Source organism: Klebsiella sp. K-3, assembly GCF_051207495.1.
Classification (GTDB): Bacteria; Pseudomonadota; Gammaproteobacteria; order Enterobacterales; family Enterobacteriaceae; genus Klebsiella; species Klebsiella aerogenes.
In genome coordinates this window covers 115,198-171,778 of record NZ_JBPNXF010000012.1, presented here as the reverse complement: position 1 = coordinate 171,778, position 56,581 = coordinate 115,198, and the positions used below count along the sequence as shown (strand labels likewise).

Annotated in this window: 54 protein-coding genes (1 of these 54 cut by a window edge); 21 read left to right on the top strand and 33 right to left on the bottom strand. The window is 53.0% G+C overall.

Going from position 1 to position 56,581, the window contains the following annotated elements:
• A protein-coding gene (locus ACSEMK_RS20245) for an ABC transporter substrate-binding protein (protein WP_435336635.1) crosses the window boundary here: on the bottom strand, positions 1-327 show its 5' portion. It extends 1,272 nt beyond the left edge of the window; 327 of the gene's 1,599 nt are visible here — the first part of the coding sequence; its start codon is at positions 325-327; the stop codon falls past the left edge of the window.
• Positions 328-560: 233 nt separating this feature from the next.
• On the opposite strand from ACSEMK_RS20245, the gene ACSEMK_RS20240 reads away from it, so the two are divergent.
• Positions 561-1,229, top strand: a complete 669-nt coding sequence (locus tag ACSEMK_RS20240) for a hypothetical protein (protein ID WP_087859541.1) — start codon at positions 561-563, stop codon at positions 1,227-1,229.
• Positions 1,230-1,417: 188 nt separating this feature from the next.
• Positions 1,418-2,851 carry an aldehyde dehydrogenase gene (locus ACSEMK_RS20235; protein ID WP_430915406.1) on the top strand — a complete coding sequence of 478 codons (1,434 nt, stop codon included), beginning with the start codon at positions 1,418-1,420 and terminating at the stop codon, positions 2,849-2,851.
• 121 nt (positions 2,852-2,972) lie between these two features.
• On the opposite strand, the gene ACSEMK_RS20230 is transcribed toward ACSEMK_RS20235, so the two are convergent.
• Positions 2,973-3,146, bottom strand: a complete 174-nt coding sequence (locus ACSEMK_RS20230) for a GhoT/OrtT family toxin (protein WP_015366412.1) — start codon at positions 3,144-3,146, stop codon at positions 2,973-2,975.
• A gap of 193 nt (positions 3,147-3,339) precedes the next feature.
• Between ACSEMK_RS20230 and yncL the strand changes: the two genes are divergently transcribed.
• Entirely contained in the window at positions 3,340-3,432 is a 93-nt protein-coding gene (yncL, locus tag ACSEMK_RS20225; RefSeq protein ID WP_064571558.1) for a stress response membrane protein YncL, read from the top strand.
• Positions 3,433-3,483: 51 nt separating this feature from the next.
• Here yncL and ACSEMK_RS20220 read toward each other — a convergent pair whose 3' ends face one another.
• The gene (locus ACSEMK_RS20220) at positions 3,484-3,768 is read right to left on the bottom strand and encodes a hypothetical protein (protein WP_259678461.1); all 285 of its coding nucleotides are present in this window, start codon (positions 3,766-3,768) and stop codon (positions 3,484-3,486) included.
• Positions 3,769-4,220: 452 nt separating this feature from the next.
• Here ACSEMK_RS20220 and ACSEMK_RS20215 point away from each other — a divergent pair, with 452 nt between their 5' ends.
• Entirely contained in the window at positions 4,221-4,343 is a 123-nt protein-coding gene (locus ACSEMK_RS20215; protein WP_087859538.1) for a small membrane protein, read from the top strand.
• Positions 4,344-4,570: 227 nt separating this feature from the next.
• Here the strand turns inward: ACSEMK_RS20215 and patD are convergent, their stop codons facing one another.
• The 6 genes from patD to ACSEMK_RS20185 all read right to left on the bottom strand — a co-directional run bounded on the left by patD (position 4,571) and on the right by ACSEMK_RS20185 (position 11,651).
• A complete protein-coding gene (gene patD, locus ACSEMK_RS20210; protein WP_087859537.1) occupies positions 4,571-5,995 on the bottom strand; it encodes an aminobutyraldehyde dehydrogenase in 1,425 nt (474 codons plus the stop codon).
• A 21-nt stretch (positions 5,996-6,016) separates the two neighbouring features.
• Positions 6,017-6,823, bottom strand: coding sequence for an ABC transporter permease (locus tag ACSEMK_RS20205; protein WP_113373273.1), 807 nt, complete (start codon positions 6,821-6,823; stop codon positions 6,017-6,019).
• Positions 6,813-7,742 (bottom strand): ABC transporter permease, encoded by a 930-nt coding sequence (locus tag ACSEMK_RS20200; protein WP_316423983.1) that lies wholly within the window; start codon positions 7,740-7,742, stop codon positions 6,813-6,815. Before ACSEMK_RS20200 ends, ACSEMK_RS20205 begins: the two co-directional genes overlap by 11 nt.
• Position 7,743: 1 nt before the next feature.
• Positions 7,744-8,757: an ABC transporter ATP-binding protein gene (locus ACSEMK_RS20195; protein WP_271032624.1), complete on the bottom strand. Its 1,014-nt coding sequence runs from the start codon at positions 8,755-8,757 to the stop codon at positions 7,744-7,746.
• A gap of 17 nt (positions 8,758-8,774) precedes the next feature.
• Entirely contained in the window at positions 8,775-9,920 is a 1,146-nt protein-coding gene (ydcS, locus tag ACSEMK_RS20190) for a putative ABC transporter substrate-binding protein YdcS (protein ID WP_430915404.1), read from the bottom strand.
• Between the two features lie 318 nt (positions 9,921-10,238).
• Positions 10,239-11,651, bottom strand: coding sequence for a PLP-dependent aminotransferase family protein (locus tag ACSEMK_RS20185; RefSeq protein ID WP_087859530.1), 1,413 nt, complete (start codon positions 11,649-11,651; stop codon positions 10,239-10,241).
• Positions 11,652-12,518: 867 nt separating this feature from the next.
• Between ACSEMK_RS20185 and ACSEMK_RS20180 the strand changes: the two genes are divergently transcribed.
• The 4 genes from ACSEMK_RS20180 to ACSEMK_RS20165 all read left to right on the top strand — a co-directional run bounded on the left by ACSEMK_RS20180 (position 12,519) and on the right by ACSEMK_RS20165 (position 15,451).
• The gene (locus ACSEMK_RS20180) at positions 12,519-13,916 is read left to right on the top strand and encodes a cytochrome ubiquinol oxidase subunit I (protein WP_308958880.1); all 1,398 of its coding nucleotides are present in this window, start codon (positions 12,519-12,521) and stop codon (positions 13,914-13,916) included.
• Positions 13,916-14,926, top strand: a complete 1,011-nt coding sequence (gene cydB, locus ACSEMK_RS20175; protein WP_087859528.1) for a cytochrome d ubiquinol oxidase subunit II — start codon at positions 13,916-13,918, stop codon at positions 14,924-14,926. Before ACSEMK_RS20180 ends, cydB begins: the two co-directional genes overlap by 1 nt.
• Positions 14,926-15,051: a DUF2474 domain-containing protein gene (locus ACSEMK_RS20170; protein ID WP_087859527.1), complete on the top strand. Its 126-nt coding sequence runs from the start codon at positions 14,926-14,928 to the stop codon at positions 15,049-15,051. The genes cydB and ACSEMK_RS20170 overlap by 1 nt, the downstream gene beginning before the upstream one ends.
• A 163-nt stretch (positions 15,052-15,214) precedes the next feature.
• Complete coding sequence (locus tag ACSEMK_RS20165) at positions 15,215-15,451, top strand: DUF2554 family protein (RefSeq protein ID WP_087859526.1); 237 nt, start codon at positions 15,215-15,217, stop codon at positions 15,449-15,451.
• Positions 15,452-15,460: 9 nt separating this feature from the next.
• On the opposite strand, the gene ACSEMK_RS20160 is transcribed toward ACSEMK_RS20165, so the two are convergent.
• The gene (locus ACSEMK_RS20160) at positions 15,461-17,422 is read right to left on the bottom strand and encodes a peptidase U32 family protein (protein ID WP_113373268.1); all 1,962 of its coding nucleotides are present in this window, start codon (positions 17,420-17,422) and stop codon (positions 15,461-15,463) included.
• 232 nt (positions 17,423-17,654) lie between these two features.
• Positions 17,655-18,200: a helix-turn-helix domain-containing protein gene (locus tag ACSEMK_RS20155; protein WP_047048772.1), complete on the bottom strand. Its 546-nt coding sequence runs from the start codon at positions 18,198-18,200 to the stop codon at positions 17,655-17,657.
• 88 nt (positions 18,201-18,288) lie between these two features.
• On the opposite strand from ACSEMK_RS20155, the gene ACSEMK_RS20150 reads away from it, so the two are divergent.
• Positions 18,289-19,461 carry a benzoate/H(+) symporter BenE family transporter gene (locus ACSEMK_RS20150; protein WP_271032627.1) on the top strand — a complete coding sequence of 391 codons (1,173 nt, stop codon included), beginning with the start codon at positions 18,289-18,291 and terminating at the stop codon, positions 19,459-19,461.
• Here ACSEMK_RS20150 and ACSEMK_RS20145 read toward each other — a convergent pair.
• Positions 19,438-20,307, bottom strand: coding sequence for a helix-turn-helix domain-containing protein (locus ACSEMK_RS20145; RefSeq protein ID WP_113373266.1), 870 nt, complete (start codon positions 20,305-20,307; stop codon positions 19,438-19,440). The genes ACSEMK_RS20150 and ACSEMK_RS20145 overlap by 24 nt on opposite strands.
• A gap of 183 nt (positions 20,308-20,490) precedes the next feature.
• On the opposite strand from ACSEMK_RS20145, the gene ACSEMK_RS20140 reads away from it, so the two are divergent.
• Complete coding sequence (locus ACSEMK_RS20140) at positions 20,491-21,387, top strand: DMT family transporter (protein ID WP_213316169.1); 897 nt, start codon at positions 20,491-20,493, stop codon at positions 21,385-21,387.
• A 45-nt stretch (positions 21,388-21,432) separates the two neighbouring features.
• Here the strand turns inward: ACSEMK_RS20140 and ACSEMK_RS20135 are convergent, their stop codons facing one another.
• Both ACSEMK_RS20135 and ACSEMK_RS20130 read right to left on the bottom strand, forming a co-directional pair.
• Positions 21,433-22,101 carry a DUF3313 domain-containing protein gene (locus ACSEMK_RS20135; RefSeq protein WP_087859521.1) on the bottom strand — a complete coding sequence of 223 codons (669 nt, stop codon included), beginning with the start codon at positions 22,099-22,101 and terminating at the stop codon, positions 21,433-21,435.
• 135 nt (positions 22,102-22,236) lie between these two features.
• On the bottom strand, positions 22,237-23,829 hold the full coding sequence (locus ACSEMK_RS20130; protein WP_430915403.1) for an ABC transporter substrate-binding protein: 1,593 nt from the start codon (positions 23,827-23,829) through the stop codon (positions 22,237-22,239).
• 112 nt (positions 23,830-23,941) lie between these two features.
• Here ACSEMK_RS20130 and pepT point away from each other — a divergent pair, with 112 nt between their 5' ends.
• Positions 23,942-25,171, top strand: a complete 1,230-nt coding sequence (gene pepT, locus ACSEMK_RS20125; protein WP_213316170.1) for a peptidase T — start codon at positions 23,942-23,944, stop codon at positions 25,169-25,171.
• Here pepT and tehB read toward each other — a convergent pair.
• Positions 25,168-25,764, bottom strand: a complete 597-nt coding sequence (gene tehB / locus ACSEMK_RS20120; protein ID WP_308958151.1) for a tellurite resistance methyltransferase TehB — start codon at positions 25,762-25,764, stop codon at positions 25,168-25,170. The genes pepT and tehB overlap by 4 nt on opposite strands.
• A 2-nt stretch (positions 25,765-25,766) precedes the next feature.
• Positions 25,767-26,765, bottom strand: a complete 999-nt coding sequence (gene tehA, locus ACSEMK_RS20115; RefSeq protein WP_430915402.1) for a dicarboxylate transporter/tellurite-resistance protein TehA — start codon at positions 26,763-26,765, stop codon at positions 25,767-25,769.
• 111 nt (positions 26,766-26,876) lie between these two features.
• On the opposite strand from tehA, the gene ydcK reads away from it, so the two are divergent.
• Positions 26,877-27,857 carry a YdcK family protein gene (ydcK, locus tag ACSEMK_RS20110; protein WP_430915401.1) on the top strand — a complete coding sequence of 327 codons (981 nt, stop codon included), beginning with the start codon at positions 26,877-26,879 and terminating at the stop codon, positions 27,855-27,857.
• A gap of 4 nt (positions 27,858-27,861) precedes the next feature.
• Here the strand turns inward: ydcK and rimL are convergent, their stop codons facing one another.
• Together rimL and ACSEMK_RS20100 are read right to left on the bottom strand one after the other, a co-directional pair.
• Positions 27,862-28,422 (bottom strand): 50S ribosomal protein L7/L12-serine acetyltransferase, encoded by a 561-nt coding sequence (gene rimL, locus ACSEMK_RS20105; RefSeq protein WP_087859512.1) that lies wholly within the window; start codon positions 28,420-28,422, stop codon positions 27,862-27,864.
• Between the two features lie 67 nt (positions 28,423-28,489).
• Positions 28,490-30,145: a glucan biosynthesis protein D gene (locus ACSEMK_RS20100; protein ID WP_430915400.1), complete on the bottom strand. Its 1,656-nt coding sequence runs from the start codon at positions 30,143-30,145 to the stop codon at positions 28,490-28,492.
• 322 nt (positions 30,146-30,467) lie between these two features.
• Here ACSEMK_RS20100 and ACSEMK_RS20095 point away from each other — a divergent pair, with 322 nt between their 5' ends.
• Positions 30,468-31,556, top strand: coding sequence for an NAD(P)-dependent alcohol dehydrogenase (locus tag ACSEMK_RS20095; RefSeq protein WP_430915399.1), 1,089 nt, complete (start codon positions 30,468-30,470; stop codon positions 31,554-31,556).
• A 41-nt stretch (positions 31,557-31,597) separates the two neighbouring features.
• Here ACSEMK_RS20095 and ACSEMK_RS20090 read toward each other — a convergent pair whose 3' ends face one another.
• Both ACSEMK_RS20090 and ACSEMK_RS20085 read right to left on the bottom strand, forming a co-directional pair.
• Positions 31,598-32,371: an ABC transporter substrate-binding protein gene (locus ACSEMK_RS20090; RefSeq protein ID WP_430915398.1), complete on the bottom strand. Its 774-nt coding sequence runs from the start codon at positions 32,369-32,371 to the stop codon at positions 31,598-31,600.
• Between the two features lie 11 nt (positions 32,372-32,382).
• On the bottom strand, positions 32,383-33,552 hold the full coding sequence (locus ACSEMK_RS20085; RefSeq protein WP_430915397.1) for a pyridoxal phosphate-dependent aminotransferase: 1,170 nt from the start codon (positions 33,550-33,552) through the stop codon (positions 32,383-32,385).
• A 285-nt stretch (positions 33,553-33,837) separates the two neighbouring features.
• Between ACSEMK_RS20085 and ACSEMK_RS20080 the strand changes: the two genes are divergently transcribed.
• Positions 33,838-35,184 carry an L-cystine transporter gene (locus ACSEMK_RS20080; RefSeq protein WP_087859508.1) on the top strand — a complete coding sequence of 449 codons (1,347 nt, stop codon included), beginning with the start codon at positions 33,838-33,840 and terminating at the stop codon, positions 35,182-35,184.
• Between the two features lie 50 nt (positions 35,185-35,234).
• Here ACSEMK_RS20080 and ycaC read toward each other — a convergent pair whose 3' ends face one another.
• Entirely contained in the window at positions 35,235-35,858 is a 624-nt protein-coding gene (gene ycaC, locus ACSEMK_RS20075; RefSeq protein ID WP_015366381.1) for an isochorismate family cysteine hydrolase YcaC, read from the bottom strand.
• 172 nt (positions 35,859-36,030) lie between these two features.
• On the opposite strand from ycaC, the gene ACSEMK_RS20070 reads away from it, so the two are divergent.
• The gene (locus ACSEMK_RS20070; protein WP_087859507.1) at positions 36,031-36,927 is read left to right on the top strand and encodes a LysR substrate-binding domain-containing protein; all 897 of its coding nucleotides are present in this window, start codon (positions 36,031-36,033) and stop codon (positions 36,925-36,927) included.
• Here ACSEMK_RS20070 and ACSEMK_RS20065 read toward each other — a convergent pair.
• Together ACSEMK_RS20065 and hglS are read right to left on the bottom strand one after the other, a co-directional pair.
• Positions 36,866-38,374 (bottom strand): carboxylesterase/lipase family protein, encoded by a 1,509-nt coding sequence (locus ACSEMK_RS20065; protein ID WP_435336632.1) that lies wholly within the window; start codon positions 38,372-38,374, stop codon positions 36,866-36,868. The genes ACSEMK_RS20070 and ACSEMK_RS20065 overlap by 62 nt on opposite strands.
• A 42-nt stretch (positions 38,375-38,416) precedes the next feature.
• A complete protein-coding gene (gene hglS, locus ACSEMK_RS20060) occupies positions 38,417-39,760 on the bottom strand; it encodes a 2-oxoadipate dioxygenase/decarboxylase HglS (protein ID WP_087859505.1) in 1,344 nt (447 codons plus the stop codon).
• Positions 39,761-39,996: 236 nt separating this feature from the next.
• On the opposite strand from hglS, the gene pcaH reads away from it, so the two are divergent.
• The 6 genes from pcaH to ACSEMK_RS20030 all read left to right on the top strand — a co-directional run bounded on the left by pcaH (position 39,997) and on the right by ACSEMK_RS20030 (position 45,896).
• Positions 39,997-40,737 carry a protocatechuate 3,4-dioxygenase subunit beta gene (gene pcaH, locus ACSEMK_RS20055; protein WP_087859504.1) on the top strand — a complete coding sequence of 247 codons (741 nt, stop codon included), beginning with the start codon at positions 39,997-39,999 and terminating at the stop codon, positions 40,735-40,737.
• Positions 40,734-41,354 carry a protocatechuate 3,4-dioxygenase subunit alpha gene (gene pcaG / locus ACSEMK_RS20050; RefSeq protein ID WP_087859503.1) on the top strand — a complete coding sequence of 207 codons (621 nt, stop codon included), beginning with the start codon at positions 40,734-40,736 and terminating at the stop codon, positions 41,352-41,354. Before pcaH ends, pcaG begins: the two co-directional genes overlap by 4 nt.
• A gap of 178 nt (positions 41,355-41,532) precedes the next feature.
• Positions 41,533-42,456: a LysR substrate-binding domain-containing protein gene (locus tag ACSEMK_RS20045; protein WP_045382604.1), complete on the top strand. Its 924-nt coding sequence runs from the start codon at positions 41,533-41,535 to the stop codon at positions 42,454-42,456.
• A 299-nt stretch (positions 42,457-42,755) separates the two neighbouring features.
• Positions 42,756-45,128, top strand: a complete 2,373-nt coding sequence (locus tag ACSEMK_RS20040; RefSeq protein WP_430915396.1) for a glucose/quinate/shikimate family membrane-bound PQQ-dependent dehydrogenase — start codon at positions 42,756-42,758, stop codon at positions 45,126-45,128.
• A gap of 83 nt (positions 45,129-45,211) precedes the next feature.
• On the top strand, positions 45,212-45,526 hold the full coding sequence (locus ACSEMK_RS20035) for a hypothetical protein (protein WP_228302256.1): 315 nt from the start codon (positions 45,212-45,214) through the stop codon (positions 45,524-45,526).
• A gap of 91 nt (positions 45,527-45,617) precedes the next feature.
• A complete protein-coding gene (locus tag ACSEMK_RS20030) occupies positions 45,618-45,896 on the top strand; it encodes a hypothetical protein (RefSeq protein ID WP_213316179.1) in 279 nt (92 codons plus the stop codon).
• A 56-nt stretch (positions 45,897-45,952) separates the two neighbouring features.
• Here the strand turns inward: ACSEMK_RS20030 and ACSEMK_RS20025 are convergent, their stop codons facing one another.
• The 10 genes from ACSEMK_RS20025 to ACSEMK_RS19980 form a co-directional block, all read right to left on the bottom strand.
• Positions 45,953-47,071 (bottom strand): S-(hydroxymethyl)glutathione dehydrogenase/class III alcohol dehydrogenase, encoded by a 1,119-nt coding sequence (locus tag ACSEMK_RS20025; protein WP_045393936.1) that lies wholly within the window; start codon positions 47,069-47,071, stop codon positions 45,953-45,955.
• A gap of 23 nt (positions 47,072-47,094) precedes the next feature.
• Complete coding sequence (locus ACSEMK_RS20020) at positions 47,095-47,370, bottom strand: metal/formaldehyde-sensitive transcriptional repressor (RefSeq protein WP_015705585.1); 276 nt, start codon at positions 47,368-47,370, stop codon at positions 47,095-47,097.
• A gap of 103 nt (positions 47,371-47,473) precedes the next feature.
• Entirely contained in the window at positions 47,474-47,947 is a 474-nt protein-coding gene (locus ACSEMK_RS20015) for a GNAT family N-acetyltransferase (protein WP_113373253.1), read from the bottom strand.
• A 15-nt stretch (positions 47,948-47,962) separates the two neighbouring features.
• Complete coding sequence (hpaX, locus tag ACSEMK_RS20010) at positions 47,963-49,345, bottom strand: 4-hydroxyphenylacetate permease (RefSeq protein ID WP_430915395.1); 1,383 nt, start codon at positions 49,343-49,345, stop codon at positions 47,963-47,965.
• 285 nt (positions 49,346-49,630) lie between these two features.
• Positions 49,631-50,158, bottom strand: a complete 528-nt coding sequence (gene cybB / locus ACSEMK_RS20005) for a cytochrome b561 (protein WP_087859494.1) — start codon at positions 50,156-50,158, stop codon at positions 49,631-49,633.
• Positions 50,159-50,300: 142 nt separating this feature from the next.
• Complete coding sequence (locus tag ACSEMK_RS20000; protein ID WP_087859493.1) at positions 50,301-51,203, bottom strand: endonuclease/exonuclease/phosphatase family protein; 903 nt, start codon at positions 51,201-51,203, stop codon at positions 50,301-50,303.
• Between the two features lie 268 nt (positions 51,204-51,471).
• Positions 51,472-53,583 carry a peptidase domain-containing ABC transporter gene (locus tag ACSEMK_RS19995; RefSeq protein ID WP_395226302.1) on the bottom strand — a complete coding sequence of 704 codons (2,112 nt, stop codon included), beginning with the start codon at positions 53,581-53,583 and terminating at the stop codon, positions 51,472-51,474.
• Complete coding sequence (locus tag ACSEMK_RS19990) at positions 53,573-54,850, bottom strand: HlyD family secretion protein (RefSeq protein ID WP_087859491.1); 1,278 nt, start codon at positions 54,848-54,850, stop codon at positions 53,573-53,575. The genes ACSEMK_RS19995 and ACSEMK_RS19990 overlap by 11 nt, the downstream gene beginning before the upstream one ends.
• Positions 54,851-54,868: 18 nt before the next feature.
• A complete protein-coding gene (locus ACSEMK_RS19985; protein WP_430915393.1) occupies positions 54,869-55,567 on the bottom strand; it encodes a lysostaphin resistance A-like protein in 699 nt (232 codons plus the stop codon).
• A gap of 177 nt (positions 55,568-55,744) precedes the next feature.
• Positions 55,745-56,062, bottom strand: coding sequence for a colicin V family bacteriocin (locus ACSEMK_RS19980; RefSeq protein WP_042894619.1), 318 nt, complete (start codon positions 56,060-56,062; stop codon positions 55,745-55,747).
• Positions 56,063-56,581: the final 519 nt, after the last annotated feature.

Genomic DNA, 56,581 nt, shown 5'->3' with positions numbered 1-56,581 from the left:
GCGGGTCGGTTTAAAGTATTTATTGCTGTTGAACTGCACGCCTTTACGCAGCGTAAAGGTCCAGGTTTTACCATCCGGAGAGACTTTCCATTCGGTCGCCAGCGACGGAATCGGCGTGTTTTTAAGCGGATCAAAGGTTATCAGGCGATTATAAAGTACCTGTGAGCTGGCAACGAATGAAGGACCAGAGCTGGCGATTTGCGGGTTAAAGGATTCCGGCGAGGCTTCCGAACAGTAGACCAGCGTGTCGTTGGCCGCAGCCAACGCGGCGCCGGTCGGCAACAGCGCGCTTAAGGCCAGCGCAAGTAGTGATTTCCCTGTAGACATGGTTATAAACCTTATAAATTTGTTATATGCACACTAATAACAGCACAGTGGAATACAACCAGCAAATAATGAATCGCTATTAGATTCACACTTTAACTCATAAGGTTAGTGCTGTTTGCTTTGCTTAACGGCACTATCATCGGCTACGCCCGCACCGGTACGACAAAATGATTATTTACGACTAAGATCCAATCGCGTGCCGCATTGTCCCTTTTCAGTCAAAGGAGCGTTACATGACGAATTCGATTTATCAGCCTATCACCCTCAACGATCCGCGGTTGTTGCAATTTGCCGAACAGTTGAATCCTGGCGCCAGTCCGATCTATCTCCCGGTCATTGATAGACCTGGGCCTGAGGGAAACGCCTATTGGAACGTCAGCGCGGCGATCGAACAGGTCGGTGGAAAAATGCTGCTGGGCTGGGAGATAAACTACTGGCCGGGCTGTTTTCTGGTCGCAACGCATCACGCCGCCTTACAGGCCGACGATGGCGGTGTCTATGATGTGACTCAACGTTCGCAAGCCGCGGCGGTCCCTAACGTTAATCTTTTTGTTCCCGACGACTCAATTGCTATTGATCTTGATAAAACACCGGCGGTCAAATCACGATTTTACATATTACATTCCGCCGTCCAAATTACGGACTATCTCCGGGCATATGATAATCTCAACGCTTTCGAGAAAAAGCTAAGCGATAAGCTATATGATATCGGCTATCGTTGTGAAACGAATAAAGCGTTGGCGAGCGGTGTCGTTGGCGCAACGCCTGCCTTCACGGAAAACAGTTCGGTCGATGTTGACGAAATAAAAATGAATATTTCGGAATTAAGCTGGATATTAAAAGATAAAATTAAAAAGCTAAAACAATATTCTGACGCACTACAGGTACAGCCATTACATTAACTGTCCTCTTTGGGCCGTGGCGAATGGATTATGTCTGCTACGGCCCAAGTTCAACGTTCTCATTATTGTACTAAGTTGTGACCCGCTGAGAAATCTGCAAAAAAGTTGTGCGATAACCGCCCTTTCGCCGCTGCGCAATGAGGTAAGGCGGTAGACTCGACACTCCGCAGACCAATGAGGTTACGCTAATGACAATAACCTGCAGCTTATATAGCGGCGGCCGCTGGCATGATGCCGAAGGCCACGCTACTTTCACTCGCCGACATCCGCAAAATAGCGAGATAGTCTCTACCGCCGCAGCGGCCAGCCTCAATGACGCCCGTCGCTGCGCAGAAGCCGCCGCCGCCGCATTCCCGTCATGGCGCGATACCATCCCCTCCGAACGTCGCCGTCTGTTGTTGGAAGCCGCCGAGCAAATGCAGCGTAGAGAGGCAAAATTTATCGCCACTATGGCGACGGAGACCGGCGCGACAGCGCACTGGGCCGGATTCAACGTGCACCTGGCGGCAGATATTTTGCGTGAAGCCGCGGCCTTGACCACGCAAATCGAAGGTCAAATTATTCCCTCCAACGTGGCCGGCAATCTGGCGATGGGCGTGCGTCAGGGGGCCGGCGTGGTGCTGGCTATGGCGCCGTGGAACGCGCCGCTCATTCTGGCAACCAGAGCCATCGCTACGCCGCTGGCCTGCGGCAATACGGTGATACTCAAGGGTTCGGAACTCTCGCCCGCCACGCAAAGCTTAATCGTCGATGCCCTTGCCGCGGCGGGCTTTCCCGACGGCGTGGTGAATTATCTCACCTGCTCGCCAGCCGAAGCGCCTGCGCTGGTGGAGACGCTTATTGCTCACCCCGCCATACGACGCGTCAATTTTACCGGGTCGACCCCGGTTGGGCGCATTATTGCCCGCACCTGTGGAGAACACCTTAAGCCTGCGATACTGGAGCTGGGCGGCAAAGCGCCTCTACTGGTACTGGATGATGCCGATCTGCAGCAGGCAGCGGCGGGCGCGATTTTCGGCGCTTTTGCCAACGCCGGGCAGATTTGTATGTCCACCGAGCGCATTATTGTCGATGAGAGCATCGCGGATGACTTTGTCGCTTTAATCAGCCAACGAGCTTCCGCGCTGCCTCCTACGCTTCTCGGCCCGGTGGTCGATTTGAAAACGGTACAATGCTGCAACGCGTTGATTGATGATGCGCTAAGTAAAGGCGCACATTTACTCTGCGGTGGAAAAGCGGATTCGACGCAAATGCGCGCCACCCTGCTGGATGGCGTAACGAGCGAAATGCGCATATGGCATGAAGAATCTTTTGGCCCGGTCAAATCGGTGATCCGGGTTAACGGCGAGGAAGAGGCGCTGGCCGTGGCAAACGATAGCGAGTACGGGCTGGCGGCAGCGGTTTATAGCCGCGATACCGCTCGCGCCTGGAATGTGGCGCAAAACCTGCAAACCGGTATTTGCCATATTAACGGCCCTACCGTACATGATGAAGCGCAGATGCCGTTCGGCGGCTGTAAATCGTCCGGCTATGGCCGCTTCGGCGGACGCGCCGGGATCGCTGAATTCACCGAGCTTCGCTGGATAACCATGCAAACTCGCCCGCGCGAATTACCGTTCTGATTTACCGCGATGCTTTCAGGCCAGCCCGGCAATCGCGCGCGCCAGCGCGGCCGGGTTTTCCCATGGCACCGAAATGGCCTGCCAGTGGTACCACAGCCCATGCCGGGTCAGAAATCACCGTTCAGAACAGTGAAACCAGCAACGCCATAGGAAAGCTGAACGGCCATGTCGCACCAATCAACAGTGCCGCCAGCAGGCGAATGCAGCGGCTTTCCTTAGTTAAAAACCAGCTTATCAACGCACAAATACAGCCCATTACGGCATAAAAAACCAGCATCTTCTGGTATAAAGTCATTTTTTTCCTTCCCTGTCAGACATCGCGCCATACGCGTTATCCTGTCCCGCACCACTTAGCACGTCAGAGATCAATACTTCACAAAACAAATCGCTACAAAGACCATGGAAAAACGGTTGATTCAGTGTTGTCCGATAGCGCAACTCTACGCCACCGACTATAAATGTAGGGGCTTACTCATAAAGGTGGCGTTATGGATGTTTCCAGCAAAACCGTAATTCTGATTAATGTCGGCGCAGCGCTTGCGCTTATTAGCCTGTTATCCGTTCGTTTTGGTTGGTTTTAGTAATTTTTTCAGCAACTAAACCTAAAAAAGCAGCCTCAGCGGCTGCTTTTTTTATGATTTAACTGTCGCGCGTTTCCCGGCGCCTGACTGCTGAAGCGCAGCAATAGTCTTAAGATTTTCCGGGTTATATTGCGGCAAGAAATTCAGCTTTTCGTTATCCCACTCTACCGATGCGCAAACGTCCTCATTTGCCCCCAGGCTTTCACAGTCACTAATACGCTGGGCAGGGAGATTGCCGTAAAGCATCGCGCTTACGCCGGTGAGTAACAGGAGAAATACTAGCTTTTTCAAAACCAATTCAACTTCAGAATAACAAATTTTGTAAAATTTTCTCATGAGCGATGCGATAAAGTCAAATCACATACATGCAAACAACGGCCCGGTGGCGATCTCTACCCATATTTAACATTATTGCTACAACCATTACCTTCCAGAAGCGCGTTTCTAAGAAGTGGGATCCGCCATGCCCGCACCGCCAGGGAGAGAATATTTATATAATTGGAAATAACAAATTGATCTGGTTTTTCGTATACCGGATTATTGATATTTAACTATACTTGGCTTTAAGGGGTGAGGATTTTCTTAAATTGACTGCGCAAAATAATCAGCAATCGACTTCTGATCCTTACGCTTAATGCGGACTGTAGATTTTCTACTTGTTATTTTGTGCTGTATATTGCTGTAGGTGAACGAAATTATTATTTGCAAATTCACGGATTTCCGCATAGGTTCATTACTATTCGTTATAACGTATTTGCTTTTTCTCTCACTTATTTTTGAGGTCGCTTATGTCAGGAATAGTTGCCCTGCTAATGGCTTTAGTTCTATTGGTGATCGCAATCTACAGCCTTGTCTCCTATATTCGTGAGCGCCGCCACTCGGGCCTGCCATCTAAAAAAGATAAACATTAATTATTGCATCGCTCTTAAAAGTCGATACAAAAAAAATCCCCGCATCATCCTGCAGGGATCTAACAATTAATAACATGCTTAGTAGTTTACACCCCATCCGGCGCTTATCTCCGGCACTCACAATGGCTTAGCTCTTGAAGGGGTATAAGAATACTCTCATATTACCCCTTATCTTTTTTAACAATTGTTGCTATTGCAACTATTAGTCAGGTAATGCTGCCGGTACGTTAATGTTTCACCATCACATGGCGAACCACCGTGTAGTCCTCCAGCCCATACATCGACATATCCTTGCCGTAACCAGAAAGCTTCTGTCCGCCGTGCGGCATTTCGCTAACCAGCATGAAATGGGTATTCACCCAGGTGCAACCGTACTGCAAACGCGCGCTCAGACGATGGGCGCGGCCAACGTCCTGCGTCCAGACCGAGGAGGCCAGACCATACTGTGAATCATTAGCCCAGGTTAATACTTGTTCCTCATCGCTAAACGACGTTACGCTGACTACCGGACCAAAAACTTCGCGTTGTACGATAGCATCATCCTGCTGCGCGCCAGCCAACAGCGTGGGCTGGAAATAGTAACCATTCCCCGCCGCGCGACTGCCGCCGGTCACCACTTTAATATGCGGTAAGGCGCGTGCGGCGTTGACAGCCGCGGTCACCCGTTCAAGATGGGCAAGAGAACTTACCGGCCCCAGCTCCGTGGACGGATCGTCAGGCTGCCCCATTTTCAGGCTGGCCACGGCAGCGCCTAGCTTTTCAACCAGCCGTTCGTAGACGCCCTGTTGCGCATAAATACGGCAGGCGGCGGTACAGTCCTGGCCCGCGTTATAAAAACCAAAGGTACGAATGCCCTCAACGACGGCATCGATATCGGCATCATCAAAAACAATGACCGGCGCTTTACCGCCCAGCTCCATATGGGTGCGTTTAATCGACGTCGCCGTGTGACCAATAATATGGGCGCCGGTGGCGATCGATCCAGTCAACGAAACCATACGCACTTTACTATGGCCTGTGAGCGGATCGCCAACAGTCGGGCCGCGGCCAAAAAGCACGTTAATGACGCCAGCCGGGAAAATATCCTTCGCGAGCTCCGCCAGCTTCAATGCCGTAAGCGGAGTGATTTCCGAAGGTTTAATCACCACGCAGTTACCGGCCGCCAGCGCGGGCGCCAGCTTCCAGGCCGCCATCATCAGCGGATAGTTCCAGGGTGCAATCGAGGCCACTACGCCAACCGGGTCGCGGCGGATCATTGAGGTATGCCCCTCAAGGTACTCTCCGGCCGCCATTCCCGGCAGGCAACGCGCGGCGCCGGCGAAGAAGCGAAATACATCGGCAATCGCCGGCATTTCATCATTGATAACACAATGTAGCGGTTTACCGCAGTTTAAAGACTCCAGTTTGGCGAGCGTTTCTGCATGTTCAGTAATCACATCCGCCATTTTCAGCAAACATTCGGCGCGGGTTTTCGGCGTTGTCTGGCTCCAGCTGACAAACGCACGATCTGCAGCATTGACGGCGGCATCAACCTGCGCCTCGGTCGCCTCCGCAATCTCAATAATCGTTTCGCCATTGGCAGGATTGAATACCGGCAGCACCTCGCCTTCACCCGCCACTAATTGACCGTTTATCAAAAGGTTATGTTGCATAGCATGATCCTGTAAAGTGTATTATTTTCCGCTTTCGGCGTTATTCTCACCGTCACGGGTTAGCCACCAGGCCCCCAGGATGGGTACAGTCGTCACTAACATCACCAACAGAGCGACGACGTTGGTGACCGGCACATCGCGCGGACGCCCCAGCTGATTTAGCAACCACAGAGGAAGCGTCCGTTCATGACCGGCGGTAAAGGTAGTGACGATAATTTCATCAAAGGACAGGGCAAACGCCAGCATGCCGCCTGCCAGCAGCGCCGACCCCAGATTGGGTAGCACCACATAGCGGAAGGTTTGCCAGCCTGTTGCGCCGAGGTCCATTGATGCTTCTACCAGACTCCATGATGTCCGGCGAAATCGGGCAATAACGTTGTTAAACACTACGACTACGCAGAAGGTCGCATGACCCACCACGATAGTTAGCAAGCCAGGCTCAAGATTAACGGCTTTAAATGCCGTCAACAGCGCCAGGCCGGTAATAATGCCGGGCAGCGCAATAGGTAACAGCAACAGCAGCGACACGGCATTCTTACCAAAAAACGTACTCCGCCACAGCGCGCCGGCAGCGAGAGTACCTAACACCAGGGCAATCCCCGTAGATAAAGCGGCGATCTTAAGTGACAACGTCACTGATTCAATGATATCTGCACGAGCGGCAGCCTCGCTGAACCAGCGGAGCGTCAGCCCTTTAGGCGGGAAGCTGAAAGCGGCATCCTCTGTATTAAAGGCGTACAAGGCGATAATCAGCAGTGGAAAATGGAGAAATATCACCCCGCCCCAGGTGGCAATTTTGAGAAACAACGGTGCGCGTTCAGAGTGCATCAAACGCTCCCAGGCGCTTAACAAACGCCAGATACAGTGCAATAAGAACAATCGGCACCAACGTGAACGCCGCCGCCATCGGCATATTGCCAATCGCGCCCTGCTGCGAATAGACCATGTTGCCGATAAAGAAACCGGGCGGCCCCACCAGTTGCGGGACAATAAAATCCCCAAGCGTGAGGGAAAAGGTAAAGATAGAACCTGCCGCGATACCCGGTATGGCTAAAGGCAGTACCACGTAGCGGAAGGTTTGTTGCGGTCGGGCGCCTAAATCGGCTGAGGCCTGCAACAGCGATGGCGGCAGACGTTCCAGCGCCGCCTGCACCGGCAGGATCATGAACGGTAGCCAGATATAGACAAATACCATGAATCGCCCGAGCCCGGAGGTCGATAAGGTATTGCCGCCGACCGCCGGGATGGTCAATACCATATTTAACACGCTCTCCAGACCAAGGTGGCCGAGGAACCATTGCGCCACGCCATCTTTCGCCAGCAATAGCGTCCAGGCGTACGCCTTGACGATATAACTTGCCCACATCGGCAACATCACCGCGATATAAAAGAAGGCTTTCATCTTGCCGCGGGTATAACGCGCCATATACCACGCCATCGGCAATGCCAGGATTGCGCTGGCAATAGTCACGCAGATGGCCATCACCAGGGTACGAACAATGATGTCGTAGTTGGCGGGATTAAACAGAGCCTTCAGGTTAGCGAGCGTCAAATCCGTGGTGACCGACATCGTAAAGTCATCAAAGGTATAGAAGCTTTGCCACAACAGCGTCAGGAGCGACCCCAGATAGACAACGCCAAACCACATCAGCGGACCCAGCAGCAGTAAAAACAGACCCAGTGAAGGTTTTCGCCAGAACAGCCCTGACACTCGCCCGGTCGTTGGTTGCACAAGCGCCATCGTCATCTCAGCCTCCGCTTTCCAGGGAAACCATCGCCGAACGCGACCAACAGGCCAATACCTGTTGCCCCAACTGTGGCGCGCTCAACGCTGCCCCGCCATCGACGTTGGCCTGACTGACTAGCAGTTTATCGCCCGCAGCAAGTTTCAGTTCAATACGCGTTGACGCCCCCTGAAACTGCACCGCCTGCACGGTCCCCTGAACCTGGATATCACCGCCACTATTCAGTCGAATATGTTCAGGACGCAACGACCAGGCGCCGGGCAAGCCGCATAGGCGCTGAGAAACGTCTGGGGTAAAAACGTTCGCGGTGCCGACAAATCCGGCAACAAAGGCGGTTTTAGGCTGTAAATAGAGCGAGTGCGGCGAGTCGACCTGTTCAATACGCCCATTGTTAAACACCGCCACGCGATCGGACATCGACAGCGCCTCACCCTGATCGTGAGTAACAAAAATGAAAGTGATGCCCAACGACTGCTGAAGTTTTTTTAACTCCACCTGCATCTGTTCACGCAGTTTTAAATCCAGCGCGCCAAGCGGTTCATCTAATAACAGCACACGAGGTTGGTTGACCAGCGCGCGGGCAATGGCGACCCGTTGCCGCTGACCGCCGGATAGCTGCGAAGGCTTGCGCGCGTGAACGAACCCAAGCGCCACTTTTTCTAAGGCTTCCTGGGCGCGAAGCTGACGTTCTTTTTTGCCCACGCCTTTCACCATCAGCCCATAGGCGACGTTGTCGATAATCGACATATGCGGAAATAGCGCGTAATCCTGAAAAACCGTATTGACGTCACGCTGCCATGGCGGTAATTCGCTGGCCTGCTGGCCAAAGATACGAATCGAACCGCCGGATAGCTGTTCAAAGCCCGCAATTAAGCGCAGGCAGGTGGTTTTGCCGGAGCCGGACGGCCCCAGCATGGAAAAAAACTCGCCATCGCGAATGGCGATAGTCACGCCATCTACCGCGCGCACGTCACCGTAAAGACGCGAAACGTCATCAAACTCTACCGCGTACGTCATGTTCAGTCTCCAGGCGCTTAGCGGCCACCCATAATCGCGATATAGTCCTGGGTCCAACGGCTATAAGGAACATACTTCCCGCCTTCGGCAATCGGCGTTTTCCAGAACGCAATCTTGTCGAATTGGTTGTAGCCGTTGGTTTCGCAACCTTTGTCTCCCAGTAACGTACTGGCTTTACAGCCCTGTGGCACCACGGGCAGCGATCCAAACCAGGCGGCGACATCGCCCTGTACTTTCGGCGTCAGCGACCAGTTCATCCACTTGTAAGCGCATACCGGATGCTTTGCCTCACTATGCAGCATCGTGGTATCGGACCAGCCGGTTACACCTTCTTTTGGGAACACGGTAGCAATAGGCTGACCTTCGCCTTTCAGACCATTGGCCTGATACGGCCAGGAGCCCGAAGCAACCACTCCTTCGTTTTTAAAGTCGCTCATCTGCACGGTCGCATCGTGCCAGTAACGGTGAACCAGCGGATGCTGATCCTGCAGAACCTTCAACACCGCCTGATACTGCGCTTCGGTGAGTTCATAGGGATCGTTAATTCCTAACTGCGGCTGTGTTGCTTTGACAAATAGCGCCGCATCAGCGATATAAATCGGACCATCATAGGCCTGAACTCGCCCCTGGTTGCTTTTTCCGTCCGGCAGGTCCTGTTTGACGAAAACCACTTTCCAGCTATCAGGCGGTGTCGGGAAAGTTTTAGTGTTGTACATCAGCAGGTTCGGCCCCCATTGATAGGGCGTGCCGTACACTTTATCGCCGACGTTAAACCACGCGCCTTTGGCAACTCGCGGGTCAAGCGTTTTCCAGTTTGGGATCAGCGCGGTATTAATCGCCTGTACACGCTTACCCATAATCAGGCGTAACGAGGCGTCGCCGGAGGCGGTCACCAGGTCGTAGCCGCCCTTCGCCATCAGGCTGACCATTTCGTCAGAGGTGGCGGCAGTTTTCACATTAACCTGGCAGCCGCTCTCTTTTTCAAATTGGCTTACCCAGTCATAATTCTTATCCGTCTGACCGCGTTCGATATAACCCGGCCAGGCAATAATATCGAGCCGCCCTTCGCCTTTATCCAGCGAAGTCGGCGGTTCAGCGGCTTGCGCTGTCAGCACAACCATACTCAGTACGCACAGGCTGCCACGGGCAAATTTTTTGCTCATTTGAATTTACTCCTGTCAGAATAAAAGTAGCGGCAGCCGTGCCGTAAAAATATCTCCCTTAATAAGGGTAGACGGCGGCCTGCGGGGCTCTGGGGAAATTTCCTCAGGTTGTGACCAGGTGCGCATTCCGCAAAAATCGCCACCACGATTCGATAATATGGATTATAGACAAAGAGTTATGGCAAAAGGACGAGTATGCATATTCCCTATGACGACCCGCTAATGGTGGATATTTTAAGCTGATTAATGAATACGAGAATGAAGGGGATAAATTGCCGGGAAAATAAAAGCCGGCAATTAAAAAAAGCGATGAATAAACTAAGGCAAAAGTTGACGTATAAGTTCGCCGAGCCGTTTCACACCCTGCTCTTCTTTTTCTCCCCAGCCCCAGGCGGTATTAAAACGGAAAAATGAGGTCCAGTCGGCCGTGGTCGAAAACATTTTACCCGGTGCAATACTGATGTTATCCCGCAACGCCAGTGCGCTGAGTTCGCCTGAATCGATACCAGCGGGCAACTCCAGCCACAGGAAATAGCCGCTGTCGCTATGATGAATTTTGACCTCTGCGGGTAAAAAGCGCAGTAGCGCTTGCCAGGCCAGCTGTTTCCGCTCAGCAAGCTGACGACGTAAACGGCGCAAATGCGCGTCGTAGCGTTTGGTAGAAAGATAATCGACCAGCGCCAACTGCATCGGCGAACTCGTAGAAAGCGTACTCATCAGCTGTAACTGCTGAATACGGCGGGCATGTCGGCCAGCAGCGACCCAGCCGATACGAAACCCCGGAACCAGACATTTTGAAAATGAGCTACAGTGCAACGTCATCTCATCACGATCCCAGTACTTTGCGGGTAGCGGTTTTTCCCGACCAAAGTACAGCTCACTGTAAACGTCATCTTCAATTAACATGACGTTGTAGCGCGTCAATAGCGACACCAGCCGCGCTTTTTTGTCCGCCGTCAGCGTAAATCCGAGCGGGTTTTGGCTATTGGTCATCAGCCAGCAGGCTTTTACCGGGTAGCTCTGCAAAGCCTGTTCCAGCGCCGCCAGATCGATCCCCTCTTTCACATCGCTGGCCACCGATAGCGCTTTTAGCCGCAAACGTTCAAGCGCCTGCAGCGCGCCGTAAAAGCACGGATTCTCTACGACGACCCAATCGCCGGGTTCAGTCACCGCCTGCAGGCTGAGGTTTAATGCCTCCAACGCACCGGCGGTGATGACTATCTCATCCGGCGATACGTTCATTCCCTGCAACGCATAACGCCGGGCAATCGCATGACGAAGCTCATCATTACCCGGCGGCAGGTTCTCAATCACACTCATGGCGGTAGCAGTTTTACTCACCTGCGCCAGAGAACGATTTAGCTGCTGTAAGGGGAACAGGCGCGGGTCGGGAAAGGCGGAAGCAAAAGGCAGCATCGAAGCCTGACGGCTTGCCTGCAGGACGTCGAAAATATAGGTGTTGATATCCACCGACTCATGGCGCGTGACTTGCGCCGGAGGTTCAGGCTGGCGCTGTTTTACCGGCTGCGGCGCCACATAATAACCCGATTGCGGGCGAGCGATAATTCGTCCCTGACTTTCCAGTAACTGGTAGGCATGGCTGACGGTCATAAAACTCATTCCGCTGCTGACAACCTGCTCGCGTAATGAAGGTAGGCGATCGCCGGGTTGCCAAACGCCGAGCGCGATCTGTTCCGTGAGCCGTTGCGCAAGCTGCTGATATTTTTTCATTACCGCATCCATTTAACCAACGAGACCCGTATCTTATAACAGATGGTCAAAAATGGCAGGTTTTAAAAACTGATATAGCTAATAGATATCACCGGATAAATACTGGTTTCGCACTGCAAGCGATGACGCTGATGTTCAAATAACATGAGATTGTATTATCACTAATGAAATATGCGCATTTGAGAATAGTAATAAAATATTATCCGAGCCAGAACGTCATGAGGCACATCCATTAAACGCACGGTATATCAATGCAAAACCCAATCGTTTGAACGTTGATATGCGTTGTTTCTCATGTTGTGAACCCACGATTAAAAAAAGCTCGCTAACCTCGCATGAGATAAATTCATCGCCATTAAAAAACGAAGTAATTTCATGCTGAGGATAATAATAACTCAAATCATCAGATAGACTCCGCCGCCCACAGCAAGCCAAAAAATAATCATTACCAACAATGAGATAAGTAAACTTCGCAGTCCTTTCTTTGACAAACCGCCTCCCTTTTTTCATCAACTGAATATATCAAATTACAATAAATAACCAATTCACATAATAAATATGGATATTTAAAAAAACAAACCCTGCAGCTAAACGCAGCACCGTTAAAGGCTAGCAGAATAATTAATAAAATACAGCGCAAGCAATAAGGAAAATCGTAAACAAAAATGTGAAGTATCACAGAAATAAATTCACAATACGTAATTTATTATTTATGGTGACATGAGAATTGACTTCACAAATATGAAACAGAGATAGAAAGAATAACAATTCGCAACTGTTATCATAAAAAACATCATTTCTGCCTCTGCTTTCACCTTCTCCCTCCCCCTAAAATTGCGTTGAATCAATTTTGTTGTGGAGTCCAGCATGTTCGGTCTTGATGCATTTCATCTGGCGCGGATCCAATTCGCCTTTACCGTCTCATTTCATATCATCTTTCCCGCGATCACCATCGGTCTTGCCAGCTACCTGGCGGTACTTGAAGGATTGTGGTTAAAAACAAAAAATCCTGTCTGGCGCTCGCTATATCATTTCTGGTCGAAAATCTTTGCCGTCAACTTTGGTATGGGGGTGGTCTCGGGGCTGGTTATGGCCTACCAGTTCGGCACCAACTGGAGTGGTTTCTCGCAGTTCGCAGGCAGCATTACCGGCCCGCTGCTAACTTATGAAGTTCTTACCGCCTTCTTCCTTGAGGCCGGTTTCCTTGGCGTGATGTTATTTGGCTGGAACCGCGTCGGCCCCGGTCTGCATTTTTTCGCCACCTGCATGGTGGCGCTGGGCACCATCATTTCCACGTTCTGGATCCTGGCCTCCAACAGCTGGATGCAAACGCCGCAAGGTTTTGAAATCGTTAACGGCCAGGTGGTACCCGTTGACTGGTTGGCCGTTATCTTTAATCCCTCTTTCCCCTACCGCTTATTCCATATGTCCGTTGCTGCGTTTCTTAGCAGCGCGTTATTCGTGGGCGCCTCCGCCGCATGGCATTTGCTTCGAGGCAACCGAACGCCTGCTATCCGCGCGATGTTCTCTATGGCGCTATGGATGACGCTGCTTGTCGCCCCCATTCAGGCATTAATCGGCGATATGCATGGGCTTAACACCCTGAAATATCAACCAGCGAAAATTGCCGCTATCGAAGGACACTGGGAAAATCCGCCCGGCGAACCGACGCCGCTGCTGCTGTTCGGCTGGCCGGACATGCAACAAGAACGTACCCGCTACGGGCTGGAGATACCTGCCCTCGGCAGTCTGATCCTCACCCACAGCCTCGATAAACAGGTGCCGGCGCTGAAGGAATTCGCCCCGCAAGATCGCCCTAACTCAACCATTGTCTTCTGGTCATTTCGTCTGATGGCGGGCCTGGGAATGCTGATGATTCTGCTTGGCGTCATAGCCCTATGGCTGCGCTATCGCCAGCGTTTGTATACCTCAAAACCATTCCTGCGCTTCGCGTTATGGATGGGGCCTTCCGGACTGATTGCGATTCTGGCTGGCTGGGTGACCACCGAAGTCGGCCGCCAGCCGTGGGTGGTCTACGGCGTACAGCGCACTTCCGAGGCCGTATCAGCTCACGGCGATCTGCATATGACCATTAGCCTGCTGGCCTTTATTGCCGTCTACAGCTCGGTATTCGGTGTTGGCTATAGCTATATGCTGCGCCTGATCCGCAAAGGGCCGCAAGAGCAGGTACCTGTGCCATCAGGAACGCCCGCGCGTCCGCTTTCTGCCGTTACGGATGGTTTTCAGCACAAGGAGTCCCGCTAATGGGTATTGATTTATCGGTTATTTGGTTTGTTATCATCGTGTTCGCCACCCTGATGTACATCGTCATGGACGGTTTCGACTTAGGGATCGGGATACTATTTGCCGCCGTACGCGGCGGTGAAGAGCGCGACGTGATGGTTAACAGCGTCGCACCGGTATGGGATGGCAATGAAACCTGGCTGGTGCTTGGCGGCGCAGGCCTCTTCGGCGCTTTTCCGCTGGCCTATGCGGTGATTATCGACGCGCTGTCGGTGCCGCTCACCCTGATGCTGATCGGGCTTATCTTTCGCGGCGTGGCCTTTGAGTTTCGCTTCAAAGCCACCCCCTCGCACCGCCCTTTCTGGGATAAGGCTTTTCTGGGCGGATCGCTACTGGCGACATTCACCCAGGGCATGGTCGTCGGCGCGGTCATTCATGGTTTTCCGGTCAGCGGTCGCAGCTTTAGCGGCGGAATGTGGGATTGGCTCACGCCATTTACCCTATTCTGCGGTCTCGGCCTCACCGTAGCCTACGCCTTGCTGGGCGCCAGTTGGCTGGTAATGAAAAGCGAGAATCCGCTGCAGAATACCATGCGCAGAATTTCACGCCTTCTGCTGCTGGCCTTACTGATAGTGATAGCGGCGATTAGTCTGTGGACGCCGCTCTCCCAGCCGGCGATCGCCGAGCGCTGGTTTAGCCTGCCGAATCTGGTTTACCTGCTGCCGGTACCGCTGCTGGTTATCGCCATCAGCGCCTGGCTATGGCGCACGCTTGGGCAACGCGACGGTCATTGCCTGCCGTTCGTGTTGACGCTGGGGCTCGTTTTTCTTGGGTTTAGCGGACTTGGGATCAGCATTTGGCCGAATATTATCCCGCCGGGGATCACGTTGTGGCAGGCCGCGGCGCCGCCGCAAAGCCAGGGCTTTATGCTGGTTGGCGCGCTACTGATTATTCCCGTCATTCTTGGTTATACCTTCTGGAGCTACTACGTCTTCCGCGGCAAAGTTCAACCTGGCGAGGGATATCACTGATGGAGAGATCATGGATAAAACGTTTGCTATGGCTGGCAGCCATATGGGGAGCTAGCGTGCTGGCGCTGGGCGCCATCAGCATGATTTTCCGTCTGCTGATGAACGCCGCCGGGCTTCGTGCCTGAAAAAAATCTATTCCCTGGCCTGGCGCTTATCGCGTCAGGCTTTTTTTTCATCTTTCTTCAGCCTTGCCTGACAAAGCCTTGCGCTTCTTTGATAACCAGGCAGAAAAACCAATATTAAATCAATCATATTAATCATGCGTTATTTATTGATATGGAAAATGATATGTGGCGGAGAGGAATAGCGGCAGTGGTGCTGATGTGCGGATTATTCTCCGGGCATCTGCTCGCCCAACGTCAGGGGCATGATTATTTCCCGGTGCAAAGCCTCGAACAGCAGTTACTGCACGAGGCTGATTGCGATGAGCTACGCAGCCGGGCTGAGGATACCGCCAGTTCGCTGCGCGAGCATCACCACCGGCAGTATGCGCGCAAAGCAAAAGCGCATAACTGTCCGCCGTGAGAACGGCCCTTACGCGCCTTTACGCTTGGGCAACGTTTTCATCAGCTCGTCAGGACTGACGGAGGCGACGATACTGCCCGGATGCGGCATCTTGAGGATGTGATTTTTGATTTTACCCACCACGTGCATTTCGCATGGACGGCAATCAAATTTCAGCGTTAACACTTCGTCACCATGGATCAGCTGCATCGGCGTCGCCTTCCAGCTCTTAATCGAGCCTTTAGCCTGCTTCGGACACAGGTTGAAGGCGAATCGCAGGCAGTGCTTGGTGATCATCACCGGCACGTCGCCTTTCTCTTCATGAGCTTCATACGCCGCATCGATCAGCTGAACGCCATAGCGCTGGTAGAAAGCGCGCGCTTTGTGATTATAAACGTTCGCCAGGAACGACAGATGCGTTTCCGGATACACCGGCGGTGGTACGGAGACCGGTTTACGCGTTCCGCGCTGCCAGGCATCGAGGCGCGCCCGATCGAGCATCTCTGCGGTTTCACGGCGCAGTTGGTTAAGCATACTGTTCGGAACAAACAGCGCCGGTAGATTAATCTGCACATCACGCGGGTAGTAAATGGTCTGGCCGAGCTTCGCCACGCCATCTCGTAAATTGGCCAGCGCTTTTTCCGCCTGGGTCGCTTCGGCGAATTCGCCATCCAGTGTATGCGTGACGCTGACGCCGTCTTCGCAGGTCATGGTCAGCACCAGCTGTTCCTGCCAGCCGCTCAGCGCGATATCAACCGCAATGCGGCGCTCGCTGGAAGTTTTCAGTAGCGCCTGCTGCCAGTTATGATCGAGGTTACGATTAAGCGCCTCGTGCGGACGCACTTTATGCAGGTCTGCCGGCATTTCGTTTGGCCAGACGCGATAACGATTTTCCCCCGTTTTCTCCACCGTATTGGCGCGGAAGCCGACAACTTCACGTTTGATCATCACATTCAGACCGTCGCCGTTAGTCAACGCGTCGGTCACTTCGACATCGAGATAATCTTTTCCGACTTTTAATACTTCGCCTACCGGCAGGCCGATAAATTTCGGCGAATCAAACGCGCCGATATCGCCCTTACGCGCGTTAACAAAATAGTCGGTGCTGCCGCGATGGAACGTTTTATCGGTCGACGGCACGAAGAAGTGTTCGGTGCGCCCGGCGGAAGAACGCGCGAGATCGCCGCGGTCTTCAATAATACGATCCAGCATCTGACGATAGTGAGCGGTGATATTTTTCACATAACTCATATCCTTATAACGCCCTTCAATCTTAAAGGAGCGCACGCCGGCGTCGATCAATGCCGCCAGGTTGGCGGTCTGATCGTTATCTTTCATCGACAACAGATGTTTTTCATAGGCCACGACGCGCCCCTGATCGTCTTTCAGGGTGTAAGGCAGGCGGCAAGCCTGAGAGCAGTCGCCGCGGTTGGCGCTACGTCCGGTTTGTGCATGAGAAATATAGCACTGACCGGAATAGGCTACGCATAAGGCGCCGTGAATAAAGAACTCGATAGTCGCGTCGGTATTATCATAGATCGCTTTAATTTGATCGAGGTTGAGTTCGCGGGCCAGAACAATCTGGCTGAAGCCTGCATCAGAGAGAAACTTAGCCTTCTCGACGCTGCGAATATCGCACTGGGTGCTCGCGTGCAGCTCAATCGGCGGCAGATCCAGCTCCATAATCCCCATATCCTGCACGATCAGCGCATCAACGCCGGTCTCGTACAGATCGGTAATCAGCCGTTGCGCGGGTTCCAGTTCATCATCATGAAGAATGGTATTCAGCGTCACAAACACCTTCGCGCCAAAGCGATGCGCAAACGGCACCAGGTTGGCGATATCGCTCAGGCTATTGCTGGCATTATGCCGCGCGCCGAAGCCCGGCCCGCCGATATAGACCGCGTCGGCGCCGTGTAAAATCGCTTCACGGGCGATCCCGGCATCGCGGGCAGGACTAAGAAGTTCAAGATGATGGTTTTGCAGGCGCATACGCTCGTCGTTATCCGTTATAGGGGTCGAAATGGCGGCTATTGTAGTCAGAACTGGGCGCAGACGAAAACATTTTCCGCCGCGCCCACACAGCGAATTTGCAGAAATCGGCAATGCATTGAAGAAAAAGCTATTTCTCATGAAAACCCGGCAAGGTTACAGTGGCTGCGTATTCCGGATTTTCCTCGTCACGTTGTGAATTTTAGTCTCAGTCATCTTGATTGGCCGCGGATTAATCCGCGGCTTTTTCTTTTGGATAATGAATCAGTGAATGAAAGTGCGCCGTCTGCGCGCCGCTATTGCGGTAAGCGTGCGTCAGGTCGCCGGCAAAGCGCCGCCCTTCTCCCGCCTGCAATGAATGCCACTGCCCCTGCAGACATAAATCCAGCGTACCGCTAATGACCACGACATGTTCAATGACGCCGGTCTCATGCGGCGTCGATTCGCTCAGTGCGCCGGGGGCGAGGGTAATCGAAAAATGGTCAAAACGCAGTTCAGGATCCCATGGGAAGATGGGCGTCACCACCATCGCCTGCTGCTGTGGGTCGAAGGCAGCGGGCGCTGCGGACTCATCAGCGACAATAAAAGTCGAAAACGCCACATTGAGGCCGGTGGCTATCTTCCACAATGTCGCGACCGTTGGGCTCGATTCATTACGTTCGATTTGCCCGAGCATCGCCTTTGATACTCCGGTTTCTTCCGCCAGGCGCGACAAACTCCAGCCGCGCTGCTGACGCAGGCTTTTCAGCGTCAATGCCAGATGTTGGGCAATATTCATTGGGGGCTCCTCATCATTTTCTTGATATTACCAGTTGTACGCTATAACGCACAATGCTACCTTCTTCGTATGTTATAACGCACAAGAGGTGTTCATGCGCTCCTTTACCCTTCCCATCCCCACGCTGCTCGCGGGATTTGTCGCCGTGCTGGTAGGCTACGCCAGCTCCGCCGCCATCATCTGGCAAGCGGCGGCCGCCGCTGGCGCCGACGCCGGGCAAATAGCTGGCTGGATGACCGCCCTTGGCCTGGCGATGGGCGTCAGCACGCTGGTATTAACGCTATGGCGTAAAGTCCCCATCCTCACCGCATGGTCAACTCCAGGCGCGGCTTTACTGGTCAGTGGATTACAGGGAGCGACGCTGGCGCAGGCGGTGGGAATATTTGTTTTCGCCAACGCCCTGATTCTGCTATGCGGCGTGACGGGACTGTTTGCCCGCCTCATGAAAATCATTCCGCATTCGCTGGCGGCGGCAATGCTGGCGGGGATCCTACTGCGTTTTGGTCTGCAGGCATTTGGCAGTTTGCAGGATAATCTCCCGCTATGCGGCGGGATGTTCGCCGCCTGGCTGTTATGCAAAGCGCTTTACCCACGTTTTGCGGTCGTTGCGGCGTTAGCGGCGGGCGGGATCATCGCCCTGCTAACCGGCGCGCTGTCGCCAGTGGCAAACGATATGGTTTTTGTTGCTCCGCAGTGGATTACGCCGCAGTTCACCCCTTCGCTACTGCTCAGCGTCGGTGTACCGTTTTTCCTTGTCACCATGGCGTCACAGAACGCGCCCGGCCTGGCGACCATTCAGGCATCAGGCTATCGGGTTCCGGTCTCGCCGCTTATCGTATTCACCGGCGCGCTGGCGCTGCTATTCTCACCATTTGGCGTCTATTCCGTGTGCATCGCCGCCATTACCGCCGCCATCTGCCAAAGTCCGGATGCGCATCCGGATGCGGATAAGCGCTGGCTCGCCGCAGCGGCGGCCGGTGTGTTTTATCTGTTGGCGGGGCTATTTGGCGGTTCGATAACCGCGCTAATGGCGGCGCTACCGCCGGTGTGGATCCAGATGCTGGCGGGGTTGGCATTGTTAGGAACCATTAGCGGCAGCCTCTATCAGGCGCTGGGGCATGAAAACGAGCGCGACGCCGCAGTAGTAACATTTTTAGTCACCGCCAGCGGTGTTAGCCTTGCAGGCGTCGGCTCGGCCTTTTGGGGGCTGGTCCTCGGCGGTATCAGCTATATGCTGTTAACCACGCTGCGCCGCGCGTAGCTGGCTTGGCGTAAGACCCGTGGCGCTCTTAACCCGGTGGCTAAAATGGCTGGCGGAGCTAAACCCGCAGGCCAGCGCTATCTCGGTCAACGGCCGTTGGGTGTGGCAAATCAGATGTTGCGCCTTGATCATCCGCCGCTGCATCACATACTGATGCGGCGCCATATTCATTGACTGGCGGAACATCCGCGCAAAATGGTATTCGCTAAGCGAAGCCTGGGCGGCAAGGTCGGCGAGCGTTAGCGGCTGCTCGAGGTGCTCCTCAATCCACGCCAACAGATTACGCAACAGATGCGGCGCCAGGCCGCCGGTAACCGTCGGCAGGCGCCACTGGACGTTCGAATAGTTTTGAATCAGATGCGTTAACAGCAGCGTACTGGCCGAGCTTAACAGTAATTGATTAGCCTGCTGGCGCCAGTCGTTATCGAGCAGAAACTGGCGATACACCGCGGTAATTTTGTCATCGCTGGCGAAGGTTTTTTCCTGCAAGGTGAAAGACGCCGGGCTGCGGTCCCAAATTTGCTCGCCGACGCGGCGCAGGTGCTCATCGGTGCAATAGAGATGAACGAACGAAAGATCGCCGCGAATATCCCAGGTGCTTTCGTCCCCCTTTGGCATCAGACAAAAACGATCCGGCCCGCCGCCGTTCCTCCAGCCGTAGGGCGTTTTTTGGTAGCTTTCGTAACCATCGGCCACATACAGGCTCAACGTGTGGTGGTCGCTGCGCACCGTGATCCGGTCAAGGTCGTTGTACCACGCGGCAAGCTGGATCCCGGAATTGAGTTCTACGGTCCCCCGCAGCACCGCATTTTGTTGTTGTAATGTTTCGAACGTCCCGTATGCCATAGCCTTCACATCGTTTTTAATCCGCAGACCTCTAGTCTATGAATTGTCATCACCGCTTACCAGCATTGACCATGAGCTTGTGAAAAATAAGCGCAAGATTTTGCAAGTCAGCAACAAAACGGTGACAGCGCTTTGCCAGGAAAAATCGCACACTTACGCCAGGCATATTAAAGGAGAGACATTTTGAACGCATTACTCTACGGGCTGGTGGTGGTTATCTGGGGTACCACATGGATTGCTATCTTTTTACAACAAGGGCCCGTCGCCGCGCCGGTATCGATTTTCTGGCGCTTTGCCGTCGCCAGCGTCACTATGCTGACAATTTTGCTGATTACCCGCCGCCTGCGCCCGCTGGCAATGCGCGATCATCTGTTTTGCATGCTGCAAGGCTGCTGCGTCTTTTGCTTTAACTTCTGGTGTTTTTATACCGCCGCGGCGCATATCAATACCGGTCTTGAGTCGGTCATCTTTTCGATGGCGGTCTTATTTAACGCGATCAATAGTTTTATTTTCTTCCGCCAGCAGCCACCGGGGCGCTTTTGGCTGGCTGCGGCACTGGGGCTTGCAGGAATTGTCACCCTTTTCTGGGACGATCTCCTCGCCAATGGTCTAAACGCGTCGCTGCTGTGGGGAATTGGCCTGAGCGCCCTGGGAACGTACGGTTTTTCATTAGGCAACATGTTGAGTATTCGCCACCAGCGCCGCGGGCTTGAGACATTAACCACCAATAGTTGGGCCATGTTTTACGGCACCCTGGTGATGGGGGCGATCGCGCTGCTGCGCGGCGATAATTTTACGCCACAGTGGACCTGGAGTTATATGGGCGCCCTGCTGTATCTGGCGTTGTTCGGTTCGGTTATCGCGTTCGGTGCTTATTTCACTCTGGTAGGCCGTATTGGAGCCAGCAAAGCGGCCTATAGCACGCTGCTTTTCCCGCTGGTGGCATTAACTATCTCCACCTTCTACGAAGGTTACGTCTGGCATAGCAATGCGGTGATAGGTCTGGCGTTAATACTGGTAGGAAATCTGGTGATGTTCGCCCGCCCCGAACAGCTGTTTTTGCGCCGCCGGCTGGCCTAATAATAAGCCCGTCAGGCATCGTGCCAGACGGGCTTAACGCATCAATTACTTCTGTGACGGATCGAATTTCACCGCGTCGATCGCCATATCATCAATCACCTGTTTCAACGTATCAGCGGTCAGCGGCGTGCTCTCATTAGACAGCGTTTTGCCTTCGCCCTTACGTACAACTTTAATAACCGGTTTATTGGTCTTCGCGTCGATCAGTTCGCCTTCGAAGTAGAGATTCGTGTCCATCGTGCGATGGCCGGTTGCCGCCTGGGTACCCGCGACAATCATCGCCACCGGGATCACTTCATAGAACTGCAGACCTTCTTTACTGGTATCAACACCGGTGATTGCGCCGCGGAAAATCAGACTGCGCGGGCCAGCCGTAGTCGCCAACGGTTTACGTTCGCTGATGGCCTGTTTCATCTGCTTGTTGGTGTAATTGAGGATGTCCTGCAGCGCTTTCTCCCCTACCTGAGTCGTTGGTTTCGGCACCGGGTAGTAGGTGATTGGACGGTAGACAACATTGTCGTAATTGCTCGGATTGTAGTCCGGGGAGATCCAGCGCAGCTCTGGTTTGCCGGAAGCCGAGGTAGTCTCTTTTAACTTAGAGTAATCTTTTAAGAACCCGGAATACTGATTCGGTTGCGCCAGTTTGGATGCACAACCGGTTAATGCCAGTAGCCCGGCCAGAGCGGCTACTTTAAATAACGTTTTCGTACGCATGGATGATCCCTGTAAATGCAGTTTGTCGGCAAGATTTATAACAAATTCCCACGCTAAGTTTTGTGACAAAAAAGGTGGTCCGTCAACTCCTTGCAAAAAATAAATCCGCCAATGCGGCGGATTTATTTATGGTGTTTATTTTACGTCCACTTGATAAAAAAGATGTTTACCAAACGGGTCGATTTCATACCCGGTCACCGATTTACTTACCGGCTCAAAAATAGTTGAGTGCGCAATCATCACGGCCGGCATTTGATCGTGCATCATCTGCTGCGCCTGTTTATACAAAGCTTCTCGTTGTGGCCTGTCGGTGATGGTTTTGGCTTCGGCGATAATTTTATCAAACGGCGCGTAACACCATTTCGCCGAATTAGAACCGCCGTTGGCCGACTGGCAGGTAAATAATGGGCCAAAGAAGTTATCCGGGTCGCCGGTCGCGGTGGTCCAGCCCATCAACGCAGCCTGATGCTCGCCGTCTTTCACCCGCTTAAGGTATTCGCCCCATTCATAGGTGGTGATTTTGGTCTGCACGCCGATTTTAGCCCAGTCGGCCTGGATCATTTCCGCCATCCGTTTCGCATTCGGGTTATAGGGACGCTGAACCGGCATCGCCCACAGGTCGATGGTGATGGGACCCTTCACGCCGGATTCACGCAGCAGCACTTTGGCTTTTTCCAGATCCCAACTGTAGTCCTGCAGATCGGCATCTGCACTCCAGACGCCAGGCGGCAGCAGATTTTTCGCTACCGTACCAGTGCCGTGGAACACCGCGTCAATAATTGCCGGTTTGTTGATAGCCATAGCCAATGCCTGGCGTACCTTAACGTTATCCAGCGGCGCTTTCTGCGTGTTGAAGGCAAGGAACCCGGTATTAAGCCCGGCTTTGCTCATCAGATTGATCTGCGGATTCTCTTTCATCCGCGGTAAATCGGCGGGATTAGGGAATGGCATGACCTGACACTCATTTTTCTCGAGTTTAGCGTAACGCACCGAGGCATCAGGCGTAATACTAAATACTAGACGATCGATTTTCGCTTTTCCCTGCCAGTAATCAGGGAATGCGGTAAACAAAATCCGCGAATCTTTTTGGTATTGCGCCAGCTTAAATGGCCCGGTCCCGATGGGATCCATATCAACGCGCTGCGGGGTTCCGGCTTTCAGCATCGCATCGGCATATTCCGCAGAGAGGATTGAAGCAAAATACCAGCCGAGATCAGCGACAAAAGGCGCCTCGGGGTGCGCGAGGGTAAAACGCACCGTATATTCATCCGGTTTATCAATTGCGGTAATTAACGAACCAAACTCCAGGCTTTCAAAATTGGAGTAGTTGCCATTAGAGACGTTATGATAAGGGTTATTCGGATCCTTTTGCCGCATAAAGGAAAAAATAACGTCATCGGCATTAAAATCACGGGTCGGTTTAAAATACTTATTACTTTGGAATTTAACGCCCTTGCGTAAGTGGAAAGTATAAACTTTGCCATCGTCGCTCACCTCCCAGCTTTCCGCCAGGCTGGGCTGCAATTCCGTGGTGCCAACTTTAAAGTCCACCAGCCGGTTATATATCGGTACCGCGCTGGCATCGACGCTGGTCCCGGAAGTATAAAGCTGCGGATTAAAGTTTTCCGGCGAGCCTTCAGAGCAATAAACCAGTGTTTTCGCATTCACAGCGGAACTCACCGCTAATGCCGCTATCGTCAGAGCTATTGAAGTAAATGTGCGTTGCATGCGTTTCCCTTTTCATTTTTTGACTAATGAATAGCTTTTTGTTTTATTGCCCATAGATAACACTAAAGCCAGATTGCAAACACCCGAAATAATAAATTAAGAAGGAAACACTATGGCCTCGCCCTTAACCAGACAATTAACCCAGCGCTTCTTTCGCTATCTGGCTATCACCAGCCAAAGCGATCCACGAGCAACCACGTTACCCACGACGCCCGGACAACATCAGATGGCGCAGGCGTTAGCCGACGAGCTACGTCAGTTTGGCCTTGACGATATCGTTGTCGACGAGCACGCGACCGTAACGGCGGTAAAAAAAGGCACCGTCCCCGGTGCGCCACGGATCGGCTTTATCACGCATATTGATACCGTTGATGTCGGACTGTCGCCGGATATTCATCCGCAAATTCTGCGATTTACTGGTGAAGATCTCTGTCTTAATTCGGAACAGCAAATCTGGCTGCGGGTTAACGAGCATCCGGAAATTCTGGCCTACCGTGATGAAGAGATTATTTTCAGCGACGGCACCAGCGTACTGGGTGCCGATAACAAAGCGGCGGTGACCGTTGTCATGACGCTGCTGGAAAACCTGACCGCCGAACATAAGCATGGCGATATCGTCGTGGCGTTCGTCCCGGATGAAGAAGTGGGTCTTCGCGGGGCAAAAGCGCTGGATCTCTCGCGTTTTGCCGTCGATTTTGCCTGGACCATCGACTGCTGCGAACTGGGCGAGATCGTTTATGAAAACTTCAACGCAGCCTCCGCGGAGATACGGTTTACCGGCGTCACGGCGCACCCAATGTCCGCCAAAGGCGTATTAGTTAACCCGCTGTTAATGGCTACCGACTTTATGAGCCATTTCGACCGCCGGCAGACGCCGGAGCACACCGCCGGGCGCGAAGGCTACGTGTGGTTTAATGGTATTCATGGCGATCAGAACAGCACGCGCTTGCAGGCTAATATTCGCGATTTCGATCTGGACAGCTTTAACCGACGCAAACAACAGATTGGCGAAGTGGCAGAGAAAATCGCCGCCCAGTACCCCACTGCCAGGGTTGAATTCACGATAAGCGATACTTACAGCAATATCAGCAACGCCATTGGCGAAGACCGCCGGGCTATTGATCTGATGTTCACCGCGATGGAAAGCCTCGGTATAACGCCAAAACCCACGCCGATGCGCGGCGGTACCGACGGCGCAGCGTTATCGGCAAAGGGGCTGCTGACGCCGAACTTCTTCACCGGCGCGCATAATTTCCATTCGAAATTCGAATTTTTGCCGCTGCGCGCCTTTGAGGCCTCCTATCTAACCGCCCTGCAGCTGTGCCTGCTGGCGGCGGATTAAGCCGGTTTACGCGCCAGCATCGTGGCGAAGCGTAGCTTGATGCGGTTGCCGCTGGCGTCGGTGCGGTGCAATTCGCCGACATCTTCGTTGTACTTGAGGAACTGCCAGCCAGCATAATAGTCGCGCAGTTCTTCAGGTTTGAAGGCGAACGGGAAACCCACGGTACAAGGGTAATCTTCGGTATCCATGGCTGCCACAATCAGGTTATAGCCGCCAGGCTTCGTGCAGCGCTGCATGTTGGCGATAAGACCAGGGATGGTTTTGGCTTCCAGGAACATCATCACCACGGTAGAAAGAATAAAATCATACTCGCCATCAAAACTCAGCGTATTCAGATCCTTAACCGCAGTCTGCAGGTTCTCCAGCCCTTCGGCCTGACGAATGGTCTCCAGATTATCGATACTCATGGGATTCTTATCCCACGCGGTGACGTTGTAACCTTTCGCCGCCAGATACAGGCTGTTGCGACCATTGCCGCAGCCGAGGTCAAGCGTTTGACCCGGCTGCATCAGCGAGGCGGCATACACCACTTCTGAGTGGGTGCGCGTGAGGCCATATTTTTCTGTAAAGTAGTTTTCGTCACGAGTCGTCATGATTAATCCTTGTTTGGCAATAAAGTGGCACGGTCTACGCGAATTAACAGTTTACCCCGCACCAGCAGAAGAAAGGTACGCAGCAGCAGCAGGCCGATAATCAGGTTGCTAAAAATAAATAAGGGGATCGCCAGAGTATGGAAAAAACCGTGCGGCTGACCGTGCCCCAGATGCAGGCCGGTGGTCGCCAGTGCGGAAATCCCGAACGAGAAGCTCCAGAATGAAGCATTAAACGGCTGCTGCAGATACCACGGCATCAGGCGCAACATAAATAGCAGTTGCAGTAGCCCGTAACCAAATAGCATTTTGGCAAAAGTATCACCTTCGCCGCCGTTGACGCTGAGCCACGCGCTACAGGCCACCAGCGCAGGCGCCAGCTGGATACCCAACGATGTCCGCAATGCCGCCGGTAGCTCGCCGTTGCTGCGCAAACGCTGTAGGATTACCGGCTCCAGGCTGAGCCAGGAGAAGACGCCGGCGCCGAGAAACACCAGTCCGGCATCGCTGAATCCCAGCGCGCCGCAGGCCATGGCGCTGATAAAATTGTTGGCGACAGTCGGCAGATATAAACCGGGCGTCGTCGCCGCTCCCGGATGGTTACCCCGCCACAGCCCGGCGCTCTGCCAGGCCGCATAGCATAGCTGCAGCACTACCCCGATAATAAATAACCCCAATGATAACGCTCGGTACCAGGGGACAAAGCCGATTGCCACCAACAGCGTTGTCGCCGGAAGCAAACTGACAAAACTGCTGGCCACTGGATGACGCATCTCCTGTAGCACGCTCCACGGGAAACGAATGGCCCGTGCAATAAACGCTATCATTAATAGTGCCCAAATAATCGTCGCCAGCACCACCAACGCATCGCCAATAATCCTGCTCACCGGCCAGATGGTACTGGCATAGCGCCAGGCGAATCCCATGCCAATAGTTCCCAGCACTATACCAAAATAGCCAGCCGGTAGATTCAGCACCCGGTCGCTTACTGCGTTCTTATTCATTTTATTTAAACTTTCAATTTAATTTTAAGTTGCATTTTAAAGGAACCTTATAAAACGCGCTACGGAGATTTTTGCTATGTTTATGTTAACCAACGGTAAAGAGAGATACTGATGAATAAATATCGTCTGAGCGAGCACGCCCGCCTGTATCATTTCGAAGAAGACGGAATTAAACATAGCGTAAATCTGCGGCAAATCGTGGCGCTGATTGATTTCTCGGACGTTAAGGCGGGTAGCGAAGGTGGCTGGCTCGATGATGAAGCCGCTTTAAGCCAGGGCGGCGACTGCTGGATATATGACGCCAATAGCGTCGTCTTTGCTGGCGCGCGCGTTGACGACAACGCCCGTCTGACCGGCACCTGCGTAATAAGCCACGGGGCGACGATTAGCGATAACGCCTGGCTTGATAATGTTGAGGTAAGTCACGGCGCCAGGATAAGTGACAACGTCACTATAAAGCAATCGCAAATCCGTGGTGTCTGCCGAATCGCCGACCAGGCGCGTATTCTCCCCCATTGTCTGGTGATTGCCGCTCAGGGGCTGACTTCTGATGCCGACAAAGTGCTGCAAATTTATCAGCGCGCCACGGTCAGCGCCTCACGGATTGTTCATCAGGCGCAAATCTACGGTGATGCCGTAGTTGAGCATGCTTTTGTTGAACACCGTGCCGAAGTGTTCGATAACGCACGTATTGAAGGTAATGAAGATAACGATGTATGGATATGTGACAACGCCCGGGTCTACGATTGCGCGCGACTGGTTGCCGGGCGCGGCGAGGATCAAATCCCGACTCTGCGCTATAGTGCGCAAGTGGGTGAAAACGCCGTGGTCGAAGGCAACTGCCTGTTAAAGCATCGCGTCATGGTCGGCGGGCACGCCCATCTTCTCGGCGGGCCCATTCTGCTGGATGGCGAGATACTCATCGAAGGACATGCGACGATTCGTGGCGATGTGATTATCGAACATCAGGTAGAAATCTGCGGTAACGCCTGTATCGAAGCGCTGGAGGGTGACAAAATTCATCTTCGCGGGCGCAAAATCGTCAGCGGCGACGAGCATATCACCCGTACGCCGCTGCTGGGTTCGCTGTAGCCACTTATTGCGGGTCGATAATCCGCGCGTAGATATTCTGATCGTCATACGCGCCATTTAAAAACTCGGCCTGCTTCAGACAACCTTCCAGTTGGAAACCATTGCGCAGCGCCACCTGATTACTGCGCTGGTTGGCGACCCGACATTTAATAACGAAACGGCGCACGATGCCCGTTTGCGCATAATGGTGGATAAACGCCTGTAACGCCTGTGATAACAGTCCCTGCCCCTGATGGTTTTGATCGATCCAGTAGCCGATATAGGCCGTCTTGTTCAACGGTTCAATCTGGTTAAATGACAGTACGCCGATCATCTGCCCCTGTAAAAACAGCAGGAACATTTTTGCATAACCGCGCTGGTGCAGCATCACGTTTCCCTGCACATGGCGCCGGGTTTCATCTTCACTCAGCACTTCCGCGGGCCAGCTTAACGTATGCTGCAACCAGTCACGGTTTTTGAGCACCAGTTGATGTAGCTCACTGACGTAACGTTCGTCAACCGCACGCAGCTCCAGCTGTTCGTTGACCGGGATAGTTTCGATGGTGGGGCCGTTTTCGGCAGTCATGGCAATATCTCACTGATAAACAACAACGCCCGCAGTAGCGCACCGCGGGCGGGTATCAACGACCTGGTTATTTCATAATCCGGTCATCAACGTAGTTACGCCGATCCGCCGCAGGCGGGAAGTACTGATACAGCCACGTTTCGCTGATAGCGTCGCCACGGCAGCGCAGGAACATGCGCATCTCCACCGGATCGGTGGAATCTGAAGTCGGATACCAGTCAAAGAGAATTCGATAGCCGTCAAACGGCTCGACGTAGAGGATCTCTACCTGCTTAGCCTCGCCGCTGGAGAGCGTAATCACCGGCTCAATACCTTTCGGCGCCGCGGCTTTCAGGTCGCCGCCAACAAAATCGATAGCAAAGCGGCGCGCCCATTTGTCCGGATAATGTTCACCCGGCGCCCATCCTTCCGGGAAGCCGCCCATTCCGGTACGTGTCGCCAGCACTCGCGCCAGCGGAGAGCGTACCGGCGGTTGCGCGCTCCAGTACAAGCGGTAGCTAAAGTCCAGTTGATCACCCGCTTTTACCGGTTTTTCCGGCTGCCAGAAGCAGACGATATTGTCCAACGTTTCGCCGGTAGTCGGGATTTCCATCAGGCTAACGGCCCCTTTTCCCCACTGATTACGGGGCTCCACCCACAGGCTCGGGCGCTTGTTATACCAGCCCATCACATCCTGATAATGACTGAAATCGCGATCCAGCTGCAGCAGGCCAAATCCCTTCGGGTTTTTATCCTGGAACGCGTTGAACTGCAGCTTTTGCGGATTATTCAGCGGACGGCAAATCCACTCGCCGTTGCCGCGCCACATCGACAGGCGGTCAGAATCGTGGATTTGCGGATGGATGGTATCGCACATCCGGCGTTCGTTATTACCGCAGCTGAACATGCTGGTCATCGGCGCAATGCCCAACTGCTTAATGTCTTTGCGCGCATAGAGATGATTTTCGACATCCATGATCACCTGCGTTTCCTGGCAATTCACGGTGAACTTATAAGCGCCGGTGACGCTTGGGCTATCGAGCAGCGCGTAAACGGTGAACACCGTCGAGCCAGGTTTGACGGTTTCAAACCAGAATGACGTGAAATCCGGGAACTCTTCCGGCGTATCGGTAAAGGTGTCGACGGCCAGACCACGCGCCGACAGGCCGTACTGGTAAGTGCTGTCGACCGCGCGGAAGTAGCTGGCGCCCAGGAAGGCGACGATATCGCGGCGCGCCAGTTCCGGCGCCTTAAACACACGGAAACCGGCGAAACCGAGATCGGTCTGCCCTTCCAGCTGTTTGGTATCAACGCCGGCGTCGTTGTACTGGAACAGCTCCGGACGGAAGTGTATCTCCCGCGCCTGCTGAGACTGGGCGTCCAGCGAGAACATACGCACCCGACGGCGGAAGCCCATACCAACATGGAAAAACTGGATATCCAGCTTACGCTCTTCAACGTTATTCCACAGCGAATGCGCCGCATCATACTGAATGCTGTTATAGGCCTGAGGGGTCAGATTCGCCAGCGTCGGCGGCAGGTCACGCGGCGCGCCGCCCCACGGCTGACGGGCTAAGTCATGAGCCATCGCCTGCAGGACGGAAAAGTCAAAGCGGCGCGTCTGGCCATCGGCGATAGCAGAGTCCGCGGCGAAAGCCGCTTTAGTGAATAACGAGGCGACTCCTGACGTTCCGCATACGGCGGCAACAGCCATGGATGATTTAAGAAAACGTCTGCGGTTCATGCCTGGAAAAGCGTCCTTTTTGAGAGTTCGACGGATACGCAACGTTGCAAACATCTGCGTCGTGAATTCCGCTCACTCTAGACAAAAATGATTGATAATCCAATTGTTGGCAGGCGAAAAGCATGAAAAAAAAGATGTCCACCGGAACAGACTGAATAACCACCCAGCGATCGCTATCGCTGAGCTGTTTTGGCGAACACGCGCCGATCCGATACCTAACCGTTTTTACCCGCATTTTGTTTATTTTCAGCACGAACAGGATAAATTTTCATCACGCCAGGTGTAATCTCTACTCTCCAGGGAAAAATGTCAGGAGTATCTAATGAAAGTAAAAGCCGCCGTGACGTTGGGTTATCAACAGCCATTTAGCATTAAAAATATTCAGGTTAGCGCCCCTAAAAAAGACGAAGTGATGGTAAAAATTGTCGCCACAGGCGTTTGTCATACCGACGCGGTGATCCGCGATAACGCCGGGATCCTGCCGATGCCCGCCATTCTGGGCCACGAAGGCGCAGGTATCGTGGTTAACGTCGGTGATGCCGTTCGTGGGGTCGAAATTGGCGATCACGTGGTACTGAGCTACGCCGCCTGCCATCACTGCGAAAACTGCCTCACCAACCATCCTTCCGCGTGCGAAAGTTTCAATGACTTAAACTTTGGTGGACGCTTAGACGATGGCACCACCCCTTATCGTCTGGATGATCAAGAATTATCCGTCTTCTTCGGTCAATCTTCGTTTAGTCAGTATGTGGTCACCAAAGCGACGAATGCTATTGTTGTCGACCGTGAAGTCGAACTATCGCTTCTTGGTCCGCTGGGTTGCGGAATTCAAACCGGTAGCGGCACGGTGTTAAATCGACTAAAACCGGTGGCCGGGGAATCGTTAGTGGTATTCGGCTGCGGCGCGGTTGGTTTAAGCGCCATTATGGCTGCAAAGCTCACCGGCTGTAGCCAAATCATCGCCGTCGATATTCATGCCAATCGCCTTGAGCTGGCACGTGAACTCGGCGCAACCCACGTGATCAATGGCAAACAGGAAGATAGCGTTGCGGTTATTCGCCAACTGACCGGCAAAGGCGCGCACTACGCCATCGAAACGACCGGCGTCACCACCATCGTTCTGCAGGCAATCCACGCGATTAAGCCGTTAGGCACGGTGGCGGTCGTCGGCTTTACGGGCGATATCACCTTTAATGTCCAAAACGATCTAATGGCGGAAGGTAAATCATTGATAGGAGTAATCGAAGGAGACGCCGTGCCGCAGCTGTTTATCCCGCAGCTGGTACAGTTTTATAAACAAGGAAAATTCCCCATTGATAAGCTTATCGAATTCTATCCGCTCGAAGAGATTAATCAGGCTTTCGCAGATTCAGCTTCCGGTAAAGTCATCAAACCGGTGGTGCTGATGTAATGCGGGCGGCTCTTTGCGAAACAAAGAGCCGCAAGTAAAGATTATTTCACACTGACGTCGATACCGGGGAAGTACTTCGCCGCCAGACGGGTGATAGTGCCGTCGGCACGCACTTTATCAATTGCCGCGTCGAGCTGTTTTTTAGTTGCCTCATCGCCCTTGCGCAAGCCGTAGCCAATACCGCTGCCCAGAATCGTATCATCAGCCACCGGATTACCGATAAAACCGAATCCTTTACCCTGCGGCTTACTGAGGAACCCGGCCTGCCCGGCCGCGGACATCACCAGCGAGGCGTCGATACGGCCGTTAAGCAGATCGGCCCACGCCATGTTCTGGTCTTTATAGGAAACCACCGTGACGCCGTGTTTTTCCCAATGCTCTTTGGCAAAGGTTTCCTGAATCGAGCCCTGTAGCACGCCGATGGTTTTGCCCTTCAGCCCATCCGGCGTCGCCTGCATACCGCTGTCGGCCTTGCCCACCAGCTGTGAAGGAATACGGTAGATCGGCTGGGTGAAATCAATACTCTTGCGCCGCTGTTCGGTAATGTTCATCGCCGAATTAATCGCGTCGAATTTCTTCGCCACCAGTCCCGGAATGAGCGCATCAAAGGAGGTTTCGACCCAGCTGCATTTCAACTGCGCGGCCTGACAAATCGCGTTGCCGAGGTCAATATCAAAACCCTGCAACTCCCCTGCCGGATTACGGCTTTCGAACGGCGGATATTCCGCCTCCACGCCGTAGCGTAATTCGCTAGCGGCAAAGCTTGATACGGTACACAGCATTCCCAAAGCAAGGGTTAGGGCTTTTATTTTCATCGTCTGGCTCCTTAACGCGGCTTAACGCGGCACAGCGCCTGCGCGCCGGCCCGCAATGTGGCTTCATCTTTGGCAAAAGAGAGCCGAATCAGTTTGTTATCAGTACCATCGGTATAAAATGCCGATAGCGGAATCGTGGCGACGCCGTATTCGGTAATCAACCGCTTCACCATCTCGCTGTCATGCTCATCGCTGAAATGGCGATAATCCGCCAGCATGAAGAAAGAGCCGGCGCTCGGCAATAAGCGGAACGGCGAGTCTTGCAGCAGTTGCTGGAGCAAATCACGCTTTTGCTGATAAAAGGCGGCAAGCGACAGCCATGAAGCCGGGTTCTGCATATGCTCTGCGAAAGCGTACTGCATCGGCGTATCGGCAGAAAACATGAGGAACTGATGTACCTTGCAGATCTCATCCATCAGCGCCGCTGGCGCCACGCAATAACCAACCCGCCAGCCGGTCACGTGGTAGGTCTTGCCGAAGGAAGAGATAATCACGCTGCGTTCCGCTAGCTGCGGATGGGTCGCCATGCCGTGATGCTTTTCGCCGTCGAAGACTACGTGCTCGTAGACTTCGTCGGACAAAACCACGATATCGGTATTGCGGATCAGCATCGCCAGTTGATTAAGGTCGTCGGCGGATAGTACCTGGCCGCTTGGATTATGCGGCGTATTAATGATGATCATCCGCGTCTTCGGGGTAATCGCGGCGCGCACCTCGTCCCAGTTAATCGCGAAATCCGGCACGGTGAGCTTAATCGCCACCGGGGTCGCGCCTTGCAGACGCACGATCGGCGCATAGCTATCAAACGAAGGCTCAAAGTAAATCACCTCGTCGCCAGCATGTACCAGCCCGGCAATGGCGGAATAGATCCCCTGGCTGGCGCTAGCGGTAACCAACACTTCACTATCGACATCATATCGCGTGCCATATAACGTGGCGATTTTGTCAGCGATACGCTCTTTTAAAGCCCGCAGGCCGGTCATCGGCGCGTATTGATTATGTCCGGCGGTCATCGCCTGCGTCACGCCGGCCACCAGATGTGGGTCGCAGGCAAAATTAGGCGCACCCTGAGAGAGATTAATCGCGTTATGCTGCGCTGAAAGCTGGCCAATAACGGTAAAAATCGTGGTGCCGACATCCGGCAATTTCGAGCGAGTGGTGACCGAAGCACTAAGAGCCATGATTAATCCTTTCTCGTTTTATTTGCATATCCATTCAAACCAAAGCGACTTCAGGCGACAAGCGAATTGTTATCATAAGAGCTATGCATTCCGATCATGGCTCAGGACGCCTTTAAAACATGACGGGGCTAACACTCAGGCCATAAACCACAATTTTTGTATGCCTTATACTATTCAATTCTTTATAATCCCCAGCGGTTCTAAGGCTACTGACCGTCTTAGAGAAATTTAGAATATATCTCTTTCCGGCATTTCAGGTGCTGAATGGGGCAAGAGGCAAATCTTATGTTTATTACGCCAGCGTATATCGCGTTATTTTTAATCGCATCATGGGGACTTTTTAAACTCGACCAAAAAAGCAACTCGTTATCAAAAAGCGTTTTTATCGCTATCTTTCTCGGCGCCCTTCTCGGATTATCGCTCCATTTCATTGCCAACGAACCGCGTAAAACGGTCATTGATTGGTACAGTATCGTCGGCAACGGCTATGTTAATTTGCTGAAACTTGTCGCGGTTCCGCTGATTTTTATTTCAATTTTGTCAGCGATTAACAAACTCGAAAATAGCGCCGGTATTGGCCGAATGTCCTTAACCATCGTCGCCTGCATGCTGTGTCTGGTAATGATTGCGGGTTGGGTCGGCTTGTTTACCGCTAACCTGATCGGTCTCGACGCCAGCGCATTCAGCCATATGCAATCGACGCTGACCGCCGAAGACGTCAGCAAAACCGCAGCCGTTTCGCTACCCCAACTGGTCACTTCGCTGATCCCGACAAATATTTTTCTCGACCTGACCGGCGCGCGCAGCGTATCGGTTATCGGCATCGTCATCTTTACCCTGCTGGCCGGCGTGGCGTTATTGAAGGTGAAAAAAGAGGCGCCGGAGGAAGGTCAAAAATTAAGTAGCGGGATTAACGCGATTCAAATTTGGGTGATGAAGATGGTACGTATCGTCATAGCGCTGACGCCATACGGTGTCCTCGCATTGATGGCAAAAGTCTTTTCAACCTATCAGCTAGCGCAATTCACCAGCCTGCTAGGCTTTATCGCCGCCTGTTATCTGGCAGTCGCCATGATGTTTATCGTGCATGCGATTCTGCTGACTATTAGCGGTCAAAATCCTCTGCGCTACTTTAAAACGGTGTGGCCGGTGCTTACCTTCGCTTTTGTTTCCCGCAGCAGCGCGGCTTCGATTCCATTAGCGATTACCGCTCAGGAAAAATTCGGCGTGCCGAATACCATCGCCAACATTGCCGCCTCTTTTGGTTCCAGTATGGGGCAAAACGGCTGCGCCGGAATCTATCCGGCCATCATGGTGGCCATGATTGCGCCCACGCTAGGTATCGACCCGCTGTCGTTCTCGTTTTTAGCCAGCTTACTTCCGGCTATCGCTCTGGGCTCAATTGGCGTCGCAGGCGTCGGCGGCGGCGGGACATTTGCGGCGTTGATTGTCCTGTCTACGCTCAACTTCCCGGTGGCGCTGGTCGGCATTTTTATCGCCATTGAGCCAATTGTCGATATGGCGCGTACCGCGCTGAATGTGAATGGGTCGATGATGTCTGGCGTACTGGCGACGCGGCTATTGAAAAATCAACGTACAAAGTCGCACCCTGTCGCCTCGATGAGTGAATAATCCCGTCTGATTGAAGCGGCGGCCAGGCCTGAAAACTGGCCGCCAGCTGTTTATTTCTTGCTCAACAGGTTAAAACTGGTCATCAGGTTCCGATAATCCGGAATGTGGTTAGAGAACAGGGTTCCCAATCCTTCAATATCATTGCGCCAGTCGCGGTGCAGCTCACAGGCCACGCCAAACCACGACATTAACTGCACGCCCGCCTGAGACATACGATCCCACGCCGCATCACGGGTGATCGGGTTAAAAGTACCGGAAGCATCGGTCACCACAAAGACGTCGAATCCCTCTTCAATCGCCGACAGCGCCGGGAAGGCCACGCAGACTTCAGTGACGACACCGGCGATAATCAGCTGTTTCTTACCGGTGGCTTTTACCGCGTTGACGAAATCTTCATTATCCCAGGCGTTAATATTGCCGGGACGAGCGATATAAGGGGCGTCAGGGAACTGTTCTTTCAGTTCCGGCACCAATGGGCCATTAGGGCCATTCTCAAAACTGGTGGTCAGAATCGTCGGTAGTTTAAAGTATTTAGCCAGATCGCTGAGAGCAAGGACGTTGTTCTTAAATTTATCCGGCTCGATATCACGAACCAGTGAGAGCAGCCCGGTCTGGTGGTCAACCAGTAATACTGCCGCATCATTTTTATCCAGACGAACATAAGGTTTAGACATGGTGGCTCCTTTTATACACATCAACTAATCGGTGAGAAACGTTGTATCAACGAGACTAATAATAGTGTAAGCACTGGATGACGATTAGATGGCAAAAACGGAACGCATCGTCCCAATTTCGCAACGATGCGTGGCATACTGCCCATGATCAAAATGCATAGCTGGAGCCAACATGTCGCGTAGCGCCCTGCCTTTTCATACCGTAGAAACGTTTCTGATAACCGCGAGGCATCTCAACCTAACCCATGCCGCACAGGAGCTGTGCCTGACGCAGGGGGCGGTCAGCCGACAGATCGCCGCGCTGGAGAGCTGGTTTGGCTTCCCGCTATTTGAACGCCACGCCCGCGGGCTGCGGCTATCTCCGCAAGGCAGCGCGCTTTATCCTGAGCTGCAGTCGGCATTCGGCCGCCTGTTAACGGTAGCCGAGCAGGCGCGCCAGCAGCAAACTGTCGTGCGCCTGAAAGCGCCTACCTGCGCGATCCGCTGGCTGGTGCCGAAACTGCTGGAGATAGAACGACGTTATCCGGAATTGCAGGTGGCGTTGACCACCACCACCGAGCATAGCGTCAACTTTAAGACTGAGCCCTACGACGCGGCGATTATCTTCGGCACCCATCAAAGCGCCGGCGACTTGCTGTTTGAAGAGGCCCTCACGCCGGTAGCCAGTCCCGATACGCCGTGCGATCCCCAGCTATCAGGCACTACATTTCTCCATCCGACGCGCGATAAAACCGACTGGCTGCTGTGGCTGGCGCACTTCCCGCATGAACCTGCGCTAAAAATGCATAAAAACCAATATTTCGACACCATGGACCTCGCCATCACCGCCGCGATGCAGGGGCTCGGCGTGGCCATGGCGGACGAAACGCTGGTTGCGGAGGATCTTCGTACCGGGCGACTATGTCGCCCCTTCTCGCTCAGCGTCAAAACCGGCGCCAGCTACCGGCTGGTCGTTCGCCGCTCGCAAAGTAAGGCCGACGGTCTGGCGCGCTTTCGCGCCGCGCTGGTTAATCCAGCGTCACATGATGCTTCATCACCCGGCGAAACAGCGCCAGCCGCGCGCGCATAAAGCGGTTCTCCACTTTAAAGCCCGCGCGCTTGTTGAGTCCGATACGCAATAAACGGTCCCGCCCGCGCTGACAGGCAGGCCAACGTACAGGGTCCGTTAACTCGCTGCACTGATTGCCTGCCAGCCTGGCAAAATTAGTCCAGTAGTCGGCGACCTGCGCGGCGAAGGCTTGATCCGCCTCACTGGCATACTGACACACCGGCTCGGCGCGGGTCAGGTTGTCAAAAACGTAAACCACTTCGTTGCCATGCCAGGCGCCATGGAGATAAGTTTCATGTTCCGCTTCGGCCACATAGTCAAACCAGTAGCGCCAGCACGGTTGCCCGAGACGCTGCTGCGCCTGCATGACAACATACCCCAAAGTCGTGAACGCCATATCGCGGCACACTTCTCTGCCTAACGCTTCATCACCTTTGACGCCTGGATACAGCAGTTTGATAAGCCCAAGGCCAAAACGGCGTTCGCGCCGCAGTTTTTGAATCTGCCCGGCAATATCGACGCCAAATACCGCCATCACGCTGGCCTCATCGCTATTGGAGCCAATCATCACCGGCATCGCATGCTGACGTCCTTTAAAGAACGTGTCGAGCATAGGCTCCGGTAGCACCGCATCGCCGACAATCGGCGCCGGGCCAATATTCAGCGGCGCTGTCAGCGCCCAAAAAGCATCGGCGGGGATTGCCCGCAGCTGTTCCGCGCTGGCATCGGCAAGAGAAAAATGTTCCGCCAGCAGCTTTCCCTTCGCCAGCGCCTTTTCCCGCGGTAAATCCGGTAAGGTATAACCGCTTTGTACGATCGCTTTATGGAACAATCCCTTCGCTTTCGGCGACGCCATTAACGACAGGACGCTGCGCGCCCCCGCGGATTCGCCGAACAAGGTGACATTGGCGGCGTCGCCACCGAAAGCGTGGACATTGTCCTGTACCCAGCGTAGCGCGGCTATCTGATCGAGCAGCGCAAAATTATACAACCGCTCGCCCTCTTCGCCTTCCAACGCCGGATGAGCGAAAAAGCCGAGGTGTCCAAGACGATAGTTCACCGTGACCACCACCACCTCGCGGCTGGCCAATGCGCTACCGTCGTAGGGCGGCAGGCTGCCGGCGCCGATGGTGTAGCCGCCGCCGTGCAGCCAGACCATCACCGGGAGCGGCTGCGAGCGGGCGGCGGGCGCCCACACGTTGAGATACAGACAATCTTCTGAGAAACGGCCAGGATCGCCGCCGCCCAGTTCACGACAATATTCGATATCCTGCCAGCTGGCGGCGGAAAAGGTATCGGCCTGACGCACGCCCTGCCAGCGCTCTGGTGGCTGCGGCGAACGCCAACGCAGCTCGCCAACCGGCGGCTGCGCGTAGGGAATACCGCGCCAGATATGGATACCCTGTTCACTGGTGCCGGATAGCGTGCCCTGCCGCGTTTTCACAAGCGGCGTAGATGAATTCTGCATAACAACGTCCTTTTGCAAGTTATGCCATGCAGAGTACCGATTTTAGAGCAGACCGCAACGGCGTTTACTGCGTTCCTCCGCCTGTTGATATAGCTCGAACTCATCGAGGACCTCACAGCCTAACGCCGCTTCAAAAGCGTCACGGCTGGCGTTACCGTGGCTGCGGGCCTGGGTTTCGTTGCCAAGATTTGATTGGAAAATCCCCGCGGCGCTGACCGGTAAAAAATCCTCATAAACAATCGGCTGCGCGACTACCCAACCGCGTTCGATCAGCGGTTGCGGATCGTCGCCGGGGCCAAAAGCATGGCGGTGCGCTTCTCCTGCGGGGGTCAGGCGATAGCGGAACCACGCCAGCCCCTGCTGACGCAACAGAAATTCGCTGTCAGGAAACTGGCAAAAGACCTCCTGCAAATGGCGCTGATGGTTAAGGTTGTCTTTACCGACCCCGGCCTCATTCAGTAAGCGGTCATACAGCGCTCGTCCTTTCGGCGTCAACGCGACGCCGCGTTGTTCAATTTCGCCAAAGCGCGCGCTGTGCGTGCCTTTATGTTCACCGGCGAACATCACCGGCTCTTCCAGCGCTTTAAAACTGGTTTGTCGCAATAAAATCGGCACCTCGCGGCGCGGTGGCCCTTCAATGAGCGCTTTCGGTTCAATACCACACTGCGGCATCAGCGCCTGAACCCGATCGATATCGAGCGTACGCGGCGTCAGATGGTTGATGTGGCAACCGGGGAAACAGACCACATCGGCAATCAACCGGTGCTCATTATGCAGTGCGTGATAGGTTTGCTCGTCAACGGTGGCGTGACGGTGCCAACGAAAAGTTTCCAACGCTTCGTTGACGAATTCGCGCGCTTCTGCTGCCGTGAATTCCCCCCTATCTTCGTGTAACGCAATCAGCTCACGGCAGCGCGGCGTAAAGATATCGCGACGCGCGAGAATATCCGCCGCTTGCTGGCGCAACGCCTCGTTGCCGATCAGTTCAAGACGCAGCAAGGAGGTGAAAATGCGAAACGGGTTACGCGCCAGCGCCGCATCATCGACCGGGCGAAAAGCGGTAGAATGCACGGGTACCCCAGCCTGCGACAGATCGTAATAGCTAACGGGATACATCCCCATAATGGCAAACATGCGACGCAGGGTCGCCAGTTCTTCCGCCGTTCCCACGCGGATCGCGCCGTGGCGCTCAACGTTCAGCCGTGCCAGTTCGTCGGCATTAGCCAATTGTTCATGTAATTTCGGGTTGTGTTCCAGGACCGCCAGATTCACATCCGCCACCAACTCCAGGAGGGTTCCATACTGCGGAACTTCCTGCTGGTACATTGCCGACATAGCCTGTGAAAAGTTTTCCCGAATCTCATCAGCCGTGATGGTGTTCGCCATGATGTCTTACCTCCAGTGAATACTTCCTGGAGTGTAGGAAAGCGCGTTAAGAGTGGCGGGAAGAATTTACAAACTGTGATGCGGATAACCTGCTACCGCGTTTCGTTTGTACAAATCATAACCGCTGGTTATGAAAAATTAGATTTAATTTCACTTTAAATTAACAAAACATTTACAGAGACTGTTTCTGGCGAAATTACAACAACATGCCTCTCTTCCGTTTGATGGAGTACCCTATGAATAATAAATGGTCACCGCGCGAGGTCGTACATCGCGATTACAATAGCCATCCGCCGGCACTAGCGCCGGGATACAAAACCAGCGTGCTACGCTCGCCGCGCAATGCGCTCATCTCCCTGCAAAATTCACTTTCTGAGATTACCGGCCCGGTGTTCAGCAGCGAAGACCTTGGTCCGCTGGATAACGATCTCATTCTCAACTACGCCAAAGACGGCCTGCCGATTGGCGAACGAATTATCGTCCACGGTTACGTGCGCGACGGCTTTGGCCGGCCAATGAAAAATACGCTGGTCGAAGTGTGGCAGGCCAATGCCGGCGGCCGTTACCGTCATAAGAAAGACCAGTATCTGGCGCCGATTGACCCCAACTTCGGCGGCTGCGGACGGGTACTGACCGATGAAAACGGTTATTACTGTTTTCGCACGATCAAACCCGGCCCCTACCCGTGGCGTAATCAGGTTAGCGACTGGCGACCGGCGCATATTCACTTTTCGCTCTCCGGCGATGCCTGGGCGCAGCGGCTGATTACCCAAATGTACTTTGAAGGCGATCCGCTTATTAAACAGTGTCCGATTGTCAGAACCATCAATAACGATGATGCCGTACGTACCCTGATTGCCGAACTGGATACCCACGCCGCCGTGCCTCTCGATAGTCTGGCCTATCGTTTTGACCTTGTGCTGCGCGGCCACCGCGCCACGCTGTTCGAAAACCGTACTCAAGGGGCCGCCCAATGAAAGACTATTTAGCTGAAACCGCCTCGCAGACTGCCGGGCCCTATGTGCATATTGGTCTGGCGCCGGACGCTGCCGGGTTTCATATTTTTGAGAAAAACTTCGGCCCCAACTTAGTGAGCGCGGAAACCAAAGGCCAACGTATTACGATTGAAGGACGGGTTTTCGATGGTTCCGGAACGCCGGTACGCGACGTGCTGCTGGAACTCTGGCAGGCTAACGCCGACGGGCGTTATAACCATCCCGACGACCGCCAGCAGAGCAAGGCTCTGGACCCCAACTTTCGCGGCTGGGGCCGCACGTGTTCAGACTTTGCATCCGGCGTCTGGCGCTTTCAAACCATCAAACCCGGCGCGGTCGTCGGCCGTGACGGACGTGTGATGGCGCCGCACCTCAATCTGTGGGTGGTGGCGCGGGGTATCAACATTGGCCTGAATACGCGGATGTATTTCGCTGATGAACAGGCGGCAAATGAACAGGATCCGGTACTGAACCTGATTGAGTGGGAAGTTCGCCGCCAGACGCTTATCGCGCAACGTGAAGTGCGTGGAGATGAAATCGTCTACCGCTTTGATATTTATTTACAGGGCGATAAAGAGACCGTGTTCTTCGATATTTAATTTCCCACCAAAATAACTCCCTTTTTCCTTGCCCCGTCGACCACGGGGCTTTTTAACGCGCCTGACAGAAATGACTTGTAAGACAATAAGATCAAATGTTAATAATATTTTGCTAACTAGTTATCAAAATTAAACAACTTCGCTTGCTACCGAGACAGCTCTGTTTTTAACATCGATTATGGAAAAAAATGGTCTCTTCAGTCAGCGCATTCGCTTGCGCCATTTACATACTTTTGTCGCCGTCGCACAACAGGGAACCCTGGGGCGGGCGGCAGAAACCCTGAATCTTAGCCAACCTGCGCTATCAAAAACCCTCAACGAGCTGGAGCAGTTGACCGGTACCCGGCTCTTTGAGCGCGGGCGGCTTGGCGCGCAGTTGACGCTGGTTGGCGAACAGTTTCTTACCCATGCGGTCAAGGTGCTGGATGCCCTCAATACCGCGGGCCAGGCTCTCAATCGTAAAGAGGGCATGAATAGCGATGTGGTACGAATTGGCGCCCTGCCAACCGCAGCGCTCGGTATTTTGCCTACGGTGATTGGTCAATTTCATAAACAGCAAAAAGACATCACCTTACAGGTCGCCACCATGAATAACACCATGCTGCTGGCGGGGCTGAAATCCGGCGATGTCGATATTGGTATTGGGCGCATGTCCGATCCGGAGCTCATGAGCGGCCTCAACTATGAACTGCTGTTTCTTGAATCGCTAAAACTGGTCGTCCGCCCCGGCCACCCGCTACTGCAGGAGACGGTAACGCTCAGCCGGGTGATGGAATGGCCGGTAGTGGTCTCACCAAAAGGGACCATTCCGCGGCAGAATGCGGAAACGCTACTGCAAAGCCAGGGCTGTAAAATTCCCCCCGGCTGTATTGAAACGCTGTCGGCCTCGCTTTCGCGCCAGCTCACCGTCGATTACGACTATGTCTGGTTCGTCCCTTCCGGCGCGGTAAAAGACGACCTGCGTCGCGGTTTGTTAACCTCGCTACCTATCGCCACCGAAGGCGCCGGCGAGCCGATCGGTATTCTTACCCGGGTGGACGCCAGCTTGTCGCAGGGGGCGCAAACTCTACTCAGCGCGATACGCAAATCCATGCCTGCCTGACTGTCAATGGCCGTTACCCAGGACCAGCACATTGGGGTAACGGCACCGCTACGTCATTCTTCTGCCACTTAATATATACACCCTGCTAATCAATTAGTGCGAAATCATTCATTAACATTTGCGCTCATTTCATTAACAGATTTATCATAGCCATGATTTCACCATTTGGTTCATGTGAAATGAATTCATCTTTTGAAATCACATTTATGAAGCTTTAAATAGCTTCACTCAAAAGCAATTTCCATTTGCACTTGATTCATTTGGTACACGCCTGGCAAGGGGTGGTATAAGGAGACAACATGGCTACGGGCAACGTGCCACGCGGATTCCCCCGGATCCTGCAGTGGCTACTCGCCGGACTGATGTTAATCATCGGTCTGGCAATCGGCATTTTAGGCGCCAAACTGGCAAGCGTCGGCGGCACCTGGTATTTCGCCATTATGGGACTGGTGATGGTTATCGCCTCCCTGCTTATTTTCCGCAATCGGCGCGGCGGTATCGTTCTTTATGCCGTCGCCTTCGCAGCTTCCATTGTTTGGGCTATCAGCGACGCAGGCTGGACCTACTGGCCGCTGTTCTCACGCCTGTTTGCGCTTGGCGTTCTGGCTTTTCTGTGCGCCATTGTTTGGCCTTTCCTTTCCAGCGCTCCGGCCAAAAAAGGCGCGGCCTTCACCCTCGCGGGCGTGCTGGCTGTGGTACTGCTGGTCAGCTTTGGCTGGATGTTCAAATCCCAGCCGCTGGTCAGCGCCAGCGAACCCGTGCCGGTAAAACCGGTACAGCCAGGTGAAGAACAAAAAAACTGGGAGCACTGGGGTAATACCACTCACGGCGACCGTTTTGCCGCGTTGGATCAGATCAATAAAAACAATATCAACCAGCTACAGGTTGCCTGGATTGCCCATACCGGCGATATTCCGCAGAGTAACGGTTCCGGCGCGGAAGACCAGAATACGCCGCTACAGATTGGCGATACACTCTATGTATGTACGCCATATAGCAAAGTCCTGGCGCTGGATGTCGATAGCGGCAAAGAAAAATGGCGCTATGACTCAAAAGCGACGGCGCCGAACTGGCAACGTTGCCGCGGTTTAGGCTACTACGAAGATAGCCAGGCACAGGCTAATGCCGTTGCCGGGACTCAGCCTGCCGCCTGTGCCCGCCGCCTGTTCCTGCCGACTACCGATGCGCGTCTGATCGCAATCGATGCCGATACTGGTAAAGCCTGTGAAGCATTTGGCGAACACGGTACCGTCGATCTCAGCGTCGGCATGGGGGAAATCAAACCTGGTTATTATCAGCAGACCTCTACCCCGCAGGTGGCCGGTAACCTTGTTGTCGTTGGTGGTCGCATCGCGGATAACTACTCCACCGGTGAACCACCGGGCGTAGTTCGCGCTTTTGACGTGCATACCGGTAAACTGGCCTGGGCCTGGGATCCGGGTAATCCGCAGCTGACCGGCGTACCTCCGGAGGGACAGACCTACACGCGCGGGACGCCGAACGTCTGGTCCGCAATGTCTTACGATGCCAAACTGAATCTTATTTATCTGCCAACCGGTAACGCCACGCCAGATTTCTTCGGCGGCGAACGTACGGCGCTGGATGATAAATACAGCTCATCAATCGTTGCGGTCGATGCGACCACCGGTAAAGTGCGCTGGCATTTCCAGACCACCCATCACGATCTGTGGGATTTCGACCTGCCTTCGCAACCGCTGCTGTACGATCTGCCGGACGGTAAAGGCGGTACGACGCCGGTACTGGTGCAAACCAGCAAGCAGGGCATGATCTTTATGCTTAACCGCGCGACGGGCGAACCTGTCGCTAAAGTGGAAGAACGTCCGGTCCCGGCTGGTAACGTTAAAGGTGAACGCTACTCGCCGACGCAACCGTACTCCGTCGGCATGCCGATGATCGGCAACGAAACGTTGAAAGAATCGGATATGTGGGGCGCCACCCCGGTTGACCTGCTGCTGTGCCGTATTCAGTTCAAAGAGATGCGCCATCAGGGTGTCTTTACACCGCCGGGTGAAGACCGCTCCCTGCAATATCCGGGCTCGCTTGGCGGAATGAACTGGGGCAGCGTGTCGGTCGATCCGAATAACGGCCTGATGTTCGTCAATGACATGCGCCTTGGACTGGCTAACTACATGGTGCCGCGAGCGAAAGTGGCCAAAGATGCCAGCGGTATCGAAATGGGTATCGTACCGATGGAAGGTACGCCGTATGGTGCAATGCGTGAGCGTTTCCTGTCGCCGCTGGGTATCCCCTGCCAGAAGCCGCCGTTCGGCACCATGTCGGCGGTTGATCTGAAAAGCGGTAAGCTGGTCTGGCAGGTTCCGGTGGGTACGGTAGAAGATACCGGTCCGTTGGGTATCCGCATGCATATGCCGATCCCTATCGGCATGCCAACGCTGGGAGCTTCGCTATCTACCCAGTCTGGCCTGCTGTTCTTCGCCGGCACCCAGGATTTCTATCTGCGCGCCTTTGATACCGCCAACGGCAAAGAGATTTGGAAATCTCGCCTACCGGTGGGCAGCCAATCCGGCCCGATGACCTACGTTTCACCGAAAACCGGTAAGCAGTACATCATTATCAACGCCGGCGGCGCGCGTCAGTCTCCCGATCGCGGCGATTACATCATCGCTTACGCTTTACCCGATCAAAAATAAAACCAGGGCCCCGTTCAGGGGCCTTTCTTTATCTCCCCGGTTTCAGATTCCATTTAGGCGCCGATCTTCAGGCTTTTGTTACTATGGAAGCTCATTTCTCAGGCTGGATAAACAGGGAGGAAGCCATCATGGTTTTGATGAAAGGCTCAAGCGCGCTGCTTTTGGCCGCGTTACTATCGGGATGCGCCAACGAGGAACCACCACAGCTTTATCGCCACGACTTTGTGTTGAAGAATCCGCATACGGGTATGCCGCTGCCCTATCTCCCTTACCAAATCACCACGCCAGACGGTATAGTCTTTAAGGGCAGAACCGATAAAAACGGTTTAACCGTAGAAGCGATATCGACTATGCCGGGAGAATTTAAGATCAATATGATCCCTGAGTCAGCACTATAAGTTTCTTCGGCAGGTTCTGATTTTAGAATGTTTTATTACGTTATGTTATTATTGCGAACAGTTATCAATAACAACATGACAAGGATAAAAGATGAAAGGAGCCCTCTATCACCTGCCGATCGGCGCACTCTTATTAGCCGCAACCACCTCGGCCCAGGCGCTGAAAGCGCCAGAAGTGGATTTACGCGACCCGACGCTGTGGGAAGAGAAAAAGGTCAATCCGCTAAACGATGTCTCGGTCCCCTGCGAAGTGGCAAACGGCCCGGATTGTCCCATCTGGGAAGATCAAAAGTCCGATATTCAGCGAGAGAGAGAGCGGCGGGAGCAGCGACGTTGGCAATCCGGCTATGAGCACTGGCGCAAGTATTAACGCAACCAGAAGTCAACCCGGGCGATAGATGGCCCGGGTTTCGCTATCAGCAATACTTAGTTATCACCGAAGTGAATAACCGTACGAATCGATTTACCTTCATGCATCAGATCGAAGGCTTCGTTGATCTGGTCGAGCGGCAACCGGTGGGTGATAAACGGATCGAGGCGAATCTTACCCGCCATCGCGTCTTCAACCATTCCCGGTAGCTGGCTACGCCCTTTCACCCCGCCGAAGGCGGATCCGCGCCATACCCGGCCGGTGACTAACTGGAACGGACGGGTCTTGATTTCCTGACCGGCGCCCGCGACACCGATGATGACGCTCTCACCCCAACCTTTATGGCAGCACTCCAGCGCCGCGCGCATGACGTTGACGTTACCAATACATTCAAAACTGAAATCAACGCCGCCATCGGTTAGCTCGACAATCACGTCCTGAATCGGTTTATCGTAGTCGTTCGGGTTGATAAAGTCGGTGGCGCCCATCTCTTTGGCGAGGGTAAATTTATCCGGATTAGTGTCGACCGCCAAAATGCGTCCGGCTTTCGCCTGCACCGCGCCCTGAATCACCGCCAGGCCAATACCGCCCAGCCCGAACACCGCGACGCTGTCTCCCTCTTTCACCTTCGCGGTATTATGTACCGCGCCGATACCGGTGGTGACGCCGCAGCCCAACAGACACACTTTTTCCAGCGGCGCCTGCGGGTTAACTTTTGCCAGAGAAATCTCGGCGCAAACGGTGTATTCGCTGAAGGTGCTGGTGCCCATATAGTGATAAATCGGCTCGCCGTTATAGGAGAATCGCGTGGTGCCATCCGGCATCAGACCTTTCCCCTGTGTGGCGCGGACCGCCTGGCAGAGGTTAGTTTTGCCAGACTTGCAGAATTTGCATTCGCCGCACTCGGCGGTATACAGCGGAATAACGTGATCGCCAGGTTTCAGGCTGGTCACGCCCTCGCCGACTTCAACGACGATACCGCCGCCTTCATGGCCCAACACCGCCGGGAACACGCCTTCCGGATCGTCGCCAGAGAGAGTAAAAGCATCGGTGTGGCAAACGCCGGTGTGGGTGATTTTTACCAGAACTTCGCCTTTCTTTGGCGGCGCGACGTCAATCTCCACGATTTTTAACGGCTGACCGGGGCCAAAGGCAACTGCTGCACGTGATTTCATACTGTCCATTCCTCGTCGTGATTTTATTTTAAATAGGATCGTAGCAGGTGACCGACTTCCGCCATGCGGGCGGCGCGTTGGTCCGGGGTGGTATCGCCGCTAACCAGTTCATCCTGCAGATGCATCTCCACCAGCTCGCCCATCAAACCGTTGGCGGCGCCGCGAATGGAGGCAATCTGTTGCAGGATAGTCATGCAGGGTTCGCCGGACTCCAGCGCGCGTTCCAGCGCTTCAACCTGCCCGCGAATACGGCGTACGCGGCTAAGCGCACGCTTCTTGTCTTCTGGTGAATGTGGCACGAGATGCCCTCCATATCATATAGGGGGGTATACTATATTTATTTAGTTAAAGTGGCAAATTGAAACGCCGCTAACAACCATAGCATAGCGGCGCAGGTTTACCTTAATCGAGAGTGAGGCTCATGGCTATACAGCGTAGCTCGGCGTTGGCCATTTTCGAATAATGGCTCTTTTCGCCTTGTGAAACAAAGCCATGGCGTAGATAAAAGCCCGCCGCATTGGGGGTCGCCTCAAGCGTAATGGTTTCGAGCCCCCGTCGGCGAGCTTCGGCAATAACCGCCGCCATGATCAAATCCGCGCATCCCTGCCCGCTCCACTCCGGCAGCGTAAAGATCGCTTCCACGCTTAAGGACTCAATATCGAGATAGCCGGTCGCGATAGGTTGGCCTAGCGTATTTTCCACGATATAAAACGGATTATCGGCAACGGCGTGACGATACCCCTCGGGCATCTGTTCCGGCGTCCAGGCGTGAATCACTTCAGCGCCATAGCTTTGACGACAGCCATGGCGAATCGCCTGATTACGGATATTCCACAACGCAGGGGCTTCATCGGGTACCGCGCGTCTCACTCTCATCGCTACTCCTGTTTTTTATGGCGTCGCTCGCGGGCGGCTGGCCTTCATTGGGATGCGCGATACCACCAGCGCCCCCAAAACCAGGAACCCGGCAACGAGGTAAAATCCGGCGTTAAAGCTGCCGGTTAAATCCTTCAGCCAGCCGAATAATAGCGGACTCATGGCCGATCCCATATTACCCGTCGCGTTAATCACCGCAATGCCGATCGCTCGTGAGCGCGGGCTGATGGACTGATCTGGCGTGGTCCAGAATATCACCATCGCCGCATAGGCCCCTGCCGAGGCCATAATTACCCCCAACAGTTGCATCACGCTATTTGCCCCGTGCGCCGCCAGCATCCAGCCCGCGGCGGCAAACAGATAGGGCAATAACGTGTGCAGCTTACGTTCCTGTAAGCGGTCAGAACGTTTACTCCACCAGATCATCGCCACAATGGTACAGATATGTGGTACGGCGCTAAGCAAGCCGATGGCGATATTGCTGCTGCCCTGATTAAAGCTTTTGAGGATCAGCGGTGTCCAGACGCTGAGCGCGCTTAAGGTATTACAGAGAAAGAAATAGGCCAGCGTATACATCAACACCACCGGGGTGAAGACGTCGCGCCAGAGGCTGCCTTTCCCCTGCTGCAGCGCGCTCAGGCTGGCGCTACCGTTCGGTTGTACCAGTCGTAGTTTGTCCTTCTCCATCATTTCGCCAAGGCAACGTTTGTCCTCATCGGTGAGCCATTTGGCCTTTTGCGGACTGTCGTCAAGATAGAACCAGACTACCGCCCCCAACAGCACCGATGGAAATCCTTCCAGCAGGAACAGCCACTGCCAGCCTTTAAGCGCCAGCATGCCATCCATACTGAGAATATAGCCGGAGACCAGCGACCCCAGCGCCATCGTCACCGGCATGGCAATCATAAACAGCGCATTAGCACGCGCCCGGTAGTACGCCGGGAACCAGTAGGTTAAGTAGAGCAGAAGCCCCGGAAGAAAGCCGGCTTCGGCAATCCCCACCAGCATGCGCAGCAGATACAGGCTATTTGGCCCGGTCGCGAACATGGTCGCGGTCGATGCTATCCCCCAAACCACCATAATGCTGGCGATCCAGCGGCGGGCGCCAACGATCCCCAGCATGATGTTACTGGGAATACCGAAGATGACATACATCGCGTAGAACAACGTCGTCGCGAGTCCGAACATGGTGCTACTCAGTCCCAAATCCTGGCTCATGGTGAGCCCGGCAAAGCCGATATTGATACGATCAAGAAATGAAAAGATAAAAAGCAGAAACAGAAAAGGAATTAAGCGACGGAACAATTTATTGATAACCACCTGTTCGCGCGGGCTCAAGCGTTCAGCGCCCCCCGCATCGGCGACAGGAGGGGAAGTGGCCGGTATATTATCGGTCATGTCAGGTTTTCCTTTTGCTCATCGGTATTGAAAATGCAGGCATTTTAGCCAATGACGCTGCGGATACCGCTGAACGTGCCTGGGTGTCGTTTCGACGACCTCCCGGCTGGATTCAATCCACCGCACTGAGATTCTTATAGAACCTTTCGTTTCGTTTAGACATTTTTATTTACATACTTGATACAAATTTGCAGCATAAGTAACATTTCACGAATCATTTATTGGCGAGTTAACGGAAACAAAAAACCCGCCGGTTGGCGGGTTCAGGCATGTCAGGCGTAGTACTCAACGCTTGCGCGGCATCATGCGCAGCAGCGTATTATCTTTCCATAAATAGTGATGCAGCAGCGCCGCCAGCGCGTGCAGGCCAATCACGAAATAGCCGATATTGGCAAGTAAGCCGTGCAGCCCCTTAAGGCTGTCGACCAAAGCGAAGTTGCTTTGCGCCGCAAAGGGCATCGTCAGGCCGAAAGCAAACCACGGGTTACCGCGGTAGTACATCATTGCCATGCCAATCGCCGGTAGCGCGATAAACAGCAGATATATCACCAGATGGCCAAGATGGGCGAAACCGGTCATCATCGGCGAGGGTTTAGGAACAATCGGCGGCGCCGGAGACTTCAGGCGCACCAACAGTCGTGCAATCATCAAGACAAAAATGGAAATGCCGCAGGAGACATGGATCATGTTTATCACCGGACGGTCGCTGCGCGGGAAAAAACCGCGCAGTTCCATCGCCGCGTAGGCGACGACAACCAGTAAAAAGACCAGCCAGTGAATTCCTATCTGCAGGCCAGAATATTTATCGCGCATGAACAAACCTTAATGGAAGTGTGATGTTGTTAACATAACCGCCTTCCCTTAAATTTTCATTAACCTTTACCGAGGCTTAAAAAACAGCGTTAGCGCGAATTGAATAGCATCAGGGCTCTTTTGCAAAGAGCCCTGGGCGATGTTACTGCTCGGTGAGTTGCAGTTCAGCAATGACCGGCAGATGGTCACTGGCCGCTGACCAGTTAAATTCCGTCGAGTTATGCGGAATCTCCAGCTTCTTCACATCCCACTTTTGCCCTTTGAAGGTGAAAATATGGTCGATATCAATAGCCGGGTTAACGGCAGGCCAGCTACGCGTATCCGTCCCCTGCTTCGACACTTCGTTAAAGAAATAACCGATCTCTTTCACCGGCTGTTCTTCACGGGTTGAATTGAAATCGCCGGCCAGGATCTTAATTGAAGAAGCGATATCTTTAAAATCAGACGCCGCATCGCCAATACTCAAATCGAGAAGATAACGAGCCTGCTCTGTACGCATGGTGGGATCTTTTTGCCAGTCGAGATGGGTCACCATAATAATCGGCGCGGAATCAAAACCCGGTACATCAACCTGCGCCAGTAGCGCCACGCGCTGTTCCGCGTTACCAGACGGCAATTTTACCACCTGCGAATGCAGGATTTTGTATTTTGACAGCAGCCCCAGCCCGTACTCTCCGCCGTCAAAATCAAGCGCTTTACCAAAGGCATAATGCATATTGTTGGCATCGGCAATTGTCTTAAGCTGATCGATTTTCTGGCTGCGCTGGGTTTTGTTATCGACTTCCGGAACGGCGATAATATCGGCGTTAATTTTTTTAATCGCTGAATTAAGTGCCGTAAAATCGGCCACATTATCAGAAGCTTCATTCTTGCCAATATTATAGGTTGCTATGCGTAGTTTCGGCTGATGCTGGGTATAGACTTTATCCGGCACCCCGCCTTTTTGTACCGCAAGTATTTCATTACCAGCAAGTTTCTCAGCTGCCTGGACGTTGGCCGCCAGACAAGCCAGCGCCACCATAGTCAGTGCAATGCTCTTTTTCATTGGTATGCTATTCCCCTTGTTTAAGTATTCTTATATTAAGGGTACCGAGTGAAGACATTGATTATCGTGATGTATAGCGCAAACTTATAACGCATAGTGAATTAAGTACCCCGCAACATTTTAGGTTATCCACAAAACGGGTCAGTATCAGATCGCATAGTTTGTGGATAACTCGCTACAGGCCCCGTCACTCCAGTCATCCCGCCTTGTGTTCATTATTCAACCACATAGCGAAACAAATGCCCGCAATAGAGTAGGATATTGGCTGTTAATCGGATTCGCCGAGGGTGATGATTCTGTCCGCGGTTTGCAGGGTCGTTTCACGGTGAGCAATAATTATTCGGGTTATATTCAACTTTTTCATTGCCAGACTGACGTCTTTTTCACACTCTGCGTCCAGTGCGCTGGTGGCTTCATCCATGAATAATATATCCGGACGGCGGTAAAGCGCCCGGGCAATAAAAATCCTCTGTCTCTGTCCCCCAGATAGCCCCTCCCCCAGTTCTCCGATTAACGTCTCATACCCCATTGGCAGAGCCAATATCACGTCATGAATGCTGCTTGTCCGGGCACATTCTCTCATCCAGGCATCATCAACATTTTCAGTGAATCCGCAGATATTCTCCCGAATAGAGCCAGAAAACAGCCGGTCATCCTGCATCACGCAGGCGATCAAGCGATGATAGTTATTTATACCCAGTTGCCTGATATCCGTACCATTCATTAAGACAGCCCCTGATATCGGTTCAGACAAGCCGCACAGTACTTTAAGCAGCGTGGTTTTCCCCGAACCAGAGGGCCCGGTAATGGCCACACTCTCGCCTGCTCGAATCCTGAAACTGAGGCCGCTAAAGACGGGTGCTGACTGGCTGTCGTAACGGAAGCTTAGCGCTTTAATCTCCAGGCTGGCCGGAGACATGGTTGCCTTTAATCCTGAATCTGGTTTTCTTTCTTCCTTTTCATTCAACGCGATATCCGAAATCCTTTCGTTATGCAGGCTCATCATACGCAGCTGTAATAAGAAGTTGACCAGCGATCCTACCCGGTCAGAAAACTGTGCGCGGAATGCGCCAAATGCCACAAACATGCCGATGGTCATTTGGTTCTCCATAACCAGACTGATGCCCAGCCACAGAATAGTCACCTGATCGCACGTCGCCACAAACGTGTTAATGCCGCCGAAGAACATATCAAGACGGCTGAGTCTGATACCGGTATTGATGGCATCAATCTTCAGGTTCAGCCAGTGGCTCCCACGCCGTTCTGCCATTCCCTGCATTTTAACCGTAGCTATTCCGTAGAGTGTTTCCATAAAATATGAACCAGCACGGGCTCCGGCGATTAACGCTTCTTCCGACAGCTGGCGGTACCGGCTATAGGTCAATATACGAATGAAGACATATACCGCTGTAAAGCCCAGTACAAAAACCGTCAATTTTCCACCGTACAGGATAAGCATCAACAAGAGACCGGCAACCATGATGCTGTCCATCATTGCCCCCACCACACTGGTTGTAAACGTGGCGCGAAGCGCATCCAACGAGCTGAAGCGGGAGTGAATATCGCCCATCTTTCGTCGCTCAAAATAGGTCAACGGCAACTGAAGCAGATGACGGAATAGCCCCGACTGCCATTGCACATTTATCAATGACTCCATCGCAAGGGATGACCATGCGCGGATCACGCTAACCAAAGTACGCCCCAAAATAAAAAACATCAGGACTCCACAGATAAGCATGAGCAGTCCCCGGTCATTCGCAGGAATAGCATGATCCATTACCAATTGGGTACCGACAGGCATCACCAGGCCGATAGCTTCAATAATCAGCGACAGACAGAAAATTTTGCTCAGTACGCCCCGGATACCCTGCACGCTGCTGATTAACGCCCGTATTCCGATTCGGCTTTTTATCGTTTCCTGCACAAATGTACTGCCGGGCCAGACCTCCAGCGCCACTCCGGTGAAGCACTGTGACATTTCATCGGTCCCGACAGTTCTTCGCCCCCTGGCTGGATCATGAAGCACGAAGCGATTCTTACGTACGCTGACGAGCACCACGAAATGATTAAAATTCCAGTGCAGGATACAGGGCATTCTGAGAGCATTAAGTTCATGGAGATCCAGTGACAATGCCCGGCTTTCCATCCCTAACTCAATCCCGGTTTGCTGAACACTGGCAAGCGAGGCTCCACGGGCAGACAGATTTATTTGGCGACGTAGGGCGATCAGGTCGATATTACGACCATAATGTCCGCATATCATCGCCAGACAGGCCAGTCCACATTCTGACGTTTCTGTCTGATGAACGACCGGGACTCGCCGCCGAAATTTCAGATCCAATTTCTCCTCGATGGATGATATGAAGTGGTTACGGTTCATGAATCGGCCCCGTAACACTGCGCTTCATATCGTAGAATGGCGAGAGCATCCACTGATAGATTTTACGTTTTTCCAGAAATAACGTGCTCTGTGCCTTCATGCCATTTTCCAGAGGCAGACGCTTGCCGGCGTAGCTGACAGCCTGCTTTTCTGGACTAATCACAACTTTGTAGTAAGCAGCCGCACCTGCCGCAGAGTTAATCGGGGCGGTCGTATAGGTCTGCATTTCGCGGTAGGAGGCTGGCGTCCGGGAAATGAGTGTGACTTTTGCCGAGAACTGACCAAATTTTTCAGCCGGAAAGGCTTCGTAGCGTATATTCACCCTATCACCGACTGAAATATATGGAACGGCTTCATTGGGTACCCAAAGAACCAAATAATAGCGTTGTATTTTTTCTGGAATTATCTGCAGCAGACTGTCGCCTTCGCTGACCATCTGACCTGGGGTGACGCTTAATGAATCAATTTTGCCGTCTGATGAGGCACGAATGATAATATCGCCTCCCGCATCAGTATTAATCCGCTCTTTCTGTAGCTCATAACGCTGCAGTTCCATCTGATAAACCCGGTTGTCAAATTCCGCCGCCTGCGTCTGAATTTGACTTTCCAGATTGGTTAACTGTAGAGCATTTTGTTCATGCTGCGCGCTCAGGCTGAGCAAACTATTATGCTGCTGGTAGTACAAGGCCACCAGACTGGTTAACTGGTCTTTATTAATCAACCCCTGCTGCTGGTACCGTCGGTAATTATCCATGTTATTTTTCATTAATTTTATTCCCTCCTCAGCGCGCCTGACAATGCCTGCCGAGCGTTCAAAAGAGGCGCTATACTGTATTTTCTGTTGCTCAAGCATCCGCAAAGTGGTTTCCTTACTCTCTCTAAGGCGAGTGATAATCTCGGCGATGCGTTTCAATTGGTTTTCGATATCCTGTCGTTGAGTCTCATTGACCACGCCTCTACGTGTACTTTTACTGACATCAATTTGATAAACAGGATCACCCTTTTTTACAGGGTCCCCTTCCCGGACGAACTGTGTCGCGACAAATCCCTGGACACCGGAATAGACATTAACCGGTCTCGGCCAGGTGGTAACTTCACCTTGCACGCTAATACGTCGTGTATAAGTGCCGGTGCTAATTAAAACAATGAAGCAGACGAAAAAAAGCGCGCTGGTAATTATAACCAGCCGAGAGGAGAGTCCCGGTAGTAATACTGCTTTGCCACACCATGTTTTATCCCTGTTTTCGAGCGCTTCCTTACGAAACATATTTCATTCCCGCTATGGCTAAGCCTCTCCGGAATACTGGAGGAATGACACATACTGAATACCAATTACGACCGCGTTCATCAGCGCATGAAGAATAATTGGCATCAGTATTCCGCCGGTTTTTATTCTCCCGATAACCAGCATCAGCGAAACCAGAAATAATATCAGGAACGATCGCCAGTCTATGTACTGTAAATGACAGGCTGAAAATACAACAGACACAGTGACAGCCGCCGCATAATTGTTATTCCCGAGCCAGTATTTAAACACACTGAAAAGACAGCCGCGGAAGACCATCTCTTCATAAACAGGAACCAATAGAATCATCACAATGGCATTTAGCCAGAATACATGCCCATCCAGTCGCATCTGTGAAGCTGACCAGTTTTCAGTCTGATAGCCTGCAGTGACAAAAGGCAACAGAAATTGGCTCAACAGAATACACAGGAAAAGTATAATAAAAATGCCGAAACGAAAATTCCCTCTCCCCATGCCCTCGCGTTTGTAGAAATAGAGATAATAAAGGGGGGCAATTGCCAGAAACTCCAGTCCGAAAAGTAGTGGATAGAGATATCCCGTTATCATAAGGTCTTTGCTGCCCTCGAAAAAAAGCGGCAAACATGTGATGCCAAAAAATAGCGCAAACATGGCAAAACAGCCGGTTACGGCTTTGTTTCTTGCAATATTGTACTCGCGGTTATATCCGTCAACGTTCATTTTTTATTCCATCGGCGCCAAAAGGCGTGGACGACTCCCACTCGACTGACAAACTTTAATTATGGCTAGTTTTAAAGGTTAAGAGATGGAAGAGCTGATAACATGCTCTTCCATACGCTAACAGCTATCCTTATTCGCTTTTAGACTGGTTTATACCCGTACGCCAATCAGCATCTGTCAGTAACAAATATCATTGAGGTTATTCGGACTCCAGTAGCATTCTCTGCCTGCTGCTGCATTCCACGCTTCGGATGGAAGGTTAGCTGGTTTTTGTTTGAGCGTTCCGCCCAAACCAGATGGGGACATCGCTGGGTCCGGTGTTTTTGTTGCAGCCCAGTCATAAACCTGTCCCCCTGCGATCCCACCGGTTATGGCACCAGGAGTTCCGCCTACAAATGTGCCAGCTCCAGCGCCGATTCCCTGAGCAATTTCCCGCCCAATATCCCCCCCTGCACCGGAGACCATACCCAACTGTTTATTTGTCAGCTCTTTCATCTTTCATATTCCTTATGTAATTCAATAGCCAAAAATAAGCATTGCTCAGAAAATAAATACATCCAACGGCAAACACAGGCAGCAGTGCTCTGGGTGCCGATAAAATATCTGCATCATCAACAAAACATCGCACAACGAGAAAACAGAATATAAGATAGAAAAGAGAATGCTCCCGGCAAGGATAATATCTTTAAACACCCGCATTATGATTTACCCTGCAGATTTTCCTTCCCGCATTTCATGCCAGCAGGATGGAATTTCGGCATGATTTTTAAATTTTTAAGCTATGGGTTGATAATTATTCCTCAGGCCGCAATCCATTTTCTATTCATCCCTGTATTATTCCTAATGCAAGGTTACATTAATATGACCAGATGTCAATGAATGATATTCATTCTCATTATCAATATTGTGCTGAACCACCGCTATAGTTATCAATACAGCCTCGATGTAGCTATATCCTTCTGCGCTTTTTCTAATTTCTGTTATTGTGATGTAGATCATATTTACCACTCAACG

What these genes read in the sequence shown, in the direction of transcription:
- ACSEMK_RS20215 (WP_087859538.1), top strand. Translation starts at nt 4,221, where the DNA reads ATGTCAGGAATAGTTGCCCTGCTAATGGCTTTAGTTCTATTGGTGATC.
- pepT (WP_213316170.1), top strand. Translation starts at nt 23,942, where the DNA reads ATGGCCTCGCCCTTAACCAGACAATTAACCCAGCGCTTCTTTCGCTAT.
- ACSEMK_RS20235 (WP_430915406.1), top strand. Translation starts at nt 1,418, where the DNA reads ATGACAATAACCTGCAGCTTATATAGCGGCGGCCGCTGGCATGATGCC.
- ACSEMK_RS20170 (WP_087859527.1), top strand. Translation starts at nt 14,926, where the DNA reads ATGGAGAGATCATGGATAAAACGTTTGCTATGGCTGGCAGCCATATGG.
- yncL (WP_064571558.1), top strand. Translation starts at nt 3,340, where the DNA reads ATGGATGTTTCCAGCAAAACCGTAATTCTGATTAATGTCGGCGCAGCG.
- ACSEMK_RS20165 (WP_087859526.1), top strand. Translation starts at nt 15,215, where the DNA reads ATGTGGCGGAGAGGAATAGCGGCAGTGGTGCTGATGTGCGGATTATTC.
- ACSEMK_RS19990 (WP_087859491.1), bottom strand. Translation starts at nt 54,850, where the DNA reads ATGTTTCGTAAGGAAGCGCTCGAAAACAGGGATAAAACATGGTGTGGC.
- ACSEMK_RS20100 (WP_430915400.1), bottom strand. Translation starts at nt 30,145, where the DNA reads ATGAACCGCAGACGTTTTCTTAAATCATCCATGGCTGTTGCCGCCGTA.
- ACSEMK_RS20095 (WP_430915399.1), top strand. Translation starts at nt 30,468, where the DNA reads ATGAAAGTAAAAGCCGCCGTGACGTTGGGTTATCAACAGCCATTTAGC.
- hglS (WP_087859505.1), bottom strand. Translation starts at nt 39,760, where the DNA reads ATGGCGAACACCATCACGGCTGATGAGATTCGGGAAAACTTTTCACAG.
- ACSEMK_RS19985 (WP_430915393.1), bottom strand. Translation starts at nt 55,567, where the DNA reads ATGAACGTTGACGGATATAACCGCGAGTACAATATTGCAAGAAACAAA.
- pcaG (WP_087859503.1), top strand. Translation starts at nt 40,734, where the DNA reads ATGAAAGACTATTTAGCTGAAACCGCCTCGCAGACTGCCGGGCCCTAT.
- ACSEMK_RS20230 (WP_015366412.1), bottom strand. Translation starts at nt 3,146, where the DNA reads ATGACTTTATACCAGAAGATGCTGGTTTTTTATGCCGTAATGGGCTGT.
- ACSEMK_RS20080 (WP_087859508.1), top strand. Translation starts at nt 33,838, where the DNA reads ATGTTTATTACGCCAGCGTATATCGCGTTATTTTTAATCGCATCATGG.
- ACSEMK_RS20240 (WP_087859541.1), top strand. Translation starts at nt 561, where the DNA reads ATGACGAATTCGATTTATCAGCCTATCACCCTCAACGATCCGCGGTTG.
- rimL (WP_087859512.1), bottom strand. Translation starts at nt 28,422, where the DNA reads ATGACTGCCGAAAACGGCCCCACCATCGAAACTATCCCGGTCAACGAA.
- ACSEMK_RS20185 (WP_087859530.1), bottom strand. Translation starts at nt 11,651, where the DNA reads ATGAAAAAATATCAGCAGCTTGCGCAACGGCTCACGGAACAGATCGCG.
- ACSEMK_RS20040 (WP_430915396.1), top strand. Translation starts at nt 42,756, where the DNA reads ATGGCTACGGGCAACGTGCCACGCGGATTCCCCCGGATCCTGCAGTGG.
- ACSEMK_RS20155 (WP_047048772.1), bottom strand. Translation starts at nt 18,200, where the DNA reads ATGAATATTGCCCAACATCTGGCATTGACGCTGAAAAGCCTGCGTCAG.
- hpaX (WP_430915395.1), bottom strand. Translation starts at nt 49,345, where the DNA reads ATGACCGATAATATACCGGCCACTTCCCCTCCTGTCGCCGATGCGGGG.
- ACSEMK_RS20090 (WP_430915398.1), bottom strand. Translation starts at nt 32,371, where the DNA reads ATGAAAATAAAAGCCCTAACCCTTGCTTTGGGAATGCTGTGTACCGTA.
- ACSEMK_RS20205 (WP_113373273.1), bottom strand. Translation starts at nt 6,823, where the DNA reads ATGCACTCTGAACGCGCACCGTTGTTTCTCAAAATTGCCACCTGGGGC.
- cybB (WP_087859494.1), bottom strand. Translation starts at nt 50,158, where the DNA reads ATGCGCGATAAATATTCTGGCCTGCAGATAGGAATTCACTGGCTGGTC.
- tehB (WP_308958151.1), bottom strand. Translation starts at nt 25,764, where the DNA reads ATGACGACTCGTGACGAAAACTACTTTACAGAAAAATATGGCCTCACG.
- tehA (WP_430915402.1), bottom strand. Translation starts at nt 26,765, where the DNA reads ATGAATAAGAACGCAGTAAGCGACCGGGTGCTGAATCTACCGGCTGGC.
- ACSEMK_RS20195 (WP_271032624.1), bottom strand. Translation starts at nt 8,757, where the DNA reads ATGACGTACGCGGTAGAGTTTGATGACGTTTCGCGTCTTTACGGTGAC.
- ACSEMK_RS20035 (WP_228302256.1), top strand. Translation starts at nt 45,212, where the DNA reads ATGGAAGCTCATTTCTCAGGCTGGATAAACAGGGAGGAAGCCATCATG.
- ACSEMK_RS20220 (WP_259678461.1), bottom strand. Translation starts at nt 3,768, where the DNA reads ATGAGAAAATTTTACAAAATTTGTTATTCTGAAGTTGAATTGGTTTTG.
- ydcK (WP_430915401.1), top strand. Translation starts at nt 26,877, where the DNA reads ATGAATAAATATCGTCTGAGCGAGCACGCCCGCCTGTATCATTTCGAA.
- ACSEMK_RS20145 (WP_113373266.1), bottom strand. Translation starts at nt 20,307, where the DNA reads ATGGCATACGGGACGTTCGAAACATTACAACAACAAAATGCGGTGCTG.
- patD (WP_087859537.1), bottom strand. Translation starts at nt 5,995, where the DNA reads ATGCAACATAACCTTTTGATAAACGGTCAATTAGTGGCGGGTGAAGGC.
- ACSEMK_RS20030 (WP_213316179.1), top strand. Translation starts at nt 45,618, where the DNA reads ATGAAAGGAGCCCTCTATCACCTGCCGATCGGCGCACTCTTATTAGCC.
- ycaC (WP_015366381.1), bottom strand. Translation starts at nt 35,858, where the DNA reads ATGTCTAAACCTTATGTTCGTCTGGATAAAAATGATGCGGCAGTATTA.
- pcaH (WP_087859504.1), top strand. Translation starts at nt 39,997, where the DNA reads ATGAATAATAAATGGTCACCGCGCGAGGTCGTACATCGCGATTACAAT.
- ACSEMK_RS20000 (WP_087859493.1), bottom strand. Translation starts at nt 51,203, where the DNA reads ATGAAAAAGAGCATTGCACTGACTATGGTGGCGCTGGCTTGTCTGGCG.
- ACSEMK_RS20025 (WP_045393936.1), bottom strand. Translation starts at nt 47,071, where the DNA reads ATGAAATCACGTGCAGCAGTTGCCTTTGGCCCCGGTCAGCCGTTAAAA.
- ACSEMK_RS19980 (WP_042894619.1), bottom strand. Translation starts at nt 56,062, where the DNA reads ATGAAAGAGCTGACAAATAAACAGTTGGGTATGGTCTCCGGTGCAGGG.
- ACSEMK_RS20180 (WP_308958880.1), top strand. Translation starts at nt 12,519, where the DNA reads ATGTTCGGTCTTGATGCATTTCATCTGGCGCGGATCCAATTCGCCTTT.
- ACSEMK_RS19995 (WP_395226302.1), bottom strand. Translation starts at nt 53,583, where the DNA reads ATGAACCGTAACCACTTCATATCATCCATCGAGGAGAAATTGGATCTG.
- ACSEMK_RS20070 (WP_087859507.1), top strand. Translation starts at nt 36,031, where the DNA reads ATGTCGCGTAGCGCCCTGCCTTTTCATACCGTAGAAACGTTTCTGATA.
- ACSEMK_RS20015 (WP_113373253.1), bottom strand. Translation starts at nt 47,947, where the DNA reads ATGAGAGTGAGACGCGCGGTACCCGATGAAGCCCCTGCGTTGTGGAAT.
- ACSEMK_RS20045 (WP_045382604.1), top strand. Translation starts at nt 41,533, where the DNA reads ATGGAAAAAAATGGTCTCTTCAGTCAGCGCATTCGCTTGCGCCATTTA.
- ydcS (WP_430915404.1), bottom strand. Translation starts at nt 9,920, where the DNA reads ATGAGCAAAAAATTTGCCCGTGGCAGCCTGTGCGTACTGAGTATGGTT.
- ACSEMK_RS20160 (WP_113373268.1), bottom strand. Translation starts at nt 17,422, where the DNA reads ATGCGCCTGCAAAACCATCATCTTGAACTTCTTAGTCCTGCCCGCGAT.
- cydB (WP_087859528.1), top strand. Translation starts at nt 13,916, where the DNA reads ATGGGTATTGATTTATCGGTTATTTGGTTTGTTATCATCGTGTTCGCC.
- ACSEMK_RS20200 (WP_316423983.1), bottom strand. Translation starts at nt 7,742, where the DNA reads ATGACGATGGCGCTTGTGCAACCAACGACCGGGCGAGTGTCAGGGCTG.
- ACSEMK_RS20085 (WP_430915397.1), bottom strand. Translation starts at nt 33,552, where the DNA reads ATGGCTCTTAGTGCTTCGGTCACCACTCGCTCGAAATTGCCGGATGTC.
- ACSEMK_RS20135 (WP_087859521.1), bottom strand. Translation starts at nt 22,101, where the DNA reads ATGCGTACGAAAACGTTATTTAAAGTAGCCGCTCTGGCCGGGCTACTG.
- ACSEMK_RS20130 (WP_430915403.1), bottom strand. Translation starts at nt 23,829, where the DNA reads ATGCAACGCACATTTACTTCAATAGCTCTGACGATAGCGGCATTAGCG.
- ACSEMK_RS20065 (WP_435336632.1), bottom strand. Translation starts at nt 38,374, where the DNA reads ATGCAGAATTCATCTACGCCGCTTGTGAAAACGCGGCAGGGCACGCTA.